Origin of the sequence: Bacillus sp. JJ783, assembly GCF_036963225.1 — a bacterium.
In the GTDB taxonomy this organism is placed as follows: domain Bacteria; phylum Bacillota; class Bacilli; order Bacillales; family Bacillaceae_G; genus Bacillus_A; species Bacillus_A cereus_U.
The window spans coordinates 297-47,509 of record NZ_JBALMG010000031.1 but is presented as its reverse complement, the minus strand read 5'-3'; the positions used below and the strand labels follow the sequence as shown (position 1 = coordinate 47,509).

Below are 47,213 nucleotides of genomic sequence, written 5' to 3'. Positions count from 1 at the left end.
AAAATACGGTTATTTAAATAAATGGCGCTCATTTATTTTATACTCATTATTACTTTACTTATTAAATGCCTATTTTCTTGTTATTTTGCCGTTACCACAAACGTATGATACTTGTAGCCTACAACCCGCTAATACACAGCATATGCAACTCTCACCATTTTATTTCATACAAGAGATTAGTAACCATACATCGGCAATTTTAACGAAACCAACTACTTATTTCTTGTTATTAAAAGAATCTGCATTTTTACAAGTTGCTTTTAACGTTCTATTAACCGTTCCATTCGGTATTTACTTACGTTATTATTTCCGACGTAGTTTCTTACAGACTATTTGTATTTCTTTTTGTCTTTCACTATTTTTCGAGCTAACACAGGTGACTGGATTATATGGTATATATAATTGTGCCTATCGCCTATTCGATATAGACGATTTGTTTTTAAATACATTAGGAGGAATCATTGGTTTTATTATCGCACCAATATTTACGTACTTCCTTCCGAAAGCGAGCGAGTTAGATAGTCATATTGATTTAGAAACGAAACCAGTTGGATTCGTTCGTCGTCTCATTGCTATGCAAATTGATTGGATTTTCTTATCTATCGTTGTACCTTTCATTAAAAACAAAGGGAACTCACTATTTATTTCTAACATCCAATCTTATACAAATGTATACGAACTCCTTTTCATTGCATGTTCAATCTTAATTTACTTTATTATCATTCCATACTTTACGAACGGAAAAACAATTGGGAAAGCATTGCTTCGTATTTACGTTAAAGGAAAATCCGAACATATTACAATGAAGGAATTATTCATTCGTTACGGTATATTCTATTTCATTTTAGGTGGAATCAATTATATTCTTTCTAGTAGCTCTATCTTAAATCATACAGAGCCTTTAGTATTACTGGTTATATTGTTATTCCAATTCGTAATTAACGGGCTATTTATTATTCATGTTTTATTACATGTACTTAGCAGTGATAAATTACTATTTTACGAGCGTATTAGTCATACAAGAAATGCAATTACACTTAAAAAAGCTGACAAATAATAATTTGTCAGCTTTTTTTCATAATCGTAAATAACTTTTCTGTATAAGGGCTTAAAAACATTCCTGTTTCATCTAGTGACTTCCTCATTTTTAGAAACGAATGCAATTCTGGATATATATTTTGTAATTTTTCGTACGTTAACGTATGCATTTTCCCCCAATGTGGGCGCCCTTCATACTTTAGAAAAATTTCCTCCACTTCACCAAAATAAGCGGCATACTTCATACCTTTATACATATGAACAGCAATATACGCTGAATCTCTTCCGTACGCTGGACTGAGCCATATATCATCACCTTTCACATAACGGCATTCAATCGGGAAGTGTACCTTATACTTTTTCTTTTCAATAAGATTTGAAATTTCTTCTACAACAGTCCTCATATACTTTGAAGGAACACTATACTCCATTTCATAAAATGGAACCGTACGTGATGTAGCGAACACTTCATAGCTTACGCCAATTATTTTCGTATTTGGTACAGCCTTAGCTGATAATCGGCTTACTCCTTTACTTATAGAAGGAAACCATTTACACCCTTTAGATAACAAAGAGAACATCCTATTTTCAAGTAACTCCACCTTTAGTTTATGCCATTTCAAATCACTTTCTTTACTCGTTGTTTCGTTTGTAAATTTCACTTGCACTTCATCTGAATAAGGAAAAACGAAAAATTCAAAATGACGATTCTTCTTATATTCTTCTAGTTTGTTCATTACAGTAGTTAATGACTGTTTTTCGCTTTCATAAACGAGAGAATACGCTGGGATAACCTTCAATTTTATCTTTACAATGATACCTAGCATTCCAAGCGACAACTGAAATGCTTTCCAATATTCGGCGTTTTCGGTTTCTGAACAAACTATACTCTCACCTGTTGATAAAACTGCCGTGATCTCTATAACTTGTGTTGATAAACTCCCAAATGTAACACCCGTCCCATGAGTTCCCGTACTAATCGCTCCCGCAATAGATTGTGAATCAATATCCCCTAAATTTTCTTGCGCATAACCTTTTTCCTGAAGTAACTTCCCTAAATCATGTAACTTTGTTCCCGCCCACACTTCAACAGTCATCTTCTCTACATCAATATTCATAATGCCCTTCAATTCATCTAAAGAAACTAAAATTTCTTCCGTTTGCACAAGAGGTGTAAAAGAATGCCCTGAACCGACAACACGAATTTTCTTTCCTTTTTTTCGTGCATACCCTGCAACTTCTACTACATCTTGTATACTTTTTGGATACATCGTATAATGCGGTGTTCCTTCTACATTCCCTGTCCAATTTCTCCATTTTTTTCCCTTTATAGAAAGCATTGTCCATCCCCCCGATATGTTGAATACTCTCCAACAATTTCCCCTTGTTTAATGCGATACAAAACAGGAAAACGCTCACATAACTCTCCAGCTTTACTATGACGAAACAAGATAGAATCTCCTATATCCACTCGTTCCTCACCGTTATAAAAAATTGGTGTTTGCACTTCACCAGCACCTTCTAAAGCTAATAGTTTTGCACCACCCGGTCGCCAAACCTCAGGCTCTTTATCTTTACCAACTGCACCTGAGGCAATATATCCGCCGCCTAGGCAAGTATAAATAAACGGAGCCGGTTTACGTACAACTGGTAAAGCAAATCCAACGGCTGGCTGAAATTTTACTTCTTTATAATAATCAAACAGTTTAGGAGAGTAAAAGGCGGACCCTACAGTAATCTCCGTAACTGAGTTATCTTGCTCAGTTGTTTTTATACTTCCTGTTCCTCCCCCATTTACAAATCTTAGTTCAATACCAAGGTTTTGTAGTTCTTTTACGATACGTCCTCTTCTTTCTTTAACCTCTAACACTGATTTCTTCTTTAAATACGAAACCACTTTACTTTTCATCCATTGATTCGGTATATGATCCCCCACCCCGGCAATTTGAGCTTCATATCCCATTACACCATCTAGTATTAAATATGATGAGCCCTTCACCTTTTCTACTATTTTCAAAGCGCTCTGCACATCTTTTACCGGGGATCTTTTTACACCAAAATGAAATTTTAAAAAACGACTACTCATATCAATATCCAAACAAACGCGAAAACACCCTTTAGACTTCTCAGCAATTTTTTCTAAATAAGTAATATGGTCTTCACAATCCACCATACAAGTTATAATGAGCCCTTGCTTTGTTAGCAAACTAATTTCATATAAAGCTCTTTCATCATAAGCAGGATATCCGAGCAGTAGATCATTAAATCCTTGTTCAATTAAAAACAAAGCTTCTCTAGGAGAAAAACACATAATACCTTGAAAGCGATTATTTGCAGCTAAAATCTTTTTCATAATTGGAACAGAGCGTAATGATTTACTCGCTATGCGAATCTTCTTATCTCCACTTAACTCTATAATCGATTGAATATTCCTCTCTAAAGCCACTTCATCTAAAAATGCACACGGTAATGGAACTTCCTTAAAAATTCCTCTATCCACATTTTTCTCTCCTCTTATATATATGTCTTATACATATTGGAAAGAAAGAATGATTTTCCTGTTTTCAAATAAAAAAAGTTTCTTCTTTACGAAGAAACTTTTTTAGGCTACTCTACTTCATAGAAATAGTCGCCTCTACTGGATAATGATCCGAGTAATCATTATATGTATATTTTTTGAGCCATGACGTAACAGTCCATTGTGGCGATTTCGACTGTAACACCTTATTCTCTATATACGATGGATTAGCATGGTCCTTACTTGTAATAATATAATCTAAATACTCGGCAGGGCTATCGGGAAAGTTATATTTCGCAATACTGTTTGTCGTCGCATCCCAAGTTGCAGTATGCCCAGTGTAAGATGGAATAGAAGCGTGCAATGTTTTGAACATGGATGCGTACTCTGAGTCACTATTGTTCTCAGCATTTATTTTATTCACATTCATATCACCACCAATTAACACATAATCGTTATTTGGTATATTTTTATTTTTAATAAACTCTTGAATTTCTTGTAGCTGTTTTGTACGTACAGATGCCGGCGAAGTTTTTCCACACATACTATCTTCAGCTTGTAAATGAGTCCCAATTACATGCACAAAACGATCATTTTTCTTAACTTTTGTGTATACAAATCCTTTATTTGATAAGTTATCTGGTCCACAGCCTTTTTCGAATACATATTGAATCTTTTCAACAATTGGCCATTTACTCACAATCGCTACACCTCCATCTTCAGGAGTCGAAGATGAATAGTTGCCTAACGTCTTATCCCACTCGCTTCCACTACTACGACCTAATACTGCCGTTTGATTTGGATATTCTTTCTTCAAATTTCCTAATAAGCGATTTGAAGCACTATTATCAAACACTTCATTTAATATAACAACATCTTGATTTTTCATATAATCCGCTGCCCCAATTAAATCCGCACGCTCATTTTGTCCCCAGTTTGGATATAAATTCGTTGATAACATATATACATTATGGGTCATTACTTTTAACGTATCATTTTGATTTGTAGACATTTCTGCTTGAGCTGAAGATCCACTATATAAAGCTCCTAAACCAATACCAAAGCTAAGTACACCTTTTAGCAATTTACCTTTCACGTTTCATACCTCCATGTACTGTGTAGTAATAAAAAGGCCAAATACTCTATTCTGAGATTTGACCTTTTTCAAATATTTAACGATTTCCGTACGTATCAAACCAAAGCTGGATGTATCCAGCAGTAACACGTTGTGCATCCATTAATCGCGTACCTGTCATTGGTGTAACTTCAGCGCGCCATTTATCTGCATATTCTTGTGATACAGCTGCTTTCACGAACCAATCTTTCGTATTATCATTTACAATGCCAGAGTAATCTTGTTTCGCAACTACTGCCGCTCCATGAATCCAATCTTCTGGATTTGTACCTTTCCAGTTCCAATATCCATTTCCATCCGTTACTTTATAATTATCTTTTATCGTATCTACAAAGTTTTCATATTTAGAATGGAACCCTTGTGGATACGAAAGATTTGTAAAGTTTGCTGCATGCATCGGTTGATTTACATCCCCTAAATAATGAAGAGATAACCCCAAATAGAAGAATGCTTGTTTCATATCTTTATTTTTGTATGACTCACCTGCTAATTTGAAATATTTAGCTCCAGTTTCCTTTGCCTGCTTTGCAAATGGAATATAAGTTTTTCCATTGTCAGGGTCATAGAAGTGTGAAGCAAATGTGCTATTATCATAATAAGGATTTTCATAGTCAGCAGCATAAATACCGTTCTCTAACTCCGTACGCCATTCATTTAATAGTGCAACTTGATCTTGTTTTACAAGTGTTGTATTACGAGACATAATATCCATTGCACGGTTTACAATCCATAAATGAGAGTTTACGCCTTCTTTATGCTTATCTTCAGCAGACCAGCGCGGAATAACTCCAACTCTCTGTCCTCCATCGTTTTCATGAGCAAATGCAACGCTTTGTAATGGCGCTACTAACGTAATAGCTGCTGCTAAAGCAAGAACTTTCTTTTTCATCTGAAATCCTCCATTTTATAATTGAATTATTGTTCATATTTTTTTAGGATCCTATGATGTCTTCCGGTTAACCTATGATTAGAATATCTCACCTTTCACCGAATTTCTATTATTAAATTAAAATATGCAAATGTTCATATCACTATAACTTTATACATAGTGAACGTAATGAACGAATACACTTACATTGTAATAAAGTATTGTTAAGCTACTGCAAATACTTGTCTAAACTAATGTAAAAAAAGAGTAAAGCGATTAACTGCTTTACTCTTTTTTTCTTTTCGATAATATACTTGGCAGTTGCACATTAACTGCCAATTTATGAATAAATCCAAACACTAATCCAATCCCGATAAATATGTATAAGATCGTAAATACCTTTCCAAAATCAGTTTGCGGACTAAAATTCCCATCACCGACAGTCGTCAACGTGACCACACTAAAATATAAAGCGTCAAGAGGACGTAACCCTTCAACTGTACTATAAAAAATCGTCCCCGATGTTAATGTCAAAATTGTTAATACGAATAACACTTGAAACTCTTTATCTTTCCATGCTCGTAAACAGGCTCTTAACATCCGTTTCAATGTCAACATAAATGAAAGCATTGGACTTCCCCTTCCAAACAAAAATACCTTTAGTTAAAGGAAAGTCTATCACCTTTCAGTATAGAAAAAAAGTAGCCCTTTTCTATTTCTAGAAAAGAGCTACTTTCTTCTATTATATATTATTTAGGTGAAACAAGAATTTTCACTTGTTTTTTATCTTTTACAAGTGCTTCAAAGCCTTCTTCAACAACTTGGTCCACTGTAATTTTTTTCGTAATTAATTTCTCTGCTTGAATTTGGCCAGAGCTAATTAATTTAATAACAGCTGGGAATATATGACGATATCCAAGAATACCGATAACTTCTTTTTCTTTTAATACAAGGTTGTTCGGAGTAATTGTCGCATCTTTTTCCCACACACTAACAATTACAGTTTGGCCTTCAAAGCTTGTACTTTCAATTGCTTGACGAAGTACAACTTCAACACCTGTTACTTCAAAGCTAACATTTACACCTAAACCATTTGTTAAGTTACGAATTTCTGCTAGTACATCTTGAGTTGCTGGATTTAATACGTAATCAGCACCTGCTAATTTAGCTAGCTCTTGACGTTCTTTAGAAAGTTCCACTGCGATAACAGGAGTTGCGCCTGCTGCTTTTGCTGCTTGGATTACAAGAAGCCCAATCGGACCACAACCAAATACAGCTACAGCTTCACCCTCTTTTAATTTACTTTGACGTACTGCATGAACTGCTACTGCTGCTGGTTCTACAAGCGCACCTTGTTCATACGTCATTTCATCTGGAATATGATGAACCATATCTTCTGGTACTACTGTATATTCAGAGAAACCACCGCCGTCTCCACCAAGACCGTGGAAAACAAGTTGTTCACAAACATTGTAATGTCCATGTTTACAAGCTTCACATTTACCACAAGAATAAATTGGTTCTACAACAACGCGGTCTCCCACTTTATGAGATGTAACTCCTTCACCAATTTCTACTACCTCACCACTAAACTCATGACCTAAAATAACCGGTGCTTTTACGTGTGTTAATGGATGTTCTTCTGTTGGAATAAAAATAGGACCTGCTAAATATTCATGCAGGTCTGTCCCGCAGATACCACACCATTTAACTTTAATTTTCACTGCTCCTGGTCTTACAGTTGGTTCTGGTACTTCTTCTACTCGTACATCATGTTGATTATGCCAAAGTAATGCTTTCATTTTATACATCCCTCTCTATGTATATACTTAACCTGGTGAAGTTTACAAATCTATTATAATACTTTTATCCATATATTTCAAAAAACAATCTCATTTCCACTAAATTTTAACAAATAACGTTCAATATTTTGTCACTTTGTACTTTTTTCCACATCTGTTAATTCAATTTCATTGCGGTTGAAATTAGCATTATGCCATAATAGCATAGGAGAGGTGAATATCGCTTGAAATATTTTATTTACTTTATTGTTATCGTAGCGTTTTTAGATACATTTTCACAATTACCTATTATGAGTACTTTCGCTCAAAGCCTTGGAGGAACCCCTCTTGTTATCGGGCTAGTTGTCGGTATGTACTCATTCGCTAATATGATCGGTAATATTATTGCTGGAGCCGCTGTTGATAAATTTGGTGCAAAAAAAATCCTTTATATAAGCATGGGAATTACGAGTTTCATAGTCTTGTTATACACCGTTGTTCAAAGTGGTGAACAACTATTAGTTGTGCGCTTTATGCACGGTTTTAGTGACGGATTTTTAATTCCTGCTGCCTTTACGTTTTTATCAAAACAAACAAATTCAGCAAGGCAAGGTAAGGCAATGGCTCTATCTGGTGCTGCTGTTGGAACAGCGGCAATCGTAGGACCTGCTTTCAGCGGCATTATGAAAGCAACAGCTGGTATAGAGTGGGTGTTCATTACCATTTCTATTTTAATGGTCCTTGGTACAATCGTATCTCTATTCTTCTTACCAAATAACGTATCAAGGAAAGATACATCAAGAACACAAATGATGAACAAAGAAGATATGATTGAACTATTGAGATCTGAACCTTTATTACAAGCATATATTGGTGCTTTCACACTAATGTTTTCACAAGGGATTGTCACTTATATGTTACCAGTAAAAGTTGAGGCGTTAGCACTTAAAGCATCTACAACAGGCATGATGTTAAGTGTATTCGGAATTACCGCTATCCTCTTCTTCTTACTGCCAACAAATCGCATTTACGATCGATTTAATCGTTCAAAACTAATGCTAATCGGGATTGCAGTAATGGCACTAGCGTTATCTTTACTCGGATTATTTGCAACAAAAGGCATGCTCTTTATCGTTATGATGATTTATGGAATTGGATTCGCTATCCTCTTCCCAGCAATTAATGCTTTACTTGTTGAAAATACAACAGATGGTAACCGAGGGAAAGCATTCGGATTGTTTTATGCATTCTTCTCGTTAGGAGTTGTTGCTGGCTCCTTTACAGTCGGAGCAATCGGGGCATCACCTAGCGCTAGCTTTGTTATCGGAACTGCATTCTTATTAACATTTGCTGGAATGATTTATGTAAGAAGCAAAGTGAAAAAGACAATGATGGGGTAGCCCATCATTGTCTTTTTTTCTCCTAATATATTACTTTTGCATATAACCAAGTAATACTGTAAATAAACTTATGTATAAAAGCAATACTACGTTCTTCCTTTAAAAAAGAAACTGAATAAATACCAACGATACTTCGACAATTTCCTCGGAAATATTTCCTTTCCCCACATAATTTGATACACTACACATAGATAAACAGTTGTATTACACAAGCTAAAATAATAACTTACTGTACAAATAAAAAAGCACATTCTTCATATGAAGAATGTGCTTTTATTTTATCCCGATTGGTGGGGGATGGACAAAACCCCCACTAATTAAAGTTTCACTTTATTAACGTCTAATCCAAACAGCACCTGCAGACTTATCATCTGCTTGTCCAACAACTTGGAATTTAAGACCAAGGTTTGGAACTTTGCGTCCTGCGTCAGCAATTTGTTTGTTGCTGTATACTTTTGAATCATCAAATGTTGTAACACCTTGTAATGCAGTATAATTAAATTGTCCACGTGTTAATGAATTTGCACTCCATGTCGGCGTTTGATCAAATGAAAATGCAGCATCTGCAATTTGCATTCCAGTATTACCGTACGCTGGTTTCCCGTTTAGATTGCCAACTAACGCTTCTGGATGAGAGTCAACAACACCAAGGAATCCTTCACCTGGATGCACCCCAACCCAGTTATCTTTGAAGCTATCATCTGCATACCAAACGACAAGACCTGTATTATACACCGGACCTCTTCCCGCTTTTAATCCATTATCTGACCCAGCATAGTTTCTCCACTCTAGATAATAATAATGGGGTTTCTTTTCTGTCCCATCAGAAACAACGAACCCATTTAACTTCATTTTAGATTGTCCTTCTGCATCATCTGAAAATACTACTTGTCCATCAACTGTTACATTTACATTATCCATTGCAAAACCTTTATATGTTAAAGCTGGATCTGTAATATAGTCGAATTGTAGTTTAACTTTCTTCCCTTTGAACTGACTTAAATCGTATGATTTATCAATCCATTTCCCATCTGTTGTATCTTTATCATCTTGTACTATCTTTTCTCCTAATCTATCAATCAATGTTTTTGTTCCATCTTCAGTTACAACATGTACTTCGATGAAATCACACTCAGCTTCTAATTCATAATTCGCCTTATAATCAAACTTTGCATTTGTTCCCTTCGTTAAATCAAAGAACGGTGTTTCTAATTTCGTATGAATATCATCGCCTCTTGTACTATAGTATGCCTGTTTTCCAAACCCAGGCTTAATTGTTTCGATACTCTTATCTGGTAAATTGACACGTACTATACCTGGACGATTTGATTTTGTAACACTTTGATCAATATATGTAGGAACTCCTACACCACGCTTAATTTTATCGTAATCTACTTCTAAAATTTTCGCCCAGTTGCCGCCCATATTCTTTTGTAAAAAGTCTTTATTTTGTGGAGAAAAACTAGTTGGCTCTGTTCCTGCGATTTTCCCTGTCCAGCTACCTCCACTCATCAATGACCAAGCTTCGACTGGTGATCCAGTTCCAGTATACTTCGTATCATATTCATCCGGTAAACCAAGGTCATGTCCAAATTCATGTGCAAACACACCTACTGCACCGTCTTCTGGTTCAATTGTGTAATCATGCGCTGCTACTTTTCCATCCCAATAATCTACCTTTGATTTTGTACCTTCAATCGCTACTGGATCTCTTGCTAATTTTGAACGATGTGACCAAATCGCATCATCACCTAATTTACCGCCACCAGCTTCTTGACCAACACCAGCATGGATTACCATTAAATGATCAATTACACCGTCAGATTCATTTTGATTACCGTCACCATTTGTATCATATCTATCGAATTGATCAAATTGAGATAAATCTAATCCCTTTTCAGCTGCCGCATTTAAAGCTTCCTTCACTAAATCACGTGCTCCTTTTGGTCCTTTATTATCATGACCACTGCTACCATCAGCTCCGTAATCAGATGCTTTGCCTGGGACAGTTAGCCACTCCGTTACATATCCGTCTGTCGTATAACTACCGCCAGACTGCTCTTCATAATATTGTTTAAATGTTTTTACTTTCGAACCATCAAATAATGTGTAAGGTTCATTACCAAATAACATTTTTTGATAATGGTCTCTACTAAAATCTTTCGAATACATATAACCTGGTATTTGTTCAATATTATTATGTTTATAATCACTAAATTCAACGAGTAACACTAACACTTTATCATTGCGAACAGATCCACTATATGGAGCTTGTTTCGCCTTAGAAGTTGGAACTTTCCCATCTAATTGCTTTTTATTTGGCTCTGGCTTTTGCTCAGGGCTAACATTTTTTTCAGCTTTCTTTACTTTTTCCTTTTCTTCCATCTTTTTCTCTTTTACCTTTTTCACGAAATCAGATGCTTCTTGAGCAGCATCATCTGGAAGAATTTCTTTATTTGCCTGATCCCCTTGTTTCTTTTCAATATATTGCTCTACAGCCTTTTTTGTCTCTTCTTTTGATGATGCTGGATTAATTGTTCCTCTTTCTTTCAGCGCTTCCGCTAAACGATCTTCTTGAATTAAGTTATGATCAATTGGCGTTGTAGACACACTTTCTTTTGCTGGCGTTTCTGCGTATGCTAACGGAGCACTCATTACAGCTGAGCATCCGATGAATGTCGCGATCGTTAATGATGACAACACTTTAAATGGCGCTTTTTTTCTCATTTTAATCATCCCCTTGTATCAATCTTAAACTTCAGATAAAAACACGTAAACTATCCTCCCTTGTATAATAAAAGACATGATTCTATAAGCAATAAGCTTTCTGTTATAGAATCATGCCCTCCAGTTTTCTGGTCAGACCCTCTATCTTTTTATGTCGAAATGTGAAAAATAAAGAGTGATTTGTTATATATTAAATAGCTTATATTAAAAATTTAAAAGACAATATGCACAATTGCATGAAAATTCTTTCAAACAAAAAAAAGAACCCAAGTTAATTAAACTCGGGTTCTCCATTTCGTATTATTTCTCTTGTGTTTTTTCCCAATCAGCTAAGAATTTCTCAATTCCTTGATCTGTTAATGGGTGCTTCACTAATGAAGCGATTACGTTTGCTGGGATTGTTGCAATATGTGAACCGTTTAATGCTGCTTCTGTTACGTGAACACTGTGACGTACAGATGCTGCAATGATTTCTGTTTCAATGCCGTGAATTGCAAAGATTTCTGCGATTTGGCGAATTAAGTCCATACCGTTATGACCGATATCATCTAAGCGACCTAAGAACGGTGAAACGTATGTCGCACCAGCGCGAGCTGCAAGTAATGCTTGCACTGCTGAGAATACTAATGTAACGTTTGTACGAATTCCTAAATCTGAGAATGCTTTTACTGCTTTTAAGCCTTCTGTTGTCATTGGAACTTTTACAACAACGTTTGGAGCGATTTTTGCTAACTCTTTTCCTTCTTCAATCATTTTATCAGCTTCTAAGCTAATTACTTCTGCGCTTACAGGTCCTTCAATAAAGCTGCAAATTTCACGAATACGCTCATGGAAATCTACGCCTTCTTTTGCTACAAGTGATGGATTTGTCGTTACTCCAGCTACTACACCTAATGCATTTGCCTCTTTAATTTCGTTAATGTTTGCTGTATCAATAAAAAATTTCATTTGTTATTCTTCCTTCCTAATTTTCATTTTATATTTATTTATTTTTTCTTAATAAGCTCTAATTCAATCGGAACAAATTTGTCCACTTTTTTACCTTGTGTTATTTCTTTCGCTGTTTCCATCGCCTTCTCTCCGATTAATTCCGGTTTTTGAGCGACTGTTGCTGCCATGCGCCCATCTTTAACCGCTTTTACAGCATCGTCCGTTGCATCAAATCCAACAACGACTACGTCCGTTTTGCCAGCAGATTTCAACGCCTCAAGTGCGCCTAATGCCATTTCATCGTTATGAGCAAACACTGCTTTTATATCGCTATTTGCTTGCAAAATATTTTCCATAACGGATAACCCTTTTGCACGATCGAAATCAGCTGCTTGTTTTGCTACTACTTTTAAAGACTTATCAGCTACGTTATGGAATCCTTTCCCACGCTCACGAGCAGCAGACGATCCAGGGATTCCTTCTAACTCAGCAACATTTGTTCCTTCACCAACTAATTCCCGAATATAATCACTAGCCATTTGGCCACCTTCTACATTGTTGGAAGCTATGTGAGAAACAACTTTACCTGAATTTGCAACTCGGTCTACTGTAATAACAGGAACATTGGCTGCATTGGCTGCACTTACCGCTGAAGCAACAGCATCTGAGTCGGTTGGATTAATAACAACTACATCGACACCTTTTTGAATTAAATCTTCAACATCGTTTGTTTGCTTCGCTGCATCATTTTGTGCATCAACAGCAATTAATTCAATGCCGCTATCTTTTGCTTTCTTTTCTGCACCTTTTTTCAACGTGACGAAAAATGGATTATTTAAAGTTGAAACAGAAAATCCAACTTTAATAGTTTTATTTCGACCTTTATCGCCAGAATCCTTTGCCCAATCTGGTGGTTCCATTGAACAACCAGCAGTAACTACCATGATGCATGCAACGAGTATCAGTAACCATTTTTTCATGAATTGCCCCTCCATTACGCTTCTTTTCGACGATCAATTAGTACAGCTAGTAAGATTACAAGTCCTTTTACAACTTGTTGGAAGAAAGAAGATACACCTAATAAATTTAAACCGTTATTTAGTACACCAATAATAAGCACACCGATGAATGTACCAACAATCCATCCTCTTCCACCTGAAAGACTCGTTCCTCCTAACACAACTGCAGCAATTGCATCTAATTCGTAAGAAGTACCAGCAGTCGGCTGTGCAGAATCTAATCTTGATGTTAAGACAATACCTGCAAGCGCTGCCAAAATTCCGGAAAGACCGTAAATCATTACTTTAATTCTCGTAACATTAATACCAGATAAAGCTGCCGCTTCTTCATTTCCACCAATCGCAAACGTACGGCGACCAAACGTTGTTTTCTTTAAAATAAAGTACAGTACTGCAAAAGCGATCATCATTGTAACGGCTGGCACAGGAATACCAAGGAAATAACCACGGCCAAACATTTGGAACATTAAATGATCACCAAGACCAGTGATCGGACGTCCGTCCATATACACAAGCGTCAACCCGCGAAAAATAGTCATTGTTGCTAAAGTTGCAATAAACGGAGCTACTTTTCCCTTCGCAATAATGATACCGTTTATAATTCCCATTGCAAGACCTGCTAATAATCCAACTACCATTGCAAGGAACGGATCCATGCCACTTGCCATCATTCCGGCAACAAGTGCACTTGATAATGCTAAAATAGAACCTACCGATAAGTCAATACCCCCTGTTAAAATAACGAAGGTCATTCCAAATGCAATGAGTGCATTAATCGATACTTGGCGCAGTATATTAAATAAATTTGGAATTTCAATAAATGCTGGATTTAAAGCTGTAATTACTACGATAATTAATACTAATCCAATTAAAGAACCAAGTTGTTGTAATACATTCCCCTTCTTAGCCATATCTTACTCTCCCCCTGTAGCTAGTGCCATAATAGACTCTTGCGATGCCTGATCCTTCTCTAAAATACCACCGATTTTCCCCTCATGAATGACGAGAACACGATCACTCATTCCTAAAACTTCTGGAAGCTCAGACGATACCATAATAACGGAATCTCCTTGCTCGGTAAGCTTATTCATAATAGAGTAAATTTCTTTTTTAGCCCCAACATCTACACCTCTCGTTGGTTCATCTAAAATGAGTAACTGCGGATGAATACCTAACCATTTTGCAATTACAATCTTTTGCTGATTTCCACCAGAAAGAGATTTTACAGCTTGCTCTCCGTTTGCTGCTTTCACATTAAGAAGCTTCATCATATCCTCTGTAAATTGCTGTTCTAAACCTTTATTAACAACGCTTCCCTTTGAAAGACTTTCTAAATTTGGTAAAGCTAAATTTTCACGAATCGAAAAATCTAACACAAGCCCTTCAGATTTTCTATCCTCTGTAATAAAGGCAATTCGTTGTCTAATCGCATCAATTGGACTATCAATTTTCACTTCTTGTCCATTCATAAAAATTTGTCCTGAATCAAGCGGTTCATATCCAAATATCGCTTTCATAATATCCGTGCGACCAGCTCCCATCAAGCCCGCAACACCAAGGATTTCACCTTTTCTAACTTGAAACGAAACATTTTCAAATTTCCCCTTTTTCGTTCCGTTACGCATTTCAAAAATCACTTCGCCAATTTGACTATTTCGTTCTGGATAACGTTCACCAATACTACGACCCACCATCATGCTAACTACTTCATCAAATGATGTCTCCGGAATTAATCTTTTCCCTACATATTCTCCATCACGTAAAATCGTAATAGCATCACATATTGAAAAAATTTCTTCCATCCGGTGTGAAATATAAACAAACGAAACGTCCTCTTTACGCAATTTATTAATAACAATAAACAGTGTTTCAATTTCGCGATCTGTTAATGCTGCTGTAGGTTCATCCATAATAATAACGCTCGCATTTGTCATTAATGCTTTAGCAATTTCAATAATTTGCTGTTGTCCAACTGATAATTCACCTGCTAGCATAGCGCCTCTCACATGTAGACCAAGATCTGCCAATTGCTGCTGGGCAATCGCATTCATTTGACGCGTACGTAAAATGCCCGTTTTTCCATACATTAACTCTTTTCCAAGAAACATATTTTCAGCTACCGTTAAATTCGGTAATATGTTCAACTCTTGATGGATAAATGCAATACCGTACTCTTCCGCTTCTTTCGCATTTTTAAAAGTTCGTTCTTGTCCATCAATTGTGACTGCTCCACTGTCTTTTTTATATACACCTGTTAGAATCTTCATGAGCGTCGATTTCCCCGCTCCGTTTTCCCCCATCAATGCATGGACTTCTCCTGTTTCAATCATAAACTGTGCGTTTTTTAGAACAGGATTACCACTGAACGCTTTTGAAATGTTCTTCATTTCAATATGCATTCTCATCACATCCCTTTATTAAAAAATCACGCCTGCATGTAAAATAACATTCGCATAAGGCGTTGCTTCTCCTGTACGAATAATCGCCTTCGCTCTCTTTGTATGCTCTTTAAATTCCTTATGAGACACATATTCAAATGCTGGCTCTATTAAACACATCTCAACTTCTTTATTTACCACCGCATTATTCATAATGACTTCTTCTGCTAACGTCACTTTCTCAATTGCCATATCATCAGCAACAACTTGTAATACGTCTAAAAAACTAGGTTTTCCGATTTCAACTGCTAAATCAATTCGTTTTACTCCATCAGGAATAGGTAACCCGCAATCAGCAATTACAATCGTATCTGTATGTCCAAGTGAAGCAAGGACTGCCGCAATTTCACTATTTAATACACCGTGCTTTTTCATCCAACAATCACCTGCACTTCACGTACTCTATCTCTCGTTGGCATACCGCCCTGTGCCCCAAGTCTTGTTACAGAAAGACCACCAGCAATATTTGCGAAACGAATAGCCTTTTGAAGTATTTCTCCTTCAGAAAGCGCAACTGCTAACGCGCCATTAAATGTATCACCAGCTCCAGTCGTATCTACTACATCTACGGCAATACTTGGAACTTGAACAACTTCCGTTCCGTTATGAAAACGAACACCATTAGAACCTTCTGTCATCAGTAGTTTGTTTGGATATTTAGCCAGTAACTCTTCAATTGGTGATGTGAAATCATTTAATACGATGCGACATTCATGCTCATTCGGCGTAATATAAGTCGCTTTTTCTAAAATATCTTCTGATAAAAATTGTGCTGGAGCCGGATTCAACATAACTGGAATTTTGTGCTCCTCACAAATAGCCAGAACGTATTTTACTGTTTCAAGCGGAATCTCTAGTTGAAGAACAACCATATCTGCTTTTACAAGAAGGTCTTTTGAACGATCTACAATCGGCTCATTTACAAGAGCATTTGCTCCTTGTACGACAACAATGCTGTTATCCTCTTCTGCTAAAACGATATGAGCGATTCCTGTCGTTCTATCTGTAACCGGTACCACATAGTCGATAAAAACGCGTTCGTTCTCTAAATTTTTTCTAACTACCGTTCCGTAATCATCATTTCCTACTGCACCAACCATCGCTACATTTGCTCCTAATCTAGCTGCAGCTACTGCTTGGTTGGCCCCTTTCCCTCCTGGGATCGTATGAAATGCTTCACCAATTACCGTTTCGCCTGCTTTCGGCCGTATTTTTGAAACAGCCACTAAGTCCATTGAAATACTACCTACTACTGCAATATTTGGCATCTGTCTCATCTCCTTACTTCGTTGTATTTCGTTCTATAATTTCAATCGGTAAACGATAGTGTTTCTCTTCTAATGGATTTCCTTCCATCTGCTCTAACAACAACTCTGTTGCAATTTTCCCCATTTCATAAATTGGCTGTGCAACAGTTGTAATAGATGGATACATCATTTCTGTTAAAGAAATTCCATCGAATCCTATAATTTGTAAATCGTCTGGGATAGAAATTCCCTTTTGAAGTGCAGCCTTTACAACGCCGATTGCAATTAAATCATTCCCAGCAACAATTCCATCAATATGCGGATATTCTTCTAATAATTCCACCGCTACCCGTTCACTATTAGCTGGATCGAATGTACTCTCTGCAATCATATAAGAAAGATTATTTTGCGTAATAACGTCTACAAAACCTTCAAAACGTTCATTGGCTGTACTCACATCACGAGGTCCACGAATATGTGCAATATGTTTACACCCTTTGTCTATTAATAACTTTGTCGCCGCCTGACTCCCTGCATAGTTATCTGCATATACAGTAGGAATGCGCTCATTAAACATACGGTCAATCGCAACAACTGGAATAGACAAATTCATGTAATTAACACTATTTTGTGGATTCGTTGCCACAATAAACCCATCCACATTATTTTGTCTAAGCACATCAATGTATTGTTTCTCTTTTTCTAAATTTTCATCAGAGTTACAAAGGACAACTGTGTAACCTTGCTTATGTGCTACATCTTCTACGGCACGTGCAACTTCTGGAAAGAATGGATTCACGATATTTGGAACAACTAAGCCAATTAAACGAGATTTTTTATTATATAAAGAACGTGCTACTGTACTAGGTTTATAATCTAGCATTTCAATTGCTCGCTCTACTTTTTTTAATGTATCCTCATGAACATATCCATTTTTATTTAACACTCTGGAAACGGTCGCAACAGATACCCCTGCTAATTTTGCAACGTCTTTAATCGTACTCATTCTCTTTTCTCCTCATTTCATGTAACCGTTTACAGAAAATAATATAACGCATTTATGAAAATACGTCAATCATTTCTCACTAAAAAGCTTTTAAGGTTATACTCAAAAAAAGCACCGCCATAAGGCGATGCTTTTTCATTATGAATATGATACAGTTTGTTCTTTCTCTTCTACAGCAGGCTCTTCTGCAGCTTTTTTACGATCAGATAGTTTAATCTTCTGTAAGAAAATCGTAAAGATTGCACCTACTACGATAAATACTAATCCTGTTAAAAATACAGTATGAAGCGAATCCACCAAAGAACTTTTCAAAACCGGTACGATACTGTTAGAAAATGCTTCTGGCATTTGTTTTAATGCCTCTGGACTAAAGAGCATCGAATATAAACTCTGTGGATCTGTATGAATCATATCTTTCAATTTTGTTACCATTTGTCCCGCTTCTTTTGGGAATGTATCTAATACAGGTACTAATTTATTTGTTAACGTTGTACCTGAAGTGTTATTCATAATTGATCCTAAAATTGTAATCCCAAACGTTCCACCGATTTGACGGAAGAATTGACTTGATGATGTTACAACACCAAGATCTTTTTTCGGGAAGCTTTCTTGTAATGCTAATGTTAATATCGGCATAACAAGACCCATTCCTAAACCGATAATCATCATATAAGAAGTAGCGGTAAGCTTAGTTGTGTGCATATCCATCGTTGTTAATAACCAGAAACCACTAGCCATAATAAGCATCCCTGTAATAATTTGTGGTTTCACACCAACTTTTAATACAAGTTGACCACCGATAATACTCATAACGATCATTGTGATCATCATCGGTGTCATAATCGTTCCTGATTCAGCAGCACTTACGCCTACAATTCCTTGCATAAAGAACGGTACGAACATAATTGCTCCAAACATTCCGATACTCATAAAGAAACCGATCGCATTCAGTAGTGTAAATGTGCGGTTTTTAAAGAAGTGCATCGGTAAAATTGGTTCTTCAGCCTTCGTTTCAACAATAACAAAGCTAACAATACCAATGGCAGCTAGTGCAAATAACCCGATAATTTGCCAAGAACCCCATGCATAATCTTTCCCGCCAAACGTTAACGCAAGTAATAAACTTACAACACCGAGAATCATCGTGAAGATTCCAGCGATATCAATTTTAATTGGTCCTGTTTGTTTATGTGCTTTTAATCCCATTGCAATAAAGATTGTCGCTAAAATACCAACTGGTAAGTTAATATAGAATACCCATCTCCAGTCCACTGCGTCTACAATCCAACCACCAACTTGTGGTCCAATTACAGAGGCAAGACCATATAGAGCTCCAAAAATACCTTGCCATTTAGCACGTTCTTTTCCCGTGAACATATCTCCGATAATAATCATAGCCATTGGCATCATAATACCGCCACCAAGACCTTGAATACCACGGAAAATAATTAATTCTGTCATACCGTTTGCCATACCACATAAAGCTGAACCAGCCATAAAGATAATTAATCCTGCTATATATACGTTACGACGCCCAAGTAAATCCGCTAATTTACCTGCAATCGGTACAACCGTTGTTGATGTTAACATGTAAGCTGTTGTTAACCATGTCATTAAACTTAATCCGCCTAGTTCACCGACGATACGGGGCATTGCTGTACCAACGATTGTTCCGTCCAATGCAGCAAATAGCATTGCGATTACTAAACCGATTAACAACAACTTTCTATTCTGATTTTCTTGTTGCTCCATGTAATCTCCTCAATTCCTCTTAGTTTTTCTCTTTTTTCTCTTGTGTCCCGCAAATAATTGTTTCTAGCTTTTCAAAGAGGCGTAACAAATCTTCCCTCTCTTGTAATTCTAAGTGTGAGAAGTATTTTGCAATATGCTCATTACGAGCCGCCATCGCTTCTTCTACTGTAGCTTTCCCCTTTTTAGTTAGCTCAATGATAACAACGCGGCGATCATTATCGTCGTGATAGCGCTCTACTAACCCGTGATCAATTAAACGATCAATCATTACTGTAATCGCACTCGGTTTCACGTACATTTTCTCCGCCAATTGTGTCGCTCTTGAAGCTCCGTAATGATCTAAAATCTTTAAAATATAAAACTGCGGTGGTGTAAGTCCTGATGCTTGCATTTGTTCTAATAGCTCTGTTTGCATTTTCTTCCCTATAGCGAATGTAAGAGCTTGAATCTTATCAATATGAGTCATATCATTTGGCATGTTATCCACCTCTTATTTAAGCAATAAAATATTTAACGTATTTAAATATTAATCCCACAAACAAACTACGTCAACAACTTTCTTTATAAAAACGTTTACATTTCTGTCACAAAGTTGTATAATTTTCGTCGAAGTTAATATTGACAGTCACGGAGAATCGGAGTATACGGCTATGAATCATAAAAAAGGGAACTTTTTTATATTTCATAGCCTTTTTGTATTCTCTCTCTGTCTTAAAACGCTTCTAATTAATTAGGGGAGGATTTTCATTTTATGTTTTTCACACAATTATTTAAACCTGCGCCCCACGCAGAACGCTTACCAGCTGATCGCACTGATAGCGAATACCGCAAATTGCGTTTGCAAGTATTCTTAGGCATCTTCATCGGTTATGCGGGTTACTACTTTGTTCGAAAAAACTTTTCACTCGCAATGCCATACTTAATCGAACAAGGCTTTAGTAAAGGGGAACTTGGGGTTATCCTTTCAGCAGTATCTATCGCTTACGGATTAAGTAAATTTCTTATGGGTATCGTATCCGATCGTTGTAATCCTCGCTACTTTTTAGCAGCTGGGCTATTTTTATCCGGTATCATTAATATTATTTTCGGCTCATTTTCTTTCATTACAACGAGCATTATACTTATGTTTGTACTTCAGTTTTTAAATGGATGGGTACAAGGTATGGGATGGCCTCCTTGTGGTCGTACGATGGTTCACTGGTTCTCCGTTAGTGAACGTGGTACAAAAATGTCTATTTGGAACGTCGCTCATAATGTCGGCGGCGCGCTTATGCCTTCTCTCGTTACATTAGGCTTATATTTCTTTGCAAATGACTGGAAAAGTATATTTTACTTCCCAGGTATTCTTTCAATTTTAGTGGGTATTTATGTATTAATTACGATGAGAGATACACCTCAATCTTGCGGATTACCTTCTATTGAAGAACATACTGGGGAATATCCATCAGATGAAAAAGTAGCGGACCGTGAACGCGAGCTTTCAGTAAAGGAAATTTTATTTACATACATATTAAACAATAAATTTTTATGGTATATCGCTATCGCTAACGTTTTTGTTTATTTCGTTCGTTACGGCGTTGTAGACTGGGCTCCTACTTATTTAGTAGAAGAAAAAAGCTTTACTCATAGTAGCTCACGTACAGCTTATGCTCTATACGAATGGGCTGGTATTCCAGGTACACTTCTTTGCGGATGGATGAGTGATAAACTATTTAAGGGGCGCCGCGCACCTGCTGGTATTTTATTTATGGTCGGTGTATTCATTGCCGTTCTTGTTTACTGGCTAAATCCTGCTGGGCATCCAATCATTGATAGTATCGCACTTGTTTCCATTGGATTTTTAATTTACGGACCTGTTATGTTAATTGGTCTTCACGCGCTAGACTTAGCACCAAAGAAAGCTGCTGGAACTGCCGCTGGGTTAACTGGGTTCTTCGGTTACCTAGGCGGAGCTACTTTCGCTAGCGCAGCTATGGGCTTTATTGTAGATGGATTCGGATGGGACGGCGGATTCATTTTGCTCCTTGCTTCTTGTGTGCTTGCAATGTTCTTCCTTGCTCTTACTTTAAATACAGGATCTGCAAAATCAAAAGCAGTTTAAACAAAATATAATGTGTAGAAAAATAAACATAAAAATAGCTCTCAGCATTTACTTACATGCTAAGAGCTATTTTTTATTTATCGTTCTTCTCTTGCTATTTATATTAATCAATTCCCTTCTATTTTCTATTCATACGATTAAAACATTTGCTGAAACATCTTTATTAAAACAGCTAACATAACAGATCCAGCAAATCCACCTAAACAAATTAAACTTATTCCTTGGCTATAAGACAAATTTTGAAATGATTTCATACCTTCCATCCTCCCTATATCCCCTTTGATATTCTTATTTTATCAATGGAAAAAATTTCATAACATCGATTTCACTGACAACTAACTTACAAATTTGTAAGTTAACAATTTCCCTCTAAACTTATATCTAGTATGGCCATAATCTCCCCCTCTATACATCAAAAAAGACCTCGAATTATATCAAGGTCTCGCTTACAATACAGACTATCTCACTCAATTTATTTTATAATCATAATCGGGCATTTCACACGCTTTGCTATTTTATGACTTACACTACCAAGCACCATCTCTTGCAGTGTATTTAGCCCTCTACTCCCAGCAATAACAAGATCTATATCTCCTGTATTTACATATTGAACAATCGTATCTCCTGGATCGCCATGTAGAATCGTAATTTTGTAGGAAATGTTCTCTTTCTTTAATAAACCCTCAATCTCTTTTAATTTATCTTTTCGACTAGCTGATATTGTTTCTAAATCCGTTTGTCCTTGTATAATATCTGATTTTGCCGTTCTATTATCTACTACGTACACAACTTCAACATGTGTTTCTTCGTTAAATTTCGCAATATATGTTGCATGCTCGGCTGCTCGAAGTGCATGTTCAGAACCATCACATGCTAATAAAATTTGTTTGTACATATGCTGAATCCCCTTTTCGTTATCCTACTCGTATTATATAATAAAGCCCCCTAAAAAGGAGGCTTCTAACTAGCAATTCTCTTATTATAGGTAGCCAAATTTGAAACAATCTTCGAGCTTCGTTCATTTAACCCTGTGATCCTTACTTTCACACCGTTCTGTTCATACTTCATTATAACTTTATCAATTGCCGCTACTGCTGAATCATCCCATACGTGTGCATGAGTAAAGTTCATCTCAATTTCTTTCACACCTTCATTGTATGAAAAAGCATTTATATACTCTGCCGTAGATGCGAAGAATAGTTGGCCGTGAATTTCATATATTTTCTTATTTTCAATATACAAATGTTTCACGTGAATCTTTGCCATATTGAATGCAAATAAAACCGCACTAATTATCGTTCCGATAATTACACCTAATCCTAAATTATGTGTGATTAGGACAATCACAACTGTTACGATCATAACAAATGCGTTTCCTTTTGGTACTTTATGAATTGTTGCTACAGAGTTCCAATCAAATGTTCCGATTGAAACCATAATCATAACTGCAACTAAAGCTGCCATCGGAATATGAACAACGTAATCCCCTAAAACAAATAGCAATACGATTAAAAAACCACCGGCTACAAACGTTGATAACCGACCTCGTCCACCTGATTTAATATTAATAACAGATTGACCAATCATTGCACATCCTGCCATTCCTCCGAAGAAACCAGCGACAATGTTTGCAATACCTTGCCCACGTGCTTCCTTATGTTTATTACTTTCCGTATGTGTCATATCGTCTAAAACCGAAGCTGTTAATAATGACTCTAGTAAGCCGATAATTGCAAGCATAACTGAGTACGGTAAAATAATACCTAATGTCTCAAGTGTAAACGGCACATCAGGTATACTAAAGAACGGTAATTCTTTCGGTAAGCTTCCCATATCCCCTACTGTTTTCAACTGTAATCCGCTCATAAGTGCAATACTTGTCACAATAATAATTGAAATCAGTGTAGACGGTACAGCCTTCGTAATACGTGGAAATACATATATAATTGCAAGTCCTAATGCGACAAGTGCATACATTTGCCAAGTTGCATTTTTAAAATGTGGCAATTGTGCTGTAAAAACTAAAATTCCAAGTGAATTTAAAAACCCACTCATAACGGATTTAGGAACAAACTTCATAAATGAACTCAGTTTGAACAAGCCAAAAATAATTTGAACAATACCTGTTACTATTGTCACAGCAAATAAATATTGCAAACCATGATCTTTAACGAGTGTCACCATTAATAATGCCATCGCACCCGTTGCCGCCGAGATCATCCCAGGTCTTCCGCCAACAAATGAGATTGTAACCGCAATACAAAAGGCCGCGTACAATCCAACCGTCGGATCTACACCTGCAATAACAGAAAAAGCTATCGCTTCAGGAATTAATGCTAAAGCAACAACAATCCCCGATAGCACGTCCCCTCTCACATTTGAGAACCATTCATTTTTTATAGTTTGAAACAAAGTAACACTCCTCTACTCTTTTATCATTTGATTTTCTCCGTAAGAAAATCAGGGCCGACTGCACGAAGGCTATTATATAACGAGCAAAGGATGTTGTGCTATGTAAAAGTTTCCTAAAGAAAAGACGCTACCTTAGCAGCGTCTTTTCTCATTTCATTAATGTCCACCGTGACCTTGACCACTTTCCTGAACAATTTCTAACCTCTCATCCAATATACCTTGTGTTTCAAATGAAATATCACTAGTACTTCCTAATAGGAAACCATGGTTATACGGTCCAAGTGTTGGATCATCTTTAAACTTCGGCTGAATAGTAGCAAGGAAGTCATAAACTGGTTGTGAAGCTCTTCCTTCCTCAAGCAAAACAACAGGGGCATGTTTACCCATATGTGAAAACGGTGCTCCCGCAATTGCTAAGTCTGGTGTTTTACTCGAAACAAACGACAAACCGTGACCAGGTTTTGTGAACCCCCAGCCAAATTTCGTTTTTTTATCTTTAAATTTCGCAAATGCAACCGAATTTTCTGTTGGAGTCTCCCCACTAATACGTGTTACTTTACCGTATTTACTTAACTCTTTTTCTACTTCTTTTGAAATGATTTTTTCTGGTCCTAACACATATATATTTGCTTTATCTTTTCTCATTTTTAATGCCTCTACTGTCGCTTCTGGCACCTTATCTTTTTCTGTATATAAAAGTGGCTCTGGCATATGAGAAATCCAATTTACAGCTGGTGTTGTATATAAACGTCCTTCTTCTTCAGACGAACCGATAATAACGCTATTTGGATAATTCCCTGTTATATCGGCATATTCTTTATCAACATCTTTAGCAAATTTAGCTGAATCCGTTTCTTTTATTTGCTTCACTTTATACTCTTTTAATTGCTCAAGCGCAGATGCCCCTACATCCCCCATCACCATAATTTGCGTTCCATCTTTCGTTCCGAGCGGATTTAATCGTTTTATTTCTTTTAACGTCATTTCGGGTACCACTTCTTTTTCTATAAATAAAATCGGTCCGTTATTCGGATGATGAATAAGATCCGCACTTGCAATACCCAATTGCCACTCGTTCACTGGCACTAAAATAACAGCACCTGGCTGATTCTCTTTATGCGTTGCTGGCCATATCGTTTGCGAAGTTAACACTGCCATTTGCAGAGGATTATTTGTATTTAATCTCGTTACATTTTTTAAACTTGTCGTTAATAAATCCTCTGATGCCCCGGCATTCATTTCTTTCGGCGCAGTTATCTCCTGATTCATTTTCATTTCCCTTTGCTCTGTTTTCTTCTCTTTTGTAGATTCATGATTTTTATGATCTGTATTCGTTTGTCCGCATGCCGCAAGACCAACTGCCGCAATTATTGTTATCCCAAAAATTCGGGTCATCTTTTTCACTATATCGCCCCCGTAATTGTTTTCGAACCAATCTTATTACCTAAAATGGAATTTCAACTTTACAATAACAAGCAATTCTGAAGAAATTATGCAGATACATTATAATCTGCACCATTTCTTCATGATTTTGACTTACAATTTAAGTAATAACTACAAATGCGGAGGTACTCTATGATCGATATACTACTTGTAGATGATGAACCGAGAATGCTTGAATTATTATCACTTTATCTTACTCCAATCGGATACAACTGCGTATGTGCAGTGTCCGGAGAAGAAGCTATTTCACATATAGAAAATCGAAACTTCAAATTTGTTTTACTCGATATTATGATGCCAAAGATGGACGGGTGGGAAACGTGCAAAAGAATTCGATCATTTAGTAACATTCCAATCATTATGGTAACTGCTCGTGATCAAACGGTAGATGTCATCCAAGGGTTAAAACTTGGAGCGGATGATTACGTGACGAAACCATTCCACGAAGAGGAGCTTTTCGCAAGAATTGAAGCTGTTTTAAGGCGAACAAATCAACACGCGCAAATCCAATATCACGGCATTTTATGGGATGAGGCCAAACATTTCATTTCTGTCTATAATGAAGAACTTCTTCTCACACCAATCGAATTCTCTTTACTCGGATTATTTTTACGTCATGTGAACTATGTATTAAGCCGTGATCAGCTCATTGAACGAATTTGGGGATTGAATACAAATACAGAAGATAGAACAGTCGATTCACATATTCGTAATTTGCGTGATAAATTACGAAAAGTAAATTTCCCTATTGATCACCATTTAAAAACTGTATATGGAGTAGGGTATCGATGGATTGATACCCTAGATTAAGGAGCAAAGCGATGAAGCGAATTTCTATTCAACTCGGATTTTATTTTCTAATTGTTACACTTTTAATCGAAAGTGTTCTATTTGTCTTGCTCTATTATAGCCTTGTGAACACTAGAGTAAATGAAGAAATGACTGCTTTATTAAAGCGTGGAAATAGTCACCGAGATGTCCTTGAAAAGTATTTTGATAAGCAAACAATCTCCCATGTTGCTTTAATGGAATCCGAAGCTGAAACAACTGTTATTATTACAAATGCAAATAAAGAAGTACTAGCTAAATCCAATGAAATAAATACTACTATAAAAAAACATATTGAAGGAATGCAAACACGAACAGATCATGATGGAGCGATTATAGAGAATCATTGGAAAACATCTAATTATATATGTACAGTTAGCCCAATTGTAGTGGCAGGAAAAACGGAAGGCTATGTATATATGTTTCTCGGAACGGAATCAATCGAAGACATGGTTAACGGACTAACAAGACAATTCATTATTGCTGGAGTCATTACTTTTCTATTAACAGCCATCACCATTTTTCTATTATCACGTTTATTAACAAAACCATTGTTACACATGAAACAAGCGACTGAAAAAATGAGTAAGGGCGATTTATCAGTTTCATTAACGACTACTCGAAATGACGAAATTGGTGAACTAGCAGAATCTATTCAAACTCTAGCAAATGATTTACATTATATGAAAACAGAAAGAAGTGAATTTCTAGCGAGTGTTGCTCATGAATTACGAACACCTTTAACGTACGTAAGAGGTTATGCTGACATTGCATTAAAAGAAAATACATCTCCTGAGCAACGTTTACAATACTTATCCATTATAAAAGACGAATCTGATTATATTACAAACTTAGTTCAAGATTTATTTTCACTCGCTCAAATGGAAAAGCATAACTTTTTCATTCAAGTAAAAGAAGTGCATTTACACACTTTCCTTACTCGCATCACTGAAAAAATAAATGTGATGTATGGAGAAAAACAAATTAAAGTTGTTTTCACATGTCCTCTCTCACTCTTAGTAAAGCTAGATGAGCAGCGCTTTGAACAAGTTATGGCTAACATTTTAAATAACGCGTATAGACATTCAAAAGAACATTCTCATATTAATATTTCTGTTACAGAAGAACATAAACATATTTCCATCAAAATTGAGGACAAGGGAGAAGGTATTCCCCCTGAAGACCTCCCTCACATTTTCGACCGCTTTTACCGTGTTGATAAAGCGCGCTCTAGAGCTACAGGAGGCACTGGTTTAGGGCTTTCCATCGTACAAGAAATTGTAGAGCTACACGGCGGTAATATTACTGTTACAAGTGAAATTGATCACGGATCTTGCTTTACAATTTCATTGCCGTCTATATAAAAACACGACTATACATCAATAGTCGTGTTTTCTTATCCTCTAGGACTTTACTTTATAATATAGATTTACAAACTGACCAAAACGTTTTGTATCCATTAAAGTTAAATTAATTTCCGGGTTCTTTTCTTTAAATAGCGGAATACCAGAACCTAATATGTGAGGTGTAATCGTAACAACATATTCATCAATTAGATTATTCCTAAAAAATTCTCTCAGTAGACTCCCTCCACCAACCATCCATATTTTAGACCCTTCCTGCTCTTTTAACTTTTTTGTAAACTCCACTACATCTCCATTTACAAACTCTACATGTTCGTTTGAACTTTTTTCAGAATTAGAAAAAACATAACATTTCTTATCTAGGTACGGGAATGGTTCCATATGCTCTATCACATAATCGTACGTTCTCTTTCCCATGATTATCGTATCAATCGATTCATACATCTCTGTATAACCGTTGTCGCCTTCTCCTTCCGTTTCGATTAACCACTCTAAATCATCGTCTTCTTTCGCGATAAATCCATCTAAGCTCGCTGCAATAAATAAAACAATTTCACGTGACATATCTTTTCCTCCTTGCGTCTCATCTTGATAAAATTATGATATAAACAATATACTAACCGTAAAACATGACAATTAATGTCATGTTAAAAAAGAAACGAGTGATATATTTGTCAAAAGCAAAACGTTTACTAGACATTCTTATATTTGCTTCTACGAAAAAAACATTTACAGCTCAAGAAATAGCTGATGAGTTCAATATATCCGTTCGTACTGTCCATAGATATATTTTAGATTTAAGTGATATGGGATTACCCATTTACGCTGAACAAGGTCGCAACGGAGGATATAAAGTATTAACAAACAACATGCTTCCCCCCATTTTATTTACCGAAGAAGAAGCAGTTTCCATCTTTTTTGCTTTTCAATCTTTAAGCTACTATCGAGACTTGCCTTTTAATACAGAAATCAATTCTGTTACTCATAAACTGTATAGCTCTCTACAAAATGATGCGAAAGTTAAAGTCGATAAAATACGTTCTTATATCGCTTTTTGGAATCCGAAGAGAACAATTGAGACACCATTTTTAAAAGAAGTGTTAACCGCGGCTATTGAAAATAAAAATTTACACTTTCAATACGAATCTAAATCTGGAATAAAAACAAAACATGTTCATCCTATCGGTGTATATGCTCACGACGGTTTATGGTATTTGCCATCCTATGACTTTAGTAGAAAAAAGGTATTACTGTATCGCGTCGATCGTATTCTTTCTATATTATCAACGGAAGAAAATGAAGATACATTCATAAATTTAGAAAAATGGTTTGCCTCTAACTCTGACGTAATAAACATTCCTACTCAGTTACATGTTTTATTAACGACAGAAGGCGTGCGCCAATGTAAAAGCGTTCCTTACCTTGAAGAGTTCGTTATAGTAAACGAAGATGGGACAGGATATATAAATACAACAATTGATAAAGGAGAAATCAACTTTATTACGCCTTTATTTTATAGACTTGGAAAAGATGCAAAAGTTTTAGAACCGAAAGAATTAATAGATGGTTTACGCATACGTGCGAAAGAGATTTTAAATATGTATGAAGACTAAAAAGCGTAAGAAAATTCCTCTTACGCCTTTTCGGGATGCAGTATGTTCTCTATCGCCTCTTTTAACAATGTCTGTGCCTCTTCAAAGCCATGACTCTGGTTCTCTCCCGGTTGTACCGTATAAAACTCAGCAAACGAACGCTCTTTATATCTCGGTACGACATGCATATGGTAATGTGTTAATTCGTTAAAGATTCCACCATTTTGACAAATCGTAATTCCATCTGGTTCATATAATACCTTAATCGCTTTTGCAATAAGCTTAGAAGCATCCATAATTGATTTTGCTACAACATCATCTAATTCGTGTACTTCTACAACATGTCGCTTTGGCACAATTAAAGTATGACCTGAATAGAAAGGTTCATGATCTAAAAAGCATGTTACATAGTCATCTTCATATATTTTATATATAATTTCTTCTTCGTTGGCTAATTTACACCCTAAACATTCCATCATATTTCCCCCTGTATTAAAAACATAAAAACGTGAGAGCCGTATTCTCACGTTTTTATGTTTCATTTTATTAGTTCAATTGTTTCCGTAACTTTTATACTATCTTTTACCGATTGAACAATCGTACAATTTTTCACTGCAAGTTGTAGTGCCTTGTCCAATTGCTCTTCTGTAATGTTTTCTGCTTTAATTTTATAGTGCAAATGAACACTTTCAACTGGTTTTGATAAAGCTTCACTTCTCCCAATTTCAGCTTCAATTGTAAACGTATCGTATGCAATACGTTTCTTTTCTAAAATCGTTCGAAAAACAATTGCACTACATCCCGCGATAGAAGAAACGAGTAATTGTAACGGTGAATATCCGTTTTCTTTCCCAATCGCTAATTGACCATACGATAAATCTGCCTCTATATCATCATGCTTAATTTTTATTTTCATACTTTGCTTCCATCTCCACTTTCATCGGTTTCTTCCGTTTCTTACTCATATAATAATATATGTAGCAGAAAATGATAAATGGAATACCACAATATAAAGCCATTCTTTGTTCTGGAATAAACGCTAAACTAATAACAACGATGCTATTTGTAATTAAAGCTAAAATTGGAACAAGCGGGTATAGTGGTGTTCTATACTTTAAGTCCTCTAATTTTCCTCCGCCTTTTAAATACTGACTTCTAAAGCGAAGTTGTGATAAAGCAATAATGATCCAACTTGAAACAGCCGATAAACCAGCTATAGATAATAAGTACATATATACTGTATCTTCTGCAAGGAAGCTTGTTAATAAAGAAAGGCCCGCTACTGCAATTGTTACGACTAACGCTGTAATCGGAATACCACGTTTATTTACTTTCTTGAAAGAAGTTGGTGCCATTCCTTCATTTGCAAGTGACCATAGTATACGCGTTGCTGCATATAACCCTGAGTTCGCTACAGATAGAAGAGCTGTAATAATAACGAAGTTCATAATATCAGCTGCATATGGAATACCGATTTTATCAAATACAACTACGAATGGGCTTTCAATTATCCCTGCTTCTTTCCAAGAAATTAACCCTACTAAAATTGTCATTGTTAAAATGAAGAATAACATAATGCGCCATACTGTATTACGAATCGCACGTGGAATTGTTTTTTCAGGATTCTGACTCTCTCCTGCTGCAATCCCGATTAACTCTGTTCCTTGGAAGGAAAAGTTAACTGTAATCATCGTAAGAAGCACTGCGGCTAGTCCATTCGGGAATAGCCCACCATCACTTACAAAGTTAGAGAAAAGAGGCGCTGCTTCTTTTCCATCGTATGGTAAGAATCCTAGTAATGCGCTACCACCAAGTAGAATGAATGCAATAATTGTAACTACTTTAATACTAGAGAACCAAAACTCTAATTCAGCATAACTCTTCGCTGATATTGCATTTGAAGCATATAAAATAACTCCGAATACGAGACACCATACCCAAACATCAACATTCGGAAACCATCTTTTCATCATTAAACCGATCGATGTTAATTCTAATCCTACTGTTACTGCCCATCCAATCCAGTATAGCCAACCGATCATAAATCCAGTTCCTGGTCCAATAAACTTCGTCGCATACTTTTGGAAAGATCCTGAAACTGGCATTGCTACCGTTAGCTCTCCAAGACAAAGCATTGTTAAATACATAATAAATCCGCCCACTAAATATGAAAGGATGGCTCCCCCTGGTCCAGCCTGATTAATGGTGTAACCTGAACCTAGAAAAAAACCAGTTCCGATTACACCACCTAGTGCGATCATAAATAAATGTCTACTCTTCATCGTACGATGTAATTGCTCATTCGTTGTTTGCTGCATCTTAATCCTCCCCCTACAAGTACCCCTATCTCTTTTTAAAATTTTCTGATAATAAAAATATACACGAAAGCGATTACAATTTCTATATAAAATTAAAACTTTTCTGATAAAACAATATAAAAATTCAAATATTAAGAGCTCACAATACTAATTTGAGGAAAAAAAGTATTTATAAGGAAAAAACTCTTACATTTTTTTGTAAGAGTTAACGTATTTCTAATCTTCTAGATAAAATTGATAAACCGTAGTTTACAACAAAATACATACAAGCTACTACTATAAACGTTGGAATCATATAATTTACATTCTGCCCGCTAATAATTTGAGCATTATGCATAAGCTCCGGCAGTGATATACCAACTGCTAATGATGTATCTTTCAGCAATGAAATAAACTGACTGACAAGCGGTGGGACCATTCTTCGTAATGCTTGTGGCAAAATAATATGCCAAAGTGCTTGAACATACGTTAATCCTGAAGATCTTGCGGCCTCAATCTGCCCTTTTTCAATCGATAATAGACCACTTCGAACAATTTCAGATATCATTGCTGCTTCAAATATTGTTAAAGCAACAATTACAGCTGTTATAATTTCTAATTTCAAGCCCGCTTCTGGGAGTGCAAAATATGTGAAAAATATAATTAAAAGTAGTGGTAAATTTCGAATTACTTCAACGATAATTCCTAATACTTGTGAGACGACAGGTATTTTCATGTAGCGCAATATCCCTATTACACTACCAATAATAAAGCTAAGTACAATTGCTACGAGCGCTACCTCTAACGTTATAAGTAATCCTTTTAATAAAAACAGAATATGATCTCCTGTAATTGCTCCCTTAAAATCCATTTACACCGCCTCCTTTGCTAAGCGTTTTTCTAAATAACGCACTAGCATACTGAGCGGAATTGTTAATATTAAATAAAACATCCCGACAAATATATAGACATCAAACGTAACAAACGTCTTCGTTGAAATTAAGTCTCCTTGATACATTAAATCCATACCAGCGATAATTCCGAGTATGGATGAGTTTTTTACTAAATTGAGAAATTGATTTCCTAGGGGAGGGATTACGATTTTCATCGCTTGAGGTAAGACAACATAATACATCGCCTGTACATACGTTAACCCTGAAGACCGTGCTGCTTCCATTTGCCCTTTTGCAACGGATAAAATACCGGCGCGAATGACTTCCGCAATAAAAGCTGCTGTATACACTGTAAGCGCGACAGTTCCTGCTACAAATCCATTAAAAGTAATTCCTATTACAGGCAGGGCAAAATAGAAAATGAATGCAATTAATACGAGTGGAATATTTCTTACAAACTCTACAAAGATGGATCCAATCCAATTTAAAATACGAATAGGTGCAATGCGCATCACCGCCATAATAACCCCTAAAATAAAACTTCCTATTAGCGCAATTACACTAGACATTACCGTGTATTTAAATCCTTCTAAATACATATCAATGTTGTTTGTCAAAATAGAAAAGTCAGGCAAGTACAATCACCTCTTTCTTTATAAGAAGAGGATGAGCATCCCTCATCCTCTCATTCTTACTATTTATTCCAATTGGTGTAGGCTAACAATCAGTAGGAGGTGAACAAAATCTCCACTGATTAGAGTTTCACTTTATTTTTCTTGCTTTTGACCGATCCATTTTTCATACAATTTATCGTATTCTCCATTCGCATTAATATCTTTTAGCAAGCTATTAATCTCTTTCGTTAAATCATCTGCACCTTTTTGCACTGCAATTCCGTACGGCTCATCCGTGAAAATTTTCCCTACAACTTCATAATTCGAATCTTGTTTTGCCATGCCGTAAAGAATTGCATTATCTGTCGTTAATACATCGCCTTTCCCTGCTTTTAACGCTGTAAATGCCTCACTGTAATTTTCAAACTCTAATACAGTCGATTCTGGTGATTTTTGACGAATATTATTTGTAGACGTTGAACCTTTTACCGCTAACACTTTCACACCCTTTTTCACATCATCAATACTTTTAATATCGCTTCCTTTTTTCACAAGTAACGATTGCCCTGCTTTAAAATATACATCTGAAAAATCTACTTCTTTTTTACGTTCTTCCGTAATTGTCATTGTCGCGATAATTGCATCAATATCACCATTTTTCAGTAGTGGAATACGCGTTTTAGACGTTACTTCTTTTAATTCTAATTTCTTTTCATCTCCAAGGATTTTTTTCGCAAGCGCCTTTGCGATATCAACATCAAACCCTTCTACCTGTCCTGTCGAAGGATTTTTCAAGCCAAATAAGTTCGTATCATTCTTCACCCCAACTACTAGTTTCCCGCGCTTTTTAATTTGCTCAACAGCCCCGCCTTGTTTCGTATTCGTTTCTTTCGTCTCATCTTTTTTACTTCCGCATCCAGCAACGACAAGTACGAATAAACATGAAAATACGATTAACGTAAACAACTTTTTCATTTTAAGCATAAAACTCCCCCTTTAATGATTTAACACTCTTCTTAAAAATAGACGAGCTCTTTCTTGTTCAGGACTTGCAAAAAATTGCGCCGGTATTGTATCTTCAATAATTTGACCATCATCCATAAACAAAATCCGATCTGCTACTTCTCGCGCGAATCCCATTTCATGCGTGACAACGACCATCGTCATCCCTTCTTTAGCTAGCGTCTTCATAACATCAAGTACTTCCCCGATCATCTCTGGATCAAGAGCAGACGTAGGCTCATCAAATAGCATAATTTCCGGCTGCATTGCGAGCCCCCTAGCAATTGCTACCCTTTGCTGTTGTCCTCCGGATAATTGATGCGGGTATACACTAGCCTTCTCCGGAATTCCTACTTTCTCTAAATAAAACATCGCTGTTTGCTCAGCTTCCTCTTTTGAAACTTTATTTACTTTAATCGGTGCTAGTGTAATATTTTGAAGAACCGTTTTATGTGGATATAAATAAAAATGTTGAAAGACCATTCCAATATTTCGGCGTAATTCATTCATATCTGTTTTTGCATTGTGTACCTCCGTATCTTGTACAATTAACGCTCCATCTGTAATTGTCTCTAACTGATTTATACACCGTAGCAACGTACTTTTTCCTGATCCGGACGGCCCAACAACTACTACCACTTCACCTTTTTTCACTTGTACATTAATATCTTTTAAAACTTGAAAGGTACCATAATATTTATTTACATTACGAAACTCTATCAACATACTCCCCCCTTCCCCTTAACAAAGCATGTACATTCTTTTTATATTCAAAAATAGGCAAAAAAATAACTGCCTGCCTCATTTTGCCCATAAAAAAAAGCAAAGGGATTTTCCCTTTGCTTTTTCATTTCTATTCCATTAAGATACTTCTTCTTTCTTATCTTTGCCGTATTCATGCTCCCAGAAATCAGCATTTTTAATTCCTAATTTCTGCGGATCGAATACTGGATCTTTTCCTTCTTTTTTCTGCTTTTCATAATCCTTTAATGCAATCAATGCCGGCTTTTGTAATAATAGAATCGCAATAATGTTAACCCATGCCATAATTCCTACACCAATATCTCCTAAAGCCCACGCTGTTGCTGCTGTTTTTACACAACCGTAGAATACAACTCCTAAGAATACAAACTTTAGTACGATAGACATCCAAGGGCGGTCTTTATCACGATTTAAGTAAGCGATATTCGTTTCTGCAATGTAGTAATAAGCCATAATTGTTGTAAATGCGAAGAATAGTAGAGAGATTGCCACGAAACCGTTTCCAAATCCAGGGAAAACAGATTCTACCGCAGCCTGTGTATAACCAGGACCTGGTTGTGCACCATTTAATTTATTGACGATAAAGTTTTTTCCGCTTGCATCAAATACGTTATACATGCCTGTAATAATCATCATAAATGCTGTTGCTGAACAAACAAATAATGTATCAATGTAAACGGAAAATGCTTGTACTAACCCTTGTTTAGCTGGATGCGATACTTCAGCTGCTGCTGCTGCATGGGCCCCAGTTCCTTGCCCTGCTTCGTTTGAATAAATACCACGTTTTACGCCCCAAGAAATTGCTAAACCGATAATCCCGCCAAAAGCCGCTTCTAATGCAAATGCACTTTTTAAAATTAACATGAAAGCGTCTGGTAATTTTTCAATATTCATAGCTACAATTACACAAGCTACTAAAATATAGCCAAGCGCCATAAACGGTACTACAACTTGCGCTACGTTAACAATTCGCTTAACTCCACCAAATATAATAAGTGCTAATGCCGCTACTAATACCGCTCCTGATACGGAAGTATTAATACCAAAAGCTGTTTCTAGACTTACAGCAATACTATTCGCCTGAACACCCGGTAACAGCATCCCCGTCGCAAGAATTGTCGCTGCAACGAATACTAAAGCATACCATTTAACACCTAGTCCTTTTTCAATGTAATAAGCAGGACCACCGCGGAATTGCCCTTGATGCTTCGTCTTATATATTTGTGCAAGCGTCGATTCTACATATGCAGAACCAGCTCCTAGAAAGGCTACCGCCCACATCCAAAATACAGCCCCTGGACCACCAAAGGCAACAGCCGTTGCAACACCGGCAATATTTCCTGTTCCAACGCGCCCTGATAACGAAAGTGCTAACGCCTGGAACGAAGAAACACCCGCATCAGACTTTTCCCCTTGAAATGTAAGCTTCACCATTTCTCCTACATGTCTTACTTGTAAAAACCTCGTTCGAATGGAAAAATATAAGCCTACTCCTAAACATAAATAGACAAGTGCGGGACTCCAAACAATATTATTTATCCAACTTACGATAGCTTCCAACATTCCTCCTCCTTTTCGTAAAGAATATTCAGAATATACATAAAATTATATAATGCAAACCGAATCTATGACAATATTATTTTAATAAAACAAACATATTTTTGTATAAAAAAACAAAGTATATATTTATTTTACATACTTTGTTTTGAGATGAATGTATTATATATTCACAATTGCTTCCTTCTTTATAATTCTTTCATAGAGTTGTTCTGCTAATTCTCGAAAATGATCTGGCATATCTTTCCCTTTAAACTTCTTTTGAAGCGTACCGTATAAACCAATATCACGTAGACGTAAAAATAGCGGTAACGATTCATACCAACTATCCGCCAATCTGTGCTCATATTCATAACCTTTTCGTAACACCTGTAACTGTTTGCAAGCAAATTCTTTCTTCTCTTCTGTAGTCCACGGTGTAAATAGAACAGAGTAATAGAGAACCATTGCTAAATCATGTATAAAGTAATTATAAGCTGCATCATCAAAATCAAAGATTGTTAGCTCTTTGCCGTCATAATGAAAGTTACCTGGATGAATATCACCATGCATAAGACCGAATGTTTCTCTTTTAACCGGCAGAGCCTTTATTTCATCCATTAATACAGCAGCAATCTCTTTCACTTTCTCATCTTCTAATTCATTAACAATTGCACTTTCATCCTCTTCCCACGTATCACGGTAGTCTGTTTTAGGATAATCCATTGTAAGGCGATGCAGTTGTCCAATCGCTTTTCCCCATGCTTCAAAGAAAGCATCTCCCCAATAAGGCGATTCATCTCCTTTTACTTGTTCACCTTTTGCATATGTAAATAAAGACGCAAAAAAGAAAGTGCCATCTTCCGCTCCGATTTCTTCTACAAGATTTTGAGATATTGAATTAAGAGGTCCCGCCACTTTCGCCCCATGCTCCGCAACATACCGTAAAAAATCTAGTTCGGCCTCTACCTCTTTTTTAGAACGATGAGAAGAATGAGTTAAGCGTAATACGTAATCTTCATTATTTTTACCCTTCGCCTTAAAAATATAATTCTCAAAATCACCAAGTGGTTTTTCTTCCACTGTTACATTAAATATCTTTGCAGCTTCTGCTAAAATCTCATTTGTAAAAACTCGTTCCACAGCTATTTCCATATGTATCCCTCCTATATATCTTCTTAATTCGACATAAATGTGAGAAGTACTGCTATGAAATTGAATAATGCATGGGCAACCATAGCTGATAAAATAGAATTTGTTTTCTCATATAACCACGCAAATACTACTCCGCTTAAAAAATTCACCGGTAATGTGTTATATGTGGGAATATGAACAACTGTAAATATTATTGAACTTATAAGCACACCGCCCCATATGCCATATCTATCTCGAAAAAACGTATAAAAAACACCCCGATATAAAATCTCTTCATATATTGGTGATATAACCGCCGCTCCAATTACCGCGATACAAAATGAATATATTGATTTATCATTTTGTACCGTATCCGTTTTACTATTTTCAAAGGAAATACCATTTTCTCCATTATCATTAATACACCAATACTAACTACAATCAAAGAAATAACCGCTACAAATGTCCACAAGTAATCTTTCCATGAAAGCCTCCGAATCCCAATATCTGCCCACGACAAGTTATATCTTTTTATGCAAAACACATAAACTAAAAAAGTAAATACAACTGCCATAATAAATCCCATTAAAACCCCAGCATATAATGAATTCCCTAATAGATTTAAAGCATATTTATAAAAAATGGATTCAATTGTTACTGGAACAATAATAAATACAAAAACAAATAAATATAAAATTTCTTTCCATCCCCACATATATTTTAAAGTCATATATACCATCCCCTACTTCTCATTTTCTTTAGTATAGAAGATGACGTAACGTAACTTTCAAGTTAATTTTTTTCAAATAATCCAAGCATAAATTTTTCATGAAAAACAAAAATTAACAGTGATAATTTAATCCTAAAAGGGGTGGACAATGTGACAGAACAAAACAATAACCAACAGACGAATAAAACGAAGCCTATGTTTCCATCACTTGCGGAAAATATTAATTACATTGAAAACAAGCTCTCTCATTCCGATGATATAAAAAAATTAGATGTTCCTTTTCAAAATGGAAAAGGAACATCTTATATATCGAATCTTTAACAGACCCCAATTTAATTCACCAATTAGCTCTTGAACCACTATTAACTCGATCTGATTTGTCTATGGAAGAAAAAAAATTGGCATAAGGATTATGAAAAGGTAAAATTTAAACCGGAAGTAGAAGTGCAAATGTTATATAGTGGCGTCTTAAAATAAAAAGGTTGTATGCCAAGCTGGCATACAACCTTTTTATTTCGTATATCGATATACAATTGACTCATACGGTCTTAAGTTAAGTTTCGTAATATCCTTACTTGAATCTTTGTAATTTGATAATAATACTTCTTGTTTCATTCCATCCAATTGAACATTCACTGGTGCAGAATACGTTATTTCTTCTCCGTAGAAGTTATTGATAACAAGCAATACTTCATTATTTACAGTACGTGTATATGCCCAAATCTTAGGATGATTCCCATCTAAAACATCATATTTCCCTTCTGTAATTACATTGTATTTTTTTCTAAGTTCAATTAACTTTTTATAATGATAAAAGACAGACTCTTTATCTTCTAATGCCTTCCCTACGTTTATTTCTTTAAAGTTTTCAGCCACTGAAATCCAAGGTGTACTTGTTGTAAAACCACTATTCACCTCTTCATTCCACTGCATCGGAGTGCGTGAATTGTCACGAGATTTTTGTTTTAAAATCTCTATAATCTCTTCTTTGGATAATCCTTCTTCTTGTTTTATATCATATATATTTAACGATTCTACATCACGATATTGCTCGATAGAATGGAAGTTAGGATTCGTCATACCGATTTCTTCCCCTTGATAAATGTACGGTGTTCCTTGCAGCATATGCATAGCTGTCGCTAACATTTTAGCAGATTCATTTCGGTACTTCCCATCATCACCAAACCGTGAAACAATACGAGGCTGGTCATGATTACACCAAAATAACGCATTCCATCCTCCGCCCTTTTGCATTTCACTTTGCCAATCAGACATAATTTCTTTTAATTTAATGAAATCAAAATCAGCTTTCGTCCACTTATCACCATTCGGATAATCTACTTTTAAATGATGGAAACTAAACGTCATACTTAGTTCATTACGCTCTGGGTTTGAATATTTAATACAATTATCAATTGTCGTAGATGACATTTCTCCAACTGTAATTACATCTTTCCCTTCAAAAACATTTCGGTTCATCTCTTGTAAATATTCATGGACGCGTGGACCATCCGTATAATATTTACGCCCATCACTTGTAGCCGTGGTGCCTTCATCACTTAAAAATCTTTGATCTTTTGAAATTAAATTAATAACATCAAGGCGGAATCCTTTTACACCTTTCTCCAGCCAAAAGCGCATCATATCATACACTTCTTCACGAAGGTTTTCGTTTTCCCAGTTTAAATCAGCTTGTGTCTCATCAAATAGATGTAAAAAATATTGCTCTGTCTTCTCATCATATTTCCAAGCAGATCCACCAAACTTAGACTGCCAATTATTTTTTTCATCACGCCAAATATAGTAATTACGATATGGGCTATTTTTATCTTCCTTCGCTTCCTTAAACCACTTATGCTCCGTCGAACTATGATTTACAACGATATCAAGCATGATTTCAATGTTACGTGCTTTCGCTTTTTCTAAAAGCTCTTCAAACTCTTCCATCGTTCCGTAAGATGGATCAATACTGTAATAATCACTTACATCGTATCCATTATCGTTTTGTGGTGATTCGTATATCGGTGTTAACCAAATATAATCTACTCCGAGTTCTTTTAAATAATCTAGTTTCTCTGTAACTCCTTTTATATCACCAGTTTCTTTATTGTAATAACTATTAAAGCTCTTCGGATAAATTTGATAGACTACACTTTTATGCCAATCCTTCATGTTTAACTTCCTCCTACTTCTGTTTTACTCGTTTTGCAAATAACCATGTTAACGTAAATGGAATTACAACCGCGATAATCATCCCGACAATAAATATTGGAATCGATTTCGGAATGATAGAAATAAATGCTGGTAATCCGCCAATCCCGATAGCAGGTGCTAATACACCATTTAAAGTAATGAATATCGCCGCAATAGCAGATCCAATAATAGCTGCATAGAACGGGAATTTATTTCGTAAGTTTACACCGAACATCGCTGGCTCCGTAATACCGAAGTACGCTGAAATTGCTGATGTTGATGCCATACTTTTATCATTTTGATTTTTAGAAATCCAGAACATCGCTAGTGCCGCACTACCTTGTGCAATGTTAGAAAGAGCAATCATTGGCCAAATAAATGTACCGCCGTGCTGCGCGATTAATTGTAAGTCGATTGCAATAAACATATGATGCATTCCTGTAATTACAAGCGGTGCATATAATGCTCCAAATAATATTGCCCCAAGTGCTGGTACCGTTTCATATACTCCTACTAATCCGGCTGTTAATAAATCTCCAATATGACGTGTAACTGGACCGATAATCCCTAATGCTAATACACCCGTTACAACGATTGTTGTAATTGGCACAACTAATAATTGAATTGCGTTTGGCACATGTTTCTTTAAAAAGATTTCCACTTTACTTAATACGAATGCCGCTACTAAAACCGGCAAGATTTGACCTTGATACCCTACCTTTTCAATTTGGAATAACCCTAAAATATCGAAGTACTCAATCTTTTGTCCCTCTAAACCAGTCGCTGCTTTTCCATAATCCCACGCGTTTAATAAGGCCGGATGCACAAGCATTAATCCCATAACAATACCTAGTATTGGACTACCACCAAAACGCTTCGTCGCTGACCAACCAACAAGTGCCGGTAAGAATACGAATGCTGTATTGGCCATCATATTAATTAAGTCCCAAAGCCCGCCTAAGTTCGGATAAACATCTAATAAATTTTTACCATCAAAAAATAAGTCCTTTGCCCCTAATAAATTGTTAATCCCCATCAGTAAACCAGCTGTTACAATCGCTGGTAATATCGGCATAAATACATCTGAAAATACTTTTACAAACTTTTGAACTGGATTTAACTTTTGGTTTCCAGAATCTTTTACGTCAGCTACTGTCGATTCTTCCATACCTGCAAGCGTTATCAATTCAGCGTATACTCGATCGACATCGCCTGGACCAATTACAATTTGAAATACCCCAGCGTTATGAAACGCTCCCTTTACTAATGAAACAGACTGTAATTTATCATTATCTATTTTACTTTCATCTTTTACAGCGATACGGAGCCTCGTTACACAGTGCGCAGCTTGTTCAATATTGTCTTTCCCACCAATATACTGCAACACTTCTTCTGCTGTTTTACGATAGTCTTTCCCCATATTCCCGTCCCTCTTTTCTTTTTTTGATACCGTTTACACTTATATATTAACTCGTATATATAAGTTAGTCAACACTCGTATATATAAGTTGGTGATTTTTTTGTAAATAAAGAGATGGAACGATTATTTCGCCCCATCTCTTTATTTTCTTCGCGCCACATCCGAAAAGTGAAAAATATCTAAACGGTGACGTGATTCCGTATATTCGAACTGACTCCCATCGTATAAATGAGTAAAGTTTTTTACAACGACAACATAGTCTGTTCCATTTAAATCTAAATACTTTCGGTCATCATCTGTACATGGTTGTACTTCAATTACCCGCTGTGAATAGCTAATATGTAGCCCTAATTCTTTCTCAATGTATTTATAAATCGATGCAGTTGCAATTTCTCTCGTTAATCCTGGAATATACTCCGATACAAAATGGTTTATATCTAAAATTACTTTTTCTCCATCAATATTTCGTACACGTTTAATATGATCTATTTCCGTTTTTTCTTTCACGTTTAATAACTTTGCTACATCTTTCGTAGCTGTCATTTTCTCTATTTCCACGACTTCCGTAATACAGTAACGTCCTAAACGTTCATTTTCTTCTTGAAAACTTACAATACCACCAAAGTTAAATTCAATATTTTTGCGCTTTAATACAAAAACACCTTTTCCGTGTATTTTTTGAACATATCCACGCTCTTGCAATAAATCTACAGCTTTTCTTACAGTACCCCGGCTTGCCTCATACTGCTTCATTAATTCCGTTTCTGATGGAATTTTGCATCCTTCTTTTAATTGTTTATTATCAATAGACTTGCTGATTTCTGTATAAATTTGTTCATACTTACTCATCATCTACAATAGCCCCTTGTCACCTTCTAGTTCTATATGTATTATACCACGCTATACTCTTCTGCCAATCTCTCACTTATTTTCCAGTACAAGAAAACTATAGGTAAATATTTAGTCTCTAAAACGTATTTTTATAAATTTTTTTATATTTCTCTTTTCATTCAAAAAAACATGTAGTATACTAACTTCAAAATCAGAGGAGAAAGGGAGCAAAAAACTATGCTTACTTATACAACTGTAGTTACATTTGCACAAAAACATCATCATCATACTTAACCCTTGAAACCTAGCGGAAAAATTACGCGTAGGTACAAGGGTTATTCCCATTGTACCTACGCTTTGGCAAAGAGCCATGTAGGTATTTTTTATCTACATGGCTCTTTTTTTATTGCAAAAAATGCTAGTAAAAAATGATGTTTAAGCAAAACTTACTACAAAGGAGTTAACAAAAATGGAAACGAAAAAATGGGGATTATGGATTTTAACAGCTTTTGTTATCGGGAATATGGTTGGCGGTGGCGTATTTATGCTCCCAGCAAATTTAGCACACGTATCAGGTCCAATGGGATCTACACTTGCATGGAGTATTACAGGACTTGGTGTATTTATGATTGCACTCGTATTTGGAAATTTAGCAATTCGTAAACCAGAATTAAAAGCAGGACCACAAAGTTACGCCCAAGCAATGTTTACCTCCCAAAAGGCAGGTAAAGTTGCAGGATATAGTATGGCTTGGGGGTACTGGGCTGCTAACTGGGCTGCTACAGCATCTGTAATTATTTCCTTTGCAGGATATTTATCAACATTCTTCCCAGTTTTACAAAGTAAGCAAATTCTCTTTTCAACAAACGGATTTTCATTAGAACTTGGAAAAGCTTTAACCTTCATAGTATGTAGTATGATGCTATGGGGAATTCAATATATTCTTTCTCAAAATATTGATAGAGCAGGAAATATGAACCTTCTTGCAACAATCGCAAAAATCATCGGATTTACAATGTTTATTGTAATCACATTATTCATTTTCAATGCCTCTAATTTCGGGGACGGTCAAACATTTATGAATGAAGCTGGACAACCTATTTCGTTGGGTGGACAAATAAATTCAGCTGCTATTGCAACACTTTGGGCGTTTATCGGTATTGAGTCAGCAGTTATGCTCTCTAACCGCGCAAAATCTCAGCACGATGTTAAGAAAGCTACGATTTTCGGATTAATCATCGCTCTTCTTATTTACATGGCAATTACTCTACTAACAATGGGTGCTCTTCCACAAGACGTTTTAAAAGAGTCTCAAAAGCCATTAGTAGATGCATTAAATTTAGCAATTGGTACTAAGGGTGCTTATATAATGGCCTTACTTGCACTCGTATCTTTATTTGGCTCTACTGTAGGATGGATCGTTGTTAGCTCAGAAGTACCTTACCAAGCAGCAAAAAATGGGGTTTTCCCTAAGTTTTTCGGAAAAACAAATAAAAAAGGAAGTCCTTCAAAATCATTATTTATTACAAATGTGATGACACAAATTTTCTTATTTTCAACGATTTCTGGTACTGTTTCCGAAGCATATAATTTCGCTATTGTTGTAGCGACATTAGCATATTTAATCCCGTACCTTGTTTCTACCTTGTACCAGTTAAAATTAGTTATTACGGGAGAAACGTATGATATAATGCCTGGATCTCGAATAAAAGATGGGATCATTACTGCACTAGCATTTTTATATTCCATTTGGGTTATTAAAACAGGCACTGCTGATTTAAAAACGTTCTTCTTAGGAATTGGGTTGTTTGTATTAGGCCTTATTCTTTATCCAATTTTAATGAAAGATTCACAAAAAAAATAATAAAAAAGAGAAGCTTTCCGCTTCTCTTTTTTTTATTAAAAGTCAGTTAATAACTTTTCTTTTAGTTCACCTACATTTAACGGTCTCGCATAATAAAAACCTTGTACAAAGTCGCAACCCATTGATTTTAATAAACTTTCTTGTTCTACCGTTTCTACCCCTTCAGCAACCACTAATAAATTTAAACTATGGGCAATTTCAATAACTGATTTTACAATCGTTCGCTCTGGCTGTGCGTGATCATAATGAAACTCACGAATAAAATTACGATCAATTTTCACAATATCAAGTGGTAGTTTTTTTAAATAATATAATGAGGAATATCCTGTTCCGAAATCGTCTAAAGCGATTAAAATCCCCATACTTCTTAATTCTTGTAATGTAGCAATAATATAATCAAAATGACGTACAGCTATACTTTCTGTTATTTCTAATATTAAACGATTTGGCGGAAACCCTGTTCGCTTCAATATACTACGAACAGATAAAATAAAGCGCTTTTGCATCAATTGTTGTATTGATAAATTAACAGATAACTTCAGTCCCTCTTGATACTCTGGCAAAGTTTTAAACAATCGACATGACTTTTCTAGTACCCAGTCTCCTAGTTTTATAATAAGTCCACACTCTTCAGCTACAGGTATAAATTCACTTGGTGAAATAGGACCTTCTTCTGTCTTACAGCGTACTAAAGCCTCAATACCAGTACATTTCTTTGTTTTCAAATCAATAATGGGCTGTAATGCCACTTTTAATTCTTCGTCACGAATTGCTTTTTGCAAAGCAAACTCTATTTTCATTCTACGATTTATTTTCGCACGTAATTCATCTGTAAAGAAGCACGCCCCATTTCTTCCTTGCTCTTTCGCACTATACATGGCTAAATCTGAATTTTTCAATAATGTTTCAACGTCTTTTCCATCTTGCGGATAGGAACAAAGTCCTAGACTGGCTGAAATATATACTTCATGACCTTCCAGCATAAATGGTGCTTGAAAGCATGACAACACAGATGTCGCTAACTGCCTCATCTCATCTTGTGTATGTTTTTTTGTTAATAGTACAAATTCATCTCCACCAAGCCTAGCCAGAACATCTTTATCTCCTAGTACGTAATGCAATCGGGAAGCGACTTCACTTAAAAGTAAATCTCCTATCATATGACCTAGCGTATCATTCACTAATTTAAAGCGATCTAAATCAAAGTAAATCATGCCAAACTCTATTTTCTCTGCGATCATCTTATTTACAGTCGTAATTAACTGTAAACGGTTTGGTAAACTTGTTAACGCATCATGATAAGCAAGTTCCCTATAACGACTTTCGCTTAATCGTAATCTTTGCTCTGCTTCTTTCCTACTACTTATATCATTTCGAATTGCAATAAATTGATAGGGTTCTCCCTTTTCATTTAAAAATGGAACAATTGTTGTTTTAACCCAATAATACGTACCATCTTTTGCTTGATTTCGAATTTCCCCCGTCCAGACTTTTCCACTCAAAATACGCTTCCATAGGATTTGAAAAAATGCTTTCGGATGATATCCGGAATTTAAAATACGGTGATCTTTTCCTATTAACTCTTCTCTTTTATATTTTGAGATTTTACAAAATTTATCATTCACATATGTAATAAGACCATTTCGGTCTGTAATAGCAACAATTGAAGACTCATCTAATGCTAATTTTAAATCTTGCAATGAAGAGTCATATAATGCATGACCTCTTTGTTCTAGCATGCGCACCTCTCCTTGCTTCCTATCTGACTAAAACACAATTCGTTTCTCTTCATAGAAATAGAGATATTTCATTTTCTAACAATATGCCTTTACATAAAGTGAAACTTTAATCAGTGGGGGTTTTGTCCATCCCCCACTGATTATTAGCCTTCACCAATCGGGCTTTTACGGGCAGTTATCTCCCACCTAACTTCCTCGCATTCACCGAATTTTGAGGTGGGAGTCTTACTGCCCGTTAATGCGGGATAAATCACAAATTTTTTCTAAATAGGCCGATTAAAATAACATAATATTATTTATAAAAAAAAGCAATATAGTGCTGTTTTAATTATAGTAGAGACTTTTCACTTCTCTGATTATCTGATCTTATTATACCGTATTCTCTTACATTTTTTTAATTTATAAAGCGACAATTTAATCAATACTAGCCTCTGCTCCCTACTAATGTGGCCTCACACCTAATCTCTTTGCTTTCATGAAATATTAAGGTGTAAATCCAACTGCCAACAAACTAACGGAATAGAGATTAAAATTGGCAGTTAATATTTTGAATTACAATAATAAAATATTAACATATTCCCACCTTCATTTTGGAAGTA

General features: G+C 35.9%; 40 protein-coding genes and 4 pseudogenes. 9 read left to right on the top strand and 35 right to left on the bottom strand.

What is annotated here, in order from left to right; all coding sequences use genetic code 11:
- Window positions 1-1,057: VanZ family protein (locus tag V7038_RS06570; RefSeq protein ID WP_335469574.1), on the top strand; the 1,057-nt coding region annotated here is incomplete at its 5' end.
- Window positions 1,058-1,064: 7 nt separating this feature from the next.
- Here the strand turns inward: V7038_RS06570 and V7038_RS06565 are convergent.
- The 6 genes from V7038_RS06565 to bdhA all read right to left on the bottom strand — a co-directional run bounded on the left by V7038_RS06565 (window position 1,065) and on the right by bdhA (window position 7,361).
- Window positions 1,065-2,378, bottom strand: coding sequence for a D-arabinono-1,4-lactone oxidase (locus tag V7038_RS06565; protein ID WP_335469572.1), 1,314 nt, complete (start codon window positions 2,376-2,378; stop codon window positions 1,065-1,067).
- Window positions 2,366-3,538, bottom strand: coding sequence for an amino acid deaminase/aldolase (locus V7038_RS06560; RefSeq protein ID WP_335469570.1), 1,173 nt, complete (start codon window positions 3,536-3,538; stop codon window positions 2,366-2,368). Before V7038_RS06560 ends, V7038_RS06565 begins: the two co-directional genes overlap by 13 nt.
- 112 nt (window positions 3,539-3,650) lie before the next feature.
- Window positions 3,651-4,652, bottom strand: a complete 1,002-nt coding sequence (gene sph / locus V7038_RS06555) for a sphingomyelinase C (protein WP_002114147.1) — start codon at window positions 4,650-4,652, stop codon at window positions 3,651-3,653.
- A gap of 76 nt (window positions 4,653-4,728) precedes the next feature.
- Window positions 4,729-5,580, bottom strand: coding sequence for a phospholipase CerA (gene cerA, locus V7038_RS06550; RefSeq protein WP_002114146.1), 852 nt, complete (start codon window positions 5,578-5,580; stop codon window positions 4,729-4,731).
- Window positions 5,581-5,844: 264 nt separating this feature from the next.
- On the bottom strand, window positions 5,845-6,189 hold the full coding sequence (locus tag V7038_RS06545) for a potassium channel family protein (RefSeq protein WP_002114144.1): 345 nt from the start codon (window positions 6,187-6,189) through the stop codon (window positions 5,845-5,847).
- A gap of 119 nt (window positions 6,190-6,308) precedes the next feature.
- A complete protein-coding gene (gene bdhA, locus V7038_RS06540; protein WP_002114142.1) occupies window positions 6,309-7,361 on the bottom strand; it encodes a (R,R)-butanediol dehydrogenase in 1,053 nt (350 codons plus the stop codon).
- A gap of 224 nt (window positions 7,362-7,585) precedes the next feature.
- On the opposite strand from bdhA, the gene V7038_RS06535 reads away from it, so the two are divergent.
- Entirely contained in the window at window positions 7,586-8,740 is a 1,155-nt protein-coding gene (locus V7038_RS06535) for an MFS transporter (protein WP_002114139.1), read from the top strand.
- 333 nt (window positions 8,741-9,073) lie between these two features.
- On the opposite strand, the gene inhA2 is transcribed toward V7038_RS06535, so the two are convergent.
- From inhA2 to V7038_RS06485, 10 genes are all read right to left on the bottom strand, one after another.
- Window positions 9,074-11,467 (bottom strand): M6 family metalloprotease immune inhibitor InhA2, encoded by a 2,394-nt coding sequence (gene inhA2 / locus V7038_RS06530; RefSeq protein ID WP_002114132.1) that lies wholly within the window; start codon window positions 11,465-11,467, stop codon window positions 9,074-9,076.
- Between the two features lie 300 nt (window positions 11,468-11,767).
- A complete protein-coding gene (gene fsa / locus V7038_RS06525) occupies window positions 11,768-12,415 on the bottom strand; it encodes a fructose-6-phosphate aldolase (protein ID WP_000667669.1) in 648 nt (215 codons plus the stop codon).
- A gap of 38 nt (window positions 12,416-12,453) precedes the next feature.
- Window positions 12,454-13,377, bottom strand: a complete 924-nt coding sequence (gene rbsB / locus V7038_RS06520; RefSeq protein ID WP_002114128.1) for a ribose ABC transporter substrate-binding protein RbsB — start codon at window positions 13,375-13,377, stop codon at window positions 12,454-12,456.
- Window positions 13,378-13,391: 14 nt separating this feature from the next.
- The gene (locus V7038_RS06515; RefSeq protein WP_002114125.1) at window positions 13,392-14,327 is read right to left on the bottom strand and encodes an ABC transporter permease subunit; all 936 of its coding nucleotides are present in this window, start codon (window positions 14,325-14,327) and stop codon (window positions 13,392-13,394) included.
- A 3-nt stretch (window positions 14,328-14,330) separates the two neighbouring features.
- Window positions 14,331-15,815, bottom strand: coding sequence for a ribose ABC transporter ATP-binding protein RbsA (gene rbsA, locus V7038_RS06510; protein WP_070127912.1), 1,485 nt, complete (start codon window positions 15,813-15,815; stop codon window positions 14,331-14,333).
- A gap of 18 nt (window positions 15,816-15,833) precedes the next feature.
- Window positions 15,834-16,229, bottom strand: coding sequence for a D-ribose pyranase (gene rbsD, locus V7038_RS06505; protein WP_002114121.1), 396 nt, complete (start codon window positions 16,227-16,229; stop codon window positions 15,834-15,836).
- Window positions 16,226-17,122: a ribokinase gene (gene rbsK, locus V7038_RS06500; RefSeq protein ID WP_070127911.1), complete on the bottom strand. Its 897-nt coding sequence runs from the start codon at window positions 17,120-17,122 to the stop codon at window positions 16,226-16,228. The genes rbsD and rbsK overlap by 4 nt, the downstream gene beginning before the upstream one ends.
- A 13-nt stretch (window positions 17,123-17,135) precedes the next feature.
- Window positions 17,136-18,107 carry a ribose operon transcriptional repressor RbsR gene (gene rbsR / locus V7038_RS06495; protein ID WP_002114118.1) on the bottom strand — a complete coding sequence of 324 codons (972 nt, stop codon included), beginning with the start codon at window positions 18,105-18,107 and terminating at the stop codon, window positions 17,136-17,138.
- A 138-nt stretch (window positions 18,108-18,245) separates the two neighbouring features.
- Entirely contained in the window at window positions 18,246-19,859 is a 1,614-nt protein-coding gene (locus V7038_RS06490) for an MDR family MFS transporter (RefSeq protein WP_002114116.1), read from the bottom strand.
- 19 nt (window positions 19,860-19,878) lie between these two features.
- Window positions 19,879-20,337, bottom strand: coding sequence for a MarR family winged helix-turn-helix transcriptional regulator (locus tag V7038_RS06485; RefSeq protein ID WP_002114114.1), 459 nt, complete (start codon window positions 20,335-20,337; stop codon window positions 19,879-19,881).
- A gap of 273 nt (window positions 20,338-20,610) precedes the next feature.
- On the opposite strand from V7038_RS06485, the gene glpT reads away from it, so the two are divergent.
- Entirely contained in the window at window positions 20,611-21,960 is a 1,350-nt protein-coding gene (gene glpT, locus V7038_RS06480) for a glycerol-3-phosphate transporter (protein WP_002114112.1), read from the top strand.
- A gap of 137 nt (window positions 21,961-22,097) precedes the next feature.
- On the opposite strand, the gene V7038_RS06475 is transcribed toward glpT, so the two are convergent.
- The 4 genes from V7038_RS06475 to V7038_RS06460 all read right to left on the bottom strand — a co-directional run bounded on the left by V7038_RS06475 (window position 22,098) and on the right by V7038_RS06460 (window position 25,776).
- Entirely contained in the window at window positions 22,098-22,214 is a 117-nt protein-coding gene (locus tag V7038_RS06475) for a DUF4027 family protein (protein WP_002114110.1), read from the bottom strand.
- Window positions 22,215-22,432: 218 nt separating this feature from the next.
- Complete coding sequence (locus tag V7038_RS06470; protein ID WP_002114109.1) at window positions 22,433-22,855, bottom strand: universal stress protein; 423 nt, start codon at window positions 22,853-22,855, stop codon at window positions 22,433-22,435.
- Between the two features lie 65 nt (window positions 22,856-22,920).
- Complete coding sequence (locus V7038_RS06465) at window positions 22,921-24,372, bottom strand: SulP family inorganic anion transporter (RefSeq protein WP_002114108.1); 1,452 nt, start codon at window positions 24,370-24,372, stop codon at window positions 22,921-22,923.
- A gap of 156 nt (window positions 24,373-24,528) precedes the next feature.
- The gene (locus V7038_RS06460; protein ID WP_002114106.1) at window positions 24,529-25,776 is read right to left on the bottom strand and encodes a hypothetical protein; all 1,248 of its coding nucleotides are present in this window, start codon (window positions 25,774-25,776) and stop codon (window positions 24,529-24,531) included.
- Between the two features lie 171 nt (window positions 25,777-25,947).
- Here V7038_RS06460 and V7038_RS06455 point away from each other — a divergent pair, with 171 nt between their 5' ends.
- Complete coding sequence (locus V7038_RS06455; RefSeq protein WP_002114103.1) at window positions 25,948-26,625, top strand: response regulator transcription factor; 678 nt, start codon at window positions 25,948-25,950, stop codon at window positions 26,623-26,625.
- Window positions 26,626-26,636: 11 nt separating this feature from the next.
- On the top strand, window positions 26,637-28,007 hold the full coding sequence (locus V7038_RS06450; RefSeq protein ID WP_002114100.1) for a sensor histidine kinase: 1,371 nt from the start codon (window positions 26,637-26,639) through the stop codon (window positions 28,005-28,007).
- Between the two features lie 39 nt (window positions 28,008-28,046).
- On the opposite strand, the gene V7038_RS06445 is transcribed toward V7038_RS06450, so the two are convergent.
- Window positions 28,047-28,571, bottom strand: coding sequence for a dihydrofolate reductase family protein (locus V7038_RS06445; protein WP_002114097.1), 525 nt, complete (start codon window positions 28,569-28,571; stop codon window positions 28,047-28,049).
- A 107-nt stretch (window positions 28,572-28,678) separates the two neighbouring features.
- On the opposite strand from V7038_RS06445, the gene V7038_RS06440 reads away from it, so the two are divergent.
- Complete coding sequence (locus tag V7038_RS06440) at window positions 28,679-29,620, top strand: helix-turn-helix transcriptional regulator (protein ID WP_283751182.1); 942 nt, start codon at window positions 28,679-28,681, stop codon at window positions 29,618-29,620.
- Between the two features lie 20 nt (window positions 29,621-29,640).
- Here the strand turns inward: V7038_RS06440 and V7038_RS06435 are convergent, their stop codons facing one another.
- From V7038_RS06435 to V7038_RS06390, 10 genes and pseudogenes are all read right to left on the bottom strand, one after another.
- Window positions 29,641-30,075, bottom strand: coding sequence for an HIT family protein (locus tag V7038_RS06435; RefSeq protein ID WP_002114093.1), 435 nt, complete (start codon window positions 30,073-30,075; stop codon window positions 29,641-29,643).
- A gap of 62 nt (window positions 30,076-30,137) precedes the next feature.
- Window positions 30,138-30,515 (bottom strand): OsmC family protein, encoded by a 378-nt coding sequence (locus V7038_RS06430; protein ID WP_335469562.1) that lies wholly within the window; start codon window positions 30,513-30,515, stop codon window positions 30,138-30,140.
- Entirely contained in the window at window positions 30,499-31,917 is a 1,419-nt protein-coding gene (locus V7038_RS06425) for an amino acid permease (RefSeq protein ID WP_002114084.1), read from the bottom strand. The genes V7038_RS06430 and V7038_RS06425 overlap by 17 nt, the downstream gene beginning before the upstream one ends.
- Before the next feature lie 205 nt (window positions 31,918-32,122).
- Complete coding sequence (locus V7038_RS06420; RefSeq protein ID WP_002029756.1) at window positions 32,123-32,767, bottom strand: amino acid ABC transporter permease; 645 nt, start codon at window positions 32,765-32,767, stop codon at window positions 32,123-32,125.
- Window positions 32,768-33,424, bottom strand: coding sequence for an amino acid ABC transporter permease (locus V7038_RS06415; RefSeq protein WP_002114080.1), 657 nt, complete (start codon window positions 33,422-33,424; stop codon window positions 32,768-32,770).
- A gap of 132 nt (window positions 33,425-33,556) precedes the next feature.
- Window positions 33,557-34,387, bottom strand: a complete 831-nt coding sequence (gene glnH, locus V7038_RS06410) for a glutamine ABC transporter substrate-binding protein GlnH (RefSeq protein ID WP_070127910.1) — start codon at window positions 34,385-34,387, stop codon at window positions 33,557-33,559.
- 12 nt (window positions 34,388-34,399) lie between these two features.
- Window positions 34,400-35,322: pseudogene (locus V7038_RS06405) on the bottom strand (amino acid ABC transporter ATP-binding protein).
- The gene (locus tag V7038_RS06400; RefSeq protein ID WP_002125208.1) at window positions 35,267-36,727 is read right to left on the bottom strand and encodes an alanine/glycine:cation symporter family protein; all 1,461 of its coding nucleotides are present in this window, start codon (window positions 36,725-36,727) and stop codon (window positions 35,267-35,269) included. Before V7038_RS06400 ends, V7038_RS06405 begins: the two are co-directional and overlap by 56 nt.
- A gap of 159 nt (window positions 36,728-36,886) precedes the next feature.
- Window positions 36,887-37,858, bottom strand: coding sequence for a phosphotransferase enzyme family protein (locus V7038_RS06395; protein ID WP_002114068.1), 972 nt, complete (start codon window positions 37,856-37,858; stop codon window positions 36,887-36,889).
- Window positions 37,859-37,881: 23 nt separating this feature from the next.
- Window positions 37,882-38,567: pseudogene (locus V7038_RS06390) on the bottom strand (lysostaphin resistance A-like protein).
- Between the two features lie 195 nt (window positions 38,568-38,762).
- On the opposite strand from V7038_RS06390, the pseudogene V7038_RS06385 reads away from it, so the two are divergent.
- Together V7038_RS06385 and V7038_RS06380 are read left to right on the top strand one after the other, a co-directional pair.
- Window positions 38,763-38,959, top strand: a pseudogene (locus V7038_RS06385) (hypothetical protein); the annotation flags it as partial.
- A pseudogene (locus V7038_RS06380) lies at window positions 38,949-39,044 on the top strand (Ger(x)C family spore germination protein); the annotation flags it as partial. The pseudogenes V7038_RS06385 and V7038_RS06380, both read left to right, overlap by 11 nt.
- A gap of 33 nt (window positions 39,045-39,077) precedes the next feature.
- Here V7038_RS06380 and treC read toward each other — a convergent pair.
- The 3 genes from treC to treR all read right to left on the bottom strand — a co-directional run bounded on the left by treC (window position 39,078) and on the right by treR (window position 43,032).
- Complete coding sequence (treC, locus tag V7038_RS06375; protein WP_070138751.1) at window positions 39,078-40,739, bottom strand: alpha,alpha-phosphotrehalase; 1,662 nt, start codon at window positions 40,737-40,739, stop codon at window positions 39,078-39,080.
- Between the two features lie 13 nt (window positions 40,740-40,752).
- Window positions 40,753-42,180, bottom strand: a complete 1,428-nt coding sequence (treP, locus tag V7038_RS06370) for a PTS system trehalose-specific EIIBC component (RefSeq protein ID WP_002114061.1) — start codon at window positions 42,178-42,180, stop codon at window positions 40,753-40,755.
- A gap of 141 nt (window positions 42,181-42,321) precedes the next feature.
- The gene (treR, locus tag V7038_RS06365; RefSeq protein ID WP_002114059.1) at window positions 42,322-43,032 is read right to left on the bottom strand and encodes a trehalose operon repressor; all 711 of its coding nucleotides are present in this window, start codon (window positions 43,030-43,032) and stop codon (window positions 42,322-42,324) included.
- Window positions 43,033-43,480: 448 nt separating this feature from the next.
- On the opposite strand from treR, the gene V7038_RS06360 reads away from it, so the two are divergent.
- Window positions 43,481-44,875 (top strand): amino acid permease, encoded by a 1,395-nt coding sequence (locus tag V7038_RS06360; protein ID WP_002114055.1) that lies wholly within the window; start codon window positions 43,481-43,483, stop codon window positions 44,873-44,875.
- 35 nt (window positions 44,876-44,910) lie between these two features.
- On the opposite strand, the gene V7038_RS06355 is transcribed toward V7038_RS06360, so the two are convergent.
- The gene (locus V7038_RS06355) at window positions 44,911-46,614 is read right to left on the bottom strand and encodes a putative bifunctional diguanylate cyclase/phosphodiesterase (RefSeq protein ID WP_335469557.1); all 1,704 of its coding nucleotides are present in this window, start codon (window positions 46,612-46,614) and stop codon (window positions 44,911-44,913) included.
- Window positions 46,615-47,213 lie beyond the last annotated feature (599 nt).

Excerpts from the sequence above, each read along its gene's own strand:
- V7038_RS06435 (WP_002114093.1), bottom strand. The coding sequence starts at position 30,075 with ATGGAATGTTTAGGGTGTAAATTAGCCAACGAAGAAGAAATTATATAT.
- cerA (WP_002114146.1), bottom strand. The coding sequence starts at position 5,580 with ATGAAAAAGAAAGTTCTTGCTTTAGCAGCAGCTATTACGTTAGTAGCG.
- V7038_RS06360 (WP_002114055.1), top strand. The coding sequence starts at position 43,481 with ATGGAAACGAAAAAATGGGGATTATGGATTTTAACAGCTTTTGTTATC.
- rbsB (WP_002114128.1), bottom strand. The coding sequence starts at position 13,377 with ATGAAAAAATGGTTACTGATACTCGTTGCATGCATCATGGTAGTTACT.
- V7038_RS06445 (WP_002114097.1), bottom strand. The coding sequence starts at position 28,571 with ATGTCACGTGAAATTGTTTTATTTATTGCAGCGAGCTTAGATGGATTT.
- V7038_RS06420 (WP_002029756.1), bottom strand. The coding sequence starts at position 32,767 with ATGGATTTTAAGGGAGCAATTACAGGAGATCATATTCTGTTTTTATTA.
- V7038_RS06515 (WP_002114125.1), bottom strand. The coding sequence starts at position 14,327 with ATGGCTAAGAAGGGGAATGTATTACAACAACTTGGTTCTTTAATTGGA.
- V7038_RS06545 (WP_002114144.1), bottom strand. The coding sequence starts at position 6,189 with ATGCTTTCATTTATGTTGACATTGAAACGGATGTTAAGAGCCTGTTTA.
- fsa (WP_000667669.1), bottom strand. The coding sequence starts at position 12,415 with ATGAAATTTTTTATTGATACAGCAAACATTAACGAAATTAAAGAGGCA.
- rbsR (WP_002114118.1), bottom strand. The coding sequence starts at position 18,107 with ATGAGTACGATTAAAGACGTTGCAAAATTAGCAGGGGTATCTGTTGCG.
- treR (WP_002114059.1), bottom strand. The coding sequence starts at position 43,032 with ATGATGAGTAAGTATGAACAAATTTATACAGAAATCAGCAAGTCTATT.
- V7038_RS06565 (WP_335469572.1), bottom strand. The coding sequence starts at position 2,378 with ATGCTTTCTATAAAGGGAAAAAAATGGAGAAATTGGACAGGGAATGTA.
- glnH (WP_070127910.1), bottom strand. The coding sequence starts at position 34,387 with ATGCTTAAAATGAAAAAGTTGTTTACGTTAATCGTATTTTCATGTTTA.
- V7038_RS06430 (WP_335469562.1), bottom strand. The coding sequence starts at position 30,515 with ATGAAAATAAAAATTAAGCATGATGATATAGAGGCAGATTTATCGTAT.
- treC (WP_070138751.1), bottom strand. The coding sequence starts at position 40,739 with ATGAAGGATTGGCATAAAAGTGTAGTCTATCAAATTTATCCGAAGAGC.
- V7038_RS06355 (WP_335469557.1), bottom strand. The coding sequence starts at position 46,614 with ATGCTAGAACAAAGAGGTCATGCATTATATGACTCTTCATTGCAAGAT.
- rbsA (WP_070127912.1), bottom strand. The coding sequence starts at position 15,815 with ATGCATATTGAAATGAAGAACATTTCAAAAGCGTTCAGTGGTAATCCT.
- treP (WP_002114061.1), bottom strand. The coding sequence starts at position 42,180 with ATGGGGAAAGACTATCGTAAAACAGCAGAAGAAGTGTTGCAGTATATT.
- V7038_RS06395 (WP_002114068.1), bottom strand. The coding sequence starts at position 37,858 with ATGGAAATAGCTGTGGAACGAGTTTTTACAAATGAGATTTTAGCAGAA.
- bdhA (WP_002114142.1), bottom strand. The coding sequence starts at position 7,361 with ATGAAAGCATTACTTTGGCATAATCAACATGATGTACGAGTAGAAGAA.
- rbsD (WP_002114121.1), bottom strand. The coding sequence starts at position 16,229 with ATGAAAAAGCACGGTGTATTAAATAGTGAAATTGCGGCAGTCCTTGCT.
- V7038_RS06470 (WP_002114109.1), bottom strand. The coding sequence starts at position 22,855 with ATGTACAAACAAATTTTATTAGCATGTGATGGTTCTGAACATGCACTT.
- V7038_RS06425 (WP_002114084.1), bottom strand. The coding sequence starts at position 31,917 with ATGCAGCAAACAACGAATGAGCAATTACATCGTACGATGAAGAGTAGA.
- glpT (WP_002114112.1), top strand. The coding sequence starts at position 20,611 with ATGTTTTTCACACAATTATTTAAACCTGCGCCCCACGCAGAACGCTTA.
- V7038_RS06475 (WP_002114110.1), bottom strand. The coding sequence starts at position 22,214 with ATGAAATCATTTCAAAATTTGTCTTATAGCCAAGGAATAAGTTTAATT.
- V7038_RS06490 (WP_002114116.1), bottom strand. The coding sequence starts at position 19,859 with ATGGAGCAACAAGAAAATCAGAATAGAAAGTTGTTGTTAATCGGTTTA.
- V7038_RS06485 (WP_002114114.1), bottom strand. The coding sequence starts at position 20,337 with ATGCCAAATGATATGACTCATATTGATAAGATTCAAGCTCTTACATTC.
- V7038_RS06455 (WP_002114103.1), top strand. The coding sequence starts at position 25,948 with ATGATCGATATACTACTTGTAGATGATGAACCGAGAATGCTTGAATTA.
- V7038_RS06450 (WP_002114100.1), top strand. The coding sequence starts at position 26,637 with ATGAAGCGAATTTCTATTCAACTCGGATTTTATTTTCTAATTGTTACA.
- inhA2 (WP_002114132.1), bottom strand. The coding sequence starts at position 11,467 with ATGAGAAAAAAAGCGCCATTTAAAGTGTTGTCATCATTAACGATCGCG.
- rbsK (WP_070127911.1), bottom strand. The coding sequence starts at position 17,122 with ATGCCAAATATTGCAGTAGTAGGTAGTATTTCAATGGACTTAGTGGCT.